The organism is Kitasatospora sp. NPDC087271, from assembly GCF_044744605.1.
Taxonomy (GTDB): Bacteria; Actinomycetota; Actinomycetes; order Streptomycetales; family Streptomycetaceae; genus Kitasatospora.
In genome coordinates, this window is record NZ_JBIUYQ010000015.1 from 1 (window position 1) to 55,151 (window position 55,151).

Below are 55,151 nucleotides of genomic sequence, written 5' to 3' on the forward strand. Positions count from 1 at the left end.
GGTCCGATATCCGCTCACTCGCAGGCGCCTTGACCTGCCCCACCCTCGCCACACCACAACCAACGAGACACCGACCACAAAGTCACCGGCATTGGTACTAGGCTGGCTCCCGTTTGACCGGGGGACGGGGGACGGGTGTCTGAGGACGGGGGTCACGTGACCTTGCTGGAGAACGATCCGCGCGAGATCGGCGGGTACCGGCTGGAGGGCCGGATCGGCGCGGGCGGGATGGGCGTCGTGTACCGCGCGCGGTCGCTGTCCGGGCGGCAGGTGGCACTCAAGGTGATCCGCCCCGAGCTCGCCGGGGACGAAGAGTTCCGCGCCCGGTTCCGACACGAGGTCGAGGCCGCCCGCCGGGTGAGCGGGGCGTTCACCGCACCCGTCGTCGACGCGGACCCCGACGCCCCGTCGCCCTGGCTGGCCACCCTGTACGTCCCGGGCCCTTCGCTGGCCGAACGGGTCGCCCGGCAGGGCCCGTTGAGCCCGCCGGAGGTACGGCGGCTGGCGACGGGCCTCGCGGAGGCGCTGCGGGACATCCATCGCGCCGGGCTGGTGCACCGGGACCTCAAGCCCGGCAACGTCCTGCTCGCCGAGGACGGCCCCCGCGTGATCGACTTCGGCATCGCCCGCGCCCTGGACGGCACCCAGCTCACCAGCACCGGCGTCGCCGTCGGCACACCGCCGTTCATGGCGCCGGAGCAGTTCCGGCGCGGCGACACCAGCCCGGCCACCGACGTGTTCGCGCTCGGTTCGGTGCTGGCCTTCGCGGGCACCGGGCGCGGTCCGTTCGGCGCGGACTCCTCACACGCGGTGGGCTTCCGGGTCGTCTACGAGGAGCCGGACCTCACCGGGCTGGCGGCGGAACTGCTCCCCATGGTCACGGCCTGCCTCGCCAAGGAGCCGACCCGACGGCCCACCCTGGAGACGTTGCTGACGTGGTCCGTCGCGGGCGTGGAGCCTCCCCCGGCCGCGCCCGACACCCGGCCCGCGACCGTGTGGGAGCGGCCCGCCCTGCCGCCCGTTCCGACCGAGCCGGACGTCCGCTCGGCACCCCTCGCACCCGCCCTCCCCCCGCCCGCCGGGCCCGCCGTCATACCGGCGCCGACCGACCCCGCCGTCCCCCGGCCGCGCCGCCGGACGGCCGCGCTCGTCGTCGCGGTCGCCGTCGCGCTGGCCGCGGCCGGCGGCGCGGCCGTCCTGCTGCGGCAGCAGGAGAAGGACAGCGGTGGTGCCGGTGCCCTGCCCCCGGCCGCCTCGGCGCCGTCCGCTCCCGGTCAGTCAGGCCGGTCCGGCCCACCCGACTGCCCCTCGGCCCGCGCCGTCGTGGGCGGAGACGGGCCGTTGAAGACCGTCATGAGCCGTTGGGCGGCCGACTACCACCAGGCGTGCCCCACCGCGAACGTGGCCACCGCCGACCTGGGCGGCACCGCCGACCAGCAGTTCGTCGCCGGCCAGGTCGACGCCGTCACCCTCGACGACGCGCCCCTGGGCGACGAGGCCGCCGGCCTCGGCAAGCGGTGCACGGCCGCCCGGCCCGCCCAACTCCCGCTCGCCGCCCTGCCGATCGCGGTCGTCTACAACGTCCCCGGGCTCGACTCGCTGGTACTGGACGCCCCGACGGTGGCCCGGATCTTCAACGGCCAGATCACCAACTGGCGGGATCCCGCGATCGCGACGCTCAACCCCGGCCGGGTGCTGCCCGACTCGGCCGTCACCGCGGTCCACCTATCGGCCGAATCGCCGATCACGCTCGGCTTCACCCGCTACCTCGCCAAGGCCGCGTCCGCCGCCTGGCCGTACCCGACGGCCGCCCGCTCCTGGCCCGCCCAGGCGACGGGCGGTCTGGCGGTCGGCGATCTCGGCGCCGTCCGCCAGACGGTGACCGGCAAGTCCGGCGCGATCGCCTTCCTCCCGCTCAAGGACGCCGACGGGCTGCGGACCGCAAAACTGTCCGCCGGCTCCGGCCCGGTGGCCGCCACCACCGAGGCCGCCACCGCCGCCCTGGTCGGCGCCAAGGTCACCGGCACGGGCGCCGACCTGACGGTCGACGTCGACTACGCGAACCCCGGCTCCGGCGCGTACCCGCTCGTCCAGGTCGGCTACGCGGTGTTCTGCGACACCAACGCACCGGACAACCGCGGCAACCGCCCGACCCAGGCACTGGCCGGCCTGCTCTCCCACGCGGTGAGCGCCGCCGGCCAGCCGGCCGCGACGCAGTCGGGCTACGCCGCACTGCCGCCCGCCCTCGCCCGTCAGGTCACCGACGCGCTGAACGGTCTGACGGCCGGCTGACCGGCACGGTGGGTTCTGGGCCCGCCGGCCCCTCCCGCCCGACGAGTCGGTGCCGCCGCTCACCGACCGCGACGCCCGACGGCAGGACGCGGCTCGGGCCACCGCCTCGGTACGCCCGCGAGCTGAGCCTCACCCGCCCCCGGGCCCCGCGCCGCCCATCCGACGAGGGATCATGAACGGGTGACCATCGACCTGCTGCCCGGCCACGGCGTCCGCCTGCCCGCGCCGCTGCCCGGACTGCGCTTCGGCCTCACCGAGGCGACGGTCCGCCGCCTGCTGGCCCCGCACCACGAGGCGCTCCCGGGCGGTGTGCGCCCCACCTTCGTCTGCGGCTCCAGCTGGGCGCTGCACTTCGCCCTGCCCGGGGTCGGCGCCACCCTCTGCTCGGGCTCGGGCGAGCGCCTCCGGGCCGTCTTCCTCTCGCGCCGCCCGGTGGAACCGCTGGAGGGTGCGGCCGCCTGCCCGGTCGGCCTCCACTGCGTCGACGTCTTCGGCCGGCCGGCCCACGAGGTGGTCGAGGCGCTGCGCGCCGGGGGCCTGCCCGTCCCCGATCCCGCCCACGGCAACGTCCGGTACGACACGCTGCACCTCAGCCGAAACACCCCCGTGCGCTGGACCCCGGCCGGCCGGCGGAAGCCGCGCCACGAACCGCCGTTCACCTTCGGCCTCGTCTCCCTCTCCGCCCCGGAATCCCACCCCTCACCCCCTCACCAGGAGTCGACATGACCACCACCCCCGCGACCACCCCCTTGACCATCGCCGTCCTCGGGCCGGGCGGCGTCGGCGGCCTGATCGGCGGACTGCTCGCGCGCGCCGGGCACCGGGTGATCTGCCTGGCCGGCGAGGAGACCACCGCCGTCCTCAACCGGGACGGACTGCACGTCCACAGCGGGCAGTTCGGCGAGTTCACCGCCCGGGTCGAAGCCGCCACCGAACTGCGCGAGCCGGTCGACGCCGCGTTCGTGACCGTCAAGGAGACGGCGCTGGCCGACGCTCTCGACCGGATGCCGCCGCAGGCCCTCGGCTCCGCCGTCGTGGTGCCGCTGCTCAACGGACTCGACCACGTCGCGGCGCTGCGCGAGCGCTACCCGGCCGGGCAGGTCGCGGCCGGCACGATCCGGGTCGAGGCCACTCGGACCGCGCCCGGGCGGATCGAGCACACCAGCCCCTTCGCCGTGCTCGAACTGGCCGGACCGGCAGCGGACTTGGCCGAGCAGCTGCGGCGCACCGGCCTCGATGTCACGCTTCGCGAGGACGAGACCGCGATGCTCTGGAGCAAGCTCTCCTTCCTCGCCCCGTTCGCGCTGCTCACCACCCGCCACCGCAGCGAGGTCGGCGTCGTGCGCACCGAGCACCGGCCCGAACTGCTCACCGTCCTCGACGAGATCGCGGCCGTCTCCGGCGCTGCGGGCGCCCCGGCGGACGCACAGGCACTGCTCGCCGCCTTCGACCGGGTGCCCGGGTCGATGAAGTCCTCGATGCAGCGCGACGTGGAGGCAGGCCGTCCGATCGAACTCGACGCCATCGGCGGCGCCGTCCTGCGGGCCGCCGCCGCACACGGGGTCGACACCCCGGCCCTCGCCGGACTGGTGCGCGACCTCTCCGGACCGGCCAACCGGTAGCAGTCCCGGCCGACTTCACGTCATGGGCAGCGCCCCTGACGTGAAGTCGGCGAAGTCGAGTCCGGAATCTGATGTTCCATCAACTCCCTTTCCTGGCCGACAGTAAAGGTTCACCCATGATTCACCCGATCGGGCGGAACCACGAGCGGGCGATCAGGCGTTGTTGCCGGCGGGAGGGATACAGACATGACAAGGAAACCGTACCGACTGGCCGCCGCCGCACTCGCGCTGCTCGCCACCGCTCCACTGCTCAGCGCGTGCAAGGACGTCGACCAGGCACTCGACTGCGGCAAACAGGCCGTCAGCATCACCGGCGACATCCAGGACCTCGCCTCATCGGCCATCAACGTCGGCCAACTCACCGACCAGGATCGCCGCAAACACACCGCCGACGCCCTGAAGAAGGTCGGCGACGACATCAAGAAGCTCCGCGACCACAACAGCGGGGACAAGCTCGACAAGGCCACCGACAAGCTGAACAAGGCCGTCTCCAACGCCCAGGACAACGTCTCCAAGGGCAAGATGCCCGACATCGGGGCGATCACCGACGCCGCCGGCGACGTGACCAGCGCCTGCGCCGGGTCCTGAGCCACCGACCGCACCGCCCGCTCCCGGCCCCGCACCCGCGGGGCCGGGGGCAACCCGGGGCCCGCCCCGGCCTGTCGCCACCGACCGGGCCCCGCCAGGCGGTAGGAATGGCACCGGGACCGAACCGCACCACGGAGGCACCGGTGAACCACCCGATCCTCGACCAGATCCGCGACCTGCGCACCGAGTTGGCGCCCGGCGACGCCGCCCCGGCACTCGTCACGGCGCTCGCCGACGGCACGGCGCCCCGCCCGGCCCTGGCCGAACTCGCCGCCCAGCAGCACCGGATCATCGCCTCCGACCGGCGCAGCCTGCTGCTGCTCGCCACCCGCAGCGCCGACCTTCCGGTGAGCGCCTGGTTCGCCGCCCTCGCCGGGGCGAGAGCGCCGCGCTGCGCACCCTGCCCGGCCTCGCCGCCGCCTGCGGCCTCGGCCCGGACGAACTCGCCGCCCGGCCACCACTGGCCGGCTGCCAGGCCTACCCGGCCTACCTCGCCTGGCTCGCCTGGCTCGCACTGAACGGCGAGCCCGCCGCCGCGGCCGCCGCGCTGGTCGCCAACTTCGCGGCCTGGAGTAAGTATACGGACGTAGACTTAACCCCTGGCCGGCGGAAACACGTACAGCTCACCAGCTACGCACTCGTCGCGTGAGCTTGGAGGCTCCGGTTTGAGCGGGACGCCCAATCAGGGCATCGTCTTCCGCCCTGGCATGCTGATAGGCATCCACGGCCAGGGTGCGGGGCGCAGACCGGTTGCTTCCTCAAACGGCCGGACGCGGTACCCGGCCTTGATCATCTGGGCCTGGAGCCAGTTGGAATCGCACCCGTAAACCGTCGCGAGCCTTCTGACGCCGACGCCGGAGGCGTACCGGAGGGCGATGGCCGGCAGCGCGGCGATCACGAGCGCCTTGAGCATGGCCTGCCGGTCTTGTTCGGTGGTGGCCCACATGGCTACTCCTGAGGAGGGTGGAGAGTCCTCCGCCCTGCGGCAGCGGGGGCAGCCGCAGGGCGGAGGTGGGCCCGCCGCTGGGGGTTGAGGGCGGCGGGGGTGCGAGATGGTCAGGACTCGCCGGTCAGTCCGCCGATGCCAAGACGCTGGGACCCGAGAACTCCGAGGCCAACGCGTCCATGATCAGCTCGTCGCACACCGCGCCGCGCCAGTACCCGGCCTGGCGCATCGCGCCGACGTGCTTGAAGCCGGCCTTCTCGTAGACCTGGACGGCAGCCTTGTTGGGCGCGAGCACCTTGAGCCAGACGGACCGAAGGTTGGCGACGTGGAACCCGAAGTCCAGCGTCAGCCTGGTGGCTCGGGTGGCGAGGCCCTTGCCGCGCGCCTCGGGCGCGATGACGAGGATGAATTCGGCGGTGCGGGCGTAGGTATCGGGCTGGAGCGTGGTCATGCCGCTGGGCACCGGGGTCTCGGCGTCCGTGAGGTCGTAGACCGTGAACCTGATGTTCCTGCCGGCGAGCTGCTGCTGAAGTCCCTGGGTCCGGCTTTGCAGCGACTCAGGAACCGGGCGGCCGAACCCGATCAGGGAACTCGGGTTCTCCTCCCAGCGCCAGTACTGCTCTGCCAGGTCAGATCGAAGGGGGCCGAGCCCGCAGGTGCCATCGGAAAGCCAGATCATCTGTTCAACGGACATAGTGTGCTCCGGGGACGCTAAGAATCGCTGTGAACAACCCAACTGACGTGGACTCGGCGACCGGCGTGCCGTCAACGGTCTCGATCCAGGCGTGCAACCGTATCGGGTCAGGCGCGACGCCATGACGCCAAACCGCGGCCTTACCCGTGAGCTGGAGCAGCAGCATCGCGGCCGCCGACTCCTCCAGGCAGTTGGTTCGTCCGGGCGAGTACCAGCCCGCGCTACGCACGGCGTGGACGGCCTGTTCGGCTTCGCCGGCGGTCGCCGGCCTTCTCCGCCCCGTCGTGCTGGCGGAGTGAACCAGCTTGAGAACACGGCCCATCGCCTCATGCTCCGGGCCTGCGGCCTTCACAGCGTGGACCACCGAGAGGGCGGTAGCCGCCGCCAGTGTCCGGGTACGCGGGACGGGCACGGGAGGAGTCAGCCCGGCCCGGAACTCGTCACCGCCCCAGCTTGCCTTCGGCACCTCCACCTCGCGCACGCTCCGCCACGGCCGAGGCCGGTCAGTCACGACCAGCAAGCCCGCCGCCAGCAGCGACTTCAACAGCGGCTCCGGGAGGAGCCGGATGTTGTCGAACTCCACCGCGTGACGGAGAGCCGCGCCGGCCGACGCGGGGAGCGTGCTGACCTGGCCGTTGTAGTAGTTCACCAGAACAACGGCGTGCCCAAAGTCCAGACCACGGACATGGCGGGGCATGCTCACGAACGAAGGCGAGTCAGTCACGGTCTCCCACTTCCTCAATCCATTGCGGCTCCGACTCGCGGTCAAGCGCCAGAAGCCACGCCTCGACGGCGAGCGTCCGGTCCAGAATGCCCATCGGCACGGGCATGCCCATCGCAGCCTGCTTCAGCACGCGGCGAAGGGCCCTGGGCTCGACCAGACCGAGGGCGGAGAGGAACCCGTCCGCCAGGCCGAGCAGGGCATCCAGGTTCTCCCGCCGGCCGGTGTAGAAGTCGGCGTTGAACGAGCCCTTGGTACTGCGGGCGGCGAGCGGGGCCGGCAGCAGATCACTCATCGCCCGCACCAGTTGCGGCTTGTAGGCGTACACGGGTGGGCGGACTTCGAGCGGGACACGCAGCAGGGAGTTGACCACGCTGGCGTCCAGGAACGGGTTGCGAAGTCGGATACCGATTTCCTCCGCCAGCGCGGCATCCGCCTGTGCCGTCCGGGCTATCTCACGAATCTCGTCAACAACCGTGCGGACCCCGGCATCGAGTCCCACAAGCGGGTCAGGGGCGGCGGCCACCCGCTCAATCTCACCTCGCAGTTGCGGCAGGATCTCGGCACCAGCCCAGGCAGGGAGCTGCACGGGCGCGAACCAGTGAACGGTGCCGACCGCCGAGGACGAGCCTTGAACGATCCGTTCGGCAAGTACGGACAGTGCGTCGGCTCTGGAGAGTCGGGCCGACGCGACTGCCTGCCGGAGGATGTTCGAAAGCGGAAGATGCCGGAGCCGGGCCCAGCCTGCGGCCTGGTGGAAGGCGGCCTGGAACTGCCGGTGTCGAACCAGATCCGCGATATGGACCGGCGGCTGCGAGCAGACGCTGTCCCCGCCGTCACCGGTCAGATGAAGCGTGGTGTCGAATCGCTCGGCCATCCACTCCAACTGCCGAAGCAGCCCAGCCCAGGCCATTGTGGACGGGGCCGGTTCATCAGCGGCGGGCACGTCGGTGATCCCGGTGTAGGGCAGATGCTCGCGTTGTGTGGGCAGTAGGTGATGTTCGATCCTGCCGGGCATCGAGTTCGCCACGAGCCGGGCGAATCGAAGGTCTGCTCCCGACTCGTCCCCTTCAGGGTGGACCGTGACGGCGTTGACGCACACGTTGTCGGGTGTTCGGCGAGCTGCCAGGAGGGTGATGGACGATGAGTCGAGTCCGCCCGACAGGTCAGTGCTGAACGGGCCGTCGCCCAGTCCTAGGCCCACCGCCTTCTCAAGCTCGACCCGGAAGCGCCTGGTCGGCTCGGGTCCGATGTCCGACTGCGGCAGCCATAGGTTCGTGATCTGAGGTGCTGCGCCCGGAGCGAGCCGGATACGCGCGCCCGGCGGCAACTGCTCGACCCCGGAGATGTACGACCGGCCCGCAACGAGAGCGGGGAGCAGCGGCGCGAACACCGCTGTTACGAGCCGCCGCGTATCGACAGGGGCCCTGTTGAGCCCCGCGAGGAGTCGCGCCGACGACGACCAGGCCCACCCCGAACCGAAGCGGGTGACATAGACCGGCTGCGCGGCGGCAGGGTCGGTGAAGATCACGGTTTCGTGTTCGGCCTCGCTCACCACGGCGTAAGCCCCCGGCCAGCGCCACGCCAGATCGGTCGGCAGAGGCCCAGCGCCCAACGCCTTCAGATCCGCCGGCCGCGCACCGCTCAGCCCGAGGACGAACAGCCGACGGGCCGGTCCACCCTCCGTGACGTAGAGCTGAGTTGGCGTCATGCCGGTCATCCATACACTCGACTGCGGATGCAGCCGTGTCGCTCCCGACGGGCGTGGCGTGCCCGTTGCGGAGCCGCTGAAGCCCCCGAAAGCCATGGTGGCCCTCCCCTTGGCAGATCAATGGCAGAAAGCGGAGCGGTGCGGCCCCGAAGGGCCGCACCGCAGAAGGCGGATCAGCCGGCGTACTGGTACACGTACCGCTTGCCCTCGCCGCCGTCGGAGGTGCCGCCCATGGTGAGGGCCGCCGCGTCGCCGATCACGGTGACAGCCACGTCGTCGTCCTCGTCGGCCGTGACGATGGGCTCGTTCACGCTCATCTCTCTGTTCCTTCCTGCCAGGTGGTGCAACGTTCCACCGGGGATTCCCGGTGGAGCCCAGCCCAGAGGACTTCCCCATCCAACTGGGCTGGGAACTTTAGGGGTCTGCGGCTTCGAGGCCGCCGACCGAGGCGCAGATCCGCGTACACCGTCTTGCCGCGAGCAGCGAAACCGTGTAGGCGACGGCGACCGTCACGGGGGTCGGGTCCCCACGGGCGGACTTCCTGGCCGTGTCCCGGTAGTCGTCCTGGCCGTCGTCCACGGGGGTCTCCTCGTCTCGACACGGGACCTACGCCGGGCGCTTGTCGAGCGCGGCCCGCAGCGCGGCACGGCGGTGGGGCGTCCGGGCGCGGATGATGCAGTCGTTGCAGATCGGGTGGCAGGTGCTCTGGGGGTCACCGGGGGCCTGGAGCGAGGTAGCCCGCGCAGACCAGCGTCTCCCGGGAGCAGACCCAGCACGTCCCCTCGCGGTAGCCGTCGGGCCGGTCCACGACGCGCCCCTCGCCCGGAGGCCAGGAGGGCGGCAGCGTGTTCAATCCGCGGCCTCCAAGTCCACCAGCAGGACCATTTCCGGGTAGGGATCGCTGGAGCTGTCCCGGTTCACCCAGGCGTGGTTAGCGAGCATGCTCGGGGTCTCCGCGACGGTGCCCGTCCATCCGTCCTTGCGGTGCCGGACCGGGTCGCCCTGGATCACACCGACTTTCACAGTTGCACCTCTCCATCGGGAACTCATGCAGTGCCCCTGCGGGCAACGCAGTTGACACAGGAGCACGACGACCGCACGGCGGCGATTTGAAGGAGAGCACCCACGGGCGGGGCCCGGTCGGCCGCGTTCGCCGCCCTGTAGTCGTCCAGCGGGTTCCAGCCGGCGGGGGCCTGCTGCAACTCGGACTTCGAGGGCCCGGTTACGACCTCTCGGTATTCACGCTTGGGGGTGCGTCGCGCCATCGGCCTGTCCTCCTTCACCGAGGGCGGCTGTGTATGGGGGCGGCCCTCGGAACTCCTGCGACACCTGGGCTTGTGCGCTCCGGTGTCTTGATCGCTACTCTGCGTTCATGCCCGCCAAGCCGTTCATCAACGACGAAGACGATCACGACGCGTGCTGGATCTGCCCAAGTCTTCGGCTCCCCGCTGGGGCGTTCGATGTGCTCGAACGCCCCAGCGGGGACTACCCGTTCAACCCGGACGATGGCTTCCGGTACAACCGGGAGGGAATCCCGGCCTGTGTGCACGGAGACCGCATCGGGCTGCCTCCCGGCCAGTACGCGAGTGCCGGCGAGGCGCTGCCCGAGGGCTAGAAGGTGATGGCGTGCTCGCGCCCGCTGCGGGCGAAGCCGATGGAGTCGTACTTCTCGGCGAGGATGCCCAGGCGGCGGTCGACCTCGGCCTTGTCGAGCCAGTAGCGGGCGGGCGGCTCGGTGCCCCAGGCGACCACGTACGCGGCGTGGGTGTACTCGCCGCCGGTGTAGTCGGTGTGTTCCTGGTCCGTCTGGTGGATCAGCGCGAAGCCGGTCCGGTCGGCGATGCGGGCGAGGAGCTGCGGCTGCGCGATCATCGCGTGCGTCATCTCGTCCACGGGGACGGGCAGGGCCAGCTCGGCGTCGGTCTCGCTGCCGGTCAGCTCGAACGCCGCCGCCTTGAGGGCGATGGCACGCAGGCCCTCGGCGAACAGCGGGGCCTTGTCGGTGTCGAGGTTCCACTCGCTGATGGTCGGGAACCCGGTGAAGCACTGCCAGTCGGAGCTGTACTCCAGGGTCGCCGCCTCGAACGCCGGGAACTCGGGGTCAGCGGTGATGGCGGTCAGGATCTCGCGAGCGCGCTCGCCGACCTTGTCGGCGGCGGGCATGGTGCTGGTGGACATTCTGGTCCTCCTGCTGGGTGGTTGAGGCTGCCGCACGGGGCTCTGCGGCAGGGCAGCATCGCTGTTCGCAGAAGACCGAGTTCGCACTAGGCTTCCGCTGTCACCGGCGATGCCGTAGTCATGAAGTTACGGCCGGTGATTCCAGGGTTCGACGGACTGCCAGTACGAGTTACCCGGACGATCGAGGCCAAGGGGGCCCGGAATGGCTGCTCGGACACCACCGAGGCTCACCGAAACACTGACTGGCAGTCAGTCCAAGCCTGTGCGAGTCCCTGAAGGGGTGATTTCCGGCTTCCTTTTCAAGGTCATCCGGGAGCAGATCCCGAAGACTCAGGACGAGTTGGCCGTGGAACTGGGGATCGACAAGAGCACCGTCCAGGGCTGGGAGTCCGGCCGTCGGCCGCTCTCCTCCACCAGGGCCGGGAACCTGGTGGTACTGCGCCGGAAGCTGATTCTGCTCGGCGCGCCGACCGGGCTGGTGGACCTGATCAGCCTCGCATTGGACGCGGACTTCGTCCTCGGCGAGATACTGCGGTCCCGGCCCACGAAGGCCGAGGTTCTGGAGCATCCGTTGGCCGGGTGGGTGCTTACCCGGGACACCACGCACATGATCGGCTGGGCCGTCAGCGGGGTTCTGCCCGGCGCCGTGGCCACCGAGTTGAGCATTCCTGCCGCTCGGCGCGGGCCGGTCTCCACTGCACCGCTCCTCGGGAAGGACGTGCGCTCGCGATTCTTCGACAACCTTCGGCATACCGCCGACCTGGTGGAGGCCGGCGGTGAGGAGACCGCCCTACTCCGGAGACAGGTTTGGTACCTGTCCTCCTACGACCGGGCTCGCGATGTGGGCGAGTGGTTTGGCGGGATGCAGCGGCGAGGCCGGATTCCCTCGGCTGGTTCTGGGTGGTCACCCCGCTGGGCTGAGGCGCGGTCGGTCGCGGCAGCACTGGCCCGACAAGGGGACCCCGAGCTACTCCGAGACTTCATCGCCCGCTCGATCACCGACAACGACGACTTCGAGACCGCGAACTTGAACTATTGGGCTCACTGGCTCGGGCTCGACTCACGTCCCCAGACCAGCGACGACTTCATGGCCGAACAGGAACGCCCGGCGTGGGACGCCTCCTCACTGCTGCGACAGTTCGCCATCCGGCTGGACCGGGCGGGCGAGTACACCGACCTGTACGTCCATTCGATCTGGGCACTCATGCTCACCCGACGCGTCCTGGCCGATGCGGACCCCCGTACAGCCCGCGAGCTGGCCGCACGAGTGCGCACGCTGCTTGACGGTGAGGGCCTTTCACAGCAGTCCCGACGAGAGCTGGAGTCTGTGCACTACGGTCTGCGGGTAGGTGGGTCCAGCAACTACCGATCCAACAGCGAAGGACAGCTATGACGGACGACAAGCAGGCGAAGGGCACCGCGAGTTACCTGTTCGAGGCGGGCATGCTCAAGCGGGCGAAGCGCCAGGGCTGGTGGATCGCTGGGGTCAAAGACCCCGAGTCTGTCGCGGAGCACTCGTTCCGTACGGGCGTCGTCGGCGCGGTGCTCGCGATGATGGAGGGTGCCGACCCGGCCAAGGTCGCCCTGCTGTGTCTCTTCCACGACACCCAGGAGACCCGGGTCAGCGATATCCCGCACGTCAGTCGGCGCTACCTCACCGCCGCCTCGAACGAACGCGTGACCGCAGACCAGGTCAGCGCCGCTCACCCGGCCGTCGTTGCCGGGGTTCAGGCCCTCGTGGAGGAGTATGAAAACGCCGAGAGCCTGGAAGTCACCGTCGCCCATGACGCGGACAAGCTGGAGTGCCTGATTCAGGCCGTGGAGTACCGCGAGCAGGGGTACCAGAACGTCCAGCCGTGGATTGACAGCAGCCTCGGCAGCCTCAAGACCGAGTCGGCCCGCACTCTCGCCGAGGCCGCACTGACCATGACGTCCTTGGAGTGGCAGAAGATCTACCTTACGTGAGACTGGTGGTATCCGTCTTCGAGTCCGCCACCGCCCCCAAGGCATCCTGACCCACCACTACTGGTTCACTAGCTCGCCTCCCCCACCCCCGCTTCCCTCGGAGGCGGGGGTGTTCGCATTTCGAGGCCTCGTCACGTGCTCACGAGGAGGGGGCGGGCCCTGGGTCCACTCGGTACTTCTCCTCTTCCTCCGGCGGCGGGAGCGGGACGGTGATGGACAGCTCGATGGCCGCGACCCGGCGGGTGAGGTGGCCCCGTCGGCCGGCGGCGGCTGCCACCCACGCCCCGGATGCGTCCTTGGGCATCCAGACGCCTCCGTGCTTTTCCACGGTGCCGATCTGTTCGCCGAGGCCCGTACGACCCGGTAGTGGCCTCGGCGGCCCTCGTAGTCGAGTTCGAAGCACCGCGGATTCCATCGGCCCTCGGCCAGGACGTTGTCGGGGTGAATGCCCAGGGGTGGTGCCTTCCGTTCGGGTGGGTGGGGGTGGGGCCTGGTGCCATCGGCCGGCGGGGCTGTCGACGGCCGACTGGGTGGGTGGGGCGGGGGTGGGCTCTGGTGTCCGCTCGCCGATTTCGACGCCGTCGGCGAGCAGTTGCCGGACGGCGGCCTCGGCCTGGTGCTCGTAGCGGTGGCGGGAGATGTAGTGCCTGTTCTCCCGGATCTCGTACATGTCGGCCGCGAAGTCGGTGGTGTTGAGGGTGACGTCCAGGCGGCGGTCGTGGCCGGCCCCGGTGACGCTCCAGCGGAAGTCGGCTTCGTGGTCGTCGGCATGGAGGCGGGCGGCGTGGCGGGCGTCGTCACGGTGGCCGTGGTCGTCGCCGACCTGGGCGGGGCGCCCGGCGTACCGGTCACCGCACTGAAGGCACCAGACCACCCACCACTGCACCCGGTCGGTTCCGGCGGGCCCGACGCCGACCGGGCAGGGGTTACGCAGACCCCACCCCAGGGCGCTGCCGCCTCCGGGTATCCAGGGGGCGCGGGTGGGGGTGGTCACTGGGGTACTTCTTCGCCCAGCCCGCTCCCGCGCTCGAACAGCAGGCCGCCGACGCCCTCGGGCCGGATCCGCTGGACGGGCCGACCCTGGCCGTGGCCCGCGAGTACGGCCGACTGCTCCAGGCGTACGAGCACCTGTTCTGGGACACCCTCGGACAGCTCGACTAGGGTCCGGGGTCTCCCGGGTCACGCCGACGGGCCGACGGGCCGACCGGGCGCGGGGGGGCCGAGGCGTTCATCCCCCGCGCCCGGTCGGCCTCGCTCAGGCCTGCCAGTGCGGCTTGCCGCTGACCATCCGGCAGTAGATCATTCCCCCGTTGGCGTCATGGGTGCTCTTGCCGAGATCGGCGTTGCGGCAGAACTGCCCGGCCGCGTAGCAGTTCCCCGCGTTCGAGCGGAGCTCGCACTCCGCACCGCCGGCCGCCGCGGTGTGCTGCGGCTCCGGGGCGGTCGGCGGCTGGGCCGTGGTGGTCTTCGGCTGCGGCGCCTTCGGGGTGGGCGACGGCGCGTGGGTGCTGGGGGCCGCCGCTGCGGGGGCGGTCGGCGTGCTCGGCGCGGGGTCCGACGCCGGCGGCGGCGTGCCGGCCGGGGACGCGGCGGGCGGTGCCGCAGGCGGTGCGGCCGGCGGGGTCGACTGGGTGGTGGCGGCCGCCGGGGCGGTCACCGGGGGCGAGGCCTTGGCTCCGCCGTCGGCGGCCGACGGGTCGCAACCGGTCAGCGCCAGACCGACGGTGAGGACGAGTCCGGCGAAGCCGGCCAGGCCGGCGCACCGACGCCCGCGTATGCGTGAAGGCATGGGTGGAGAACGCTCCGTTCCGTTTGGATGAGGTGTGCGATTCAAGCAGAGCTCGCACACGATCCGTGCACGGATCTCCCACTCGTTGGCAGATCGAGATCTGCCGGCTACCGAGCGTCGCCGCCCTCCGGTCCGCCGTCACGCTGCGCCGAACCGCCGACCGTCCCAACAGGGGTATAGCGCCGGAGCGCAGGGGAATTCGGCATGTTCCTGACATGGCCAAAGGATCGCTACCGTTCCGGCAACGCCCACGCCGAACGAGGAGATCCCCCATGCTCCGCATCCGTGTGCTCGCGGTCGCCACCGCGCTCGCGGGCGTCGCCCTGACCGCCGCCCCCGCCGTCAGCGCGCCCGCTGACGACCCGTCCGTAGTCGCCGCCCTCGCTTCCCCCACGGCCCGGACCGCCCCGGCCCCGTCCGCGCTGCTCCCCGCGCTCCAGCGCGACCTCGGACTCTCCCCGCAAGCCGCCGCCGACCGGCTGGCCGGGGAGAGCCGGGCCGCCCGGGTTCGGACCGCGCTCGCCGCCGCCCTGGGCTCCCGCTGGGCCGGGGCCTGGGTCGAGGGGCCGGACGCCGCCCTGGTGGTCGCCACCACGGACGCCTCCGTCGCCCGGACGATCACCGCGCACGGCGGCCGGGCCACCGTCGTCCGCAACGCCCTGGCCGCCCTCGACCGGGCGAAGGCCGCGCTCGACCGGGCGGCCCGGGCCGCCACACCCACCGCCACGCCGTTCTGGTCCGTGGACGTCCGCACCAACGCCGTCGTGGTCCGGTCCTCCGACGCCGCCCGGACCGAGGACTTCCTGCGCCGCTCCGGGGTGGACCGCACGCTGGTCCGGGTCGAGCGGGCCACCGCCACGCCCCGGCCGCTGGCCGACCTGCACGGCGGCGACGCGTACTACATCGACAGCGCCGCCCGCTGTTCGATCGGATTCCCCGTCACCCAGAACGGCCGGCCCGGCTTCGTCAGCGCCGGCCACTGCGGGCAGCCCGGTTCCAACGCGACGGCCTCCGACGGCAGTTCGATCGGCACCTTCCAGGGCTCGACCTTCCCCGGCAACGACTACTCCTGGGTGCAGGCCGGCCCGGGCTGGACGGCGCAGCCGCAGGTGAACGACTACGCGGGCGGCGCGGTGACGGTCGCCGGCTCGACCGAGCAGCCCGTCGGGTCCTCGGTCTGCCGCTCCGGTTCCACGACGGGCTGGCACTGCGGCACCGTCGAGGAGGTCAACGCCACCGTCACCTACCAGGAGGGCAGCGTCTACGGCGTCACCCGCACCAGCGTGTGCGCCGAACCCGGCGACTCGGGCGGGTCGTTCATCTCCGGCAACCAGGCGCAGGGCGTCACCTCCGGCGGCTCCGGCGACTGCACCTCGGGCGGCGAGACCTACTTCCAGCCCGTCAACCCGATCCTGAGCGCCTACGGCCTCACCCTGGCCACCGGCTGAGCGGCTGACCGGCCGAGCCGCCGGCCGAACCACTCGCCGAGCCACGGGCCGCCGTGAGGACAGGACCTAAGGCAGCCCCGCCGTCCGGCGCTCGAACACCTCGGGGCGCGCGGTCTCCAGGGCGGTGGCGACCGCACCGAGGAGGACGGCCTCCTCCCCCAGCAGGCTCGGCGCGAGCGTCGGACGCATCGGGGCGATCCGGTGCAGGGCCTGCTCCAGCGGTTCCAGGAGCAGGTCCGCGCTGTTGCCTATGCCGCCGCCGAGGACCACCAGGTCCGGGTCCAGTACGGCGGACAACACGGCGACGGCGTAGGCGAGTTGGCCGGCCTCATGGCCGACGGCCCGGACCGCCGCCGGGTCGCCGGCCCGGGCCCGTTCGAAGACCTGCTTGGCCGTGGGCGCGCCGCCCAGCCCGAGGTCCTGGGCGGTGCGCACCACGGCGTCCGCGGCGGCCTCCTGCTCGATGGTCGCCGGAGGCTCACCGGGGCGGGCGGGCAGCGGCACCAGGCCGATCTCGCCCAGCGCGCCGTGTGCGCCGAGCAGCAGTTCGCCGTCCTTGACCACGCCGACGCCCAGGCCGGTGCCGACCAGCAGGTAGGCGAACATCCGGCTGCCCCGGCCGGCGCCGAGGGTGTACTCGCCTAGCGCGGCCAGGTTGGCGTCGTTGGCGACGGTGACGGCCACGCCCAGGCCCTCCCCGATCCGGTCGAACAGACCGGGCCGGCCCCAGCCGGGCAGGCTGGTGGCGTAGCGCACGCCGCGCCGCTGCTCGTCCCACACGCCCGGGGTGCCGATCACCGCGTGCACGATGTCGTCGGCGGCCAGGCCCGCCTCGTCGATGGCCTCGTGGGCGGCGGCGACCACGGCGTCGGCGACGGCGTTCGCCGAGCGGCCCCGGTTGGCCACGTCGCGGCGGGCGACGACCGTCCCGGCGAGGTCCGCGACGGCGACCCGCAGCCTGGCCCGCCCGATGTCCACGCCGAGCACGTGCCCGGCGGCCGGGTCGACCTCGTACAGCACCGCGGTGCGGCCGCGCTCGGGGGCCAGCCGGCCGGCCTCGCGGACCAGCCCGGCCTGCTCCAGGGCGGCCAGGGCGGCGGACACGGTGGGCTTGGACAGGCCGGTGTCCCGGGCGAGTTGGGCGCGCGAGGAGCCGCCGCCGGTGCGCAGCAGTTCGAGCAGCAGCCATTCGTTGTTGCTGCGCAGCCGCTGCCGGTTCCACGGCACTGCCGGGGCCCCGGCCGCCGGGCGGTGGGTCGGCAGGTGGCTGCTCATCGGTTCCTCCGGTCTGGGCGGGAAGGCTGGCGGGCGGGCTGCGCCGGGTGGTGCCGGCACGGCCCGCGGCGCCCGGTGTCGGGTGCCGCCGCCCAAGTATGACCGGTGATCATTCCGTTCCCACCCCGGCTGCCGGCCCCGCGCCGCCCCGAGCCGCCCCGAGCGCGATCCTCGGGCCCGTCAGGACCACCAGGCCCGTCGGACCTGTCGGACCTGTCGGGCCCGCCGGGCGTGTCAGGCCCGGGCCGGACTCGTCAGACCACCCAGCCGCCCGTCATCCGCCGCACCGCCGAGCCGTCCAGGTCTGCCAGCTTGGTGCCGGCGAAGGCCCGGGCCGCCTCGGAGGTCTGCACCCGCAGCGGCGGCCGCTCGGCGGTGAGGGCCGCGACGATCGGGGCGGCCGCCTGCTCCGGGGTCTGGGCCTGGACGAAGGCCTTCAGCGTGCGGTCGACGTAGGCCCGCAGGGCGGGGGCGTACGGGCCGGCCGCGGCGGTCAGCGCGGGCAGGTCGATGGCCTGGTTGCCGACGAACTCGCTGGCGACGGCGCCCGGTTCGACGACGGTGACGTGCACGCCGACGGTGGCGGCGACCGGCGCCAGCGACTCCATGAAGCCCTCGACGGCGAACTTGGCGGCGCAGTACGCCTCGTTGAAGGGCTGTCCGACCACGCCGCCGACGCTGGTCACGGTGACGACCCGGCCGCCGGAGGCCCGCAGGTGCGGCAGTGCGGCCCGGGTGACCTCGACCACACCGAAGAAGTTCACCTCCATGGCGGCCCGCACCGGCGCCGTCCCGTCCTGCTCGATCGTGCCGACGTGGCCGGCGCCCGCGTTGTTGACCACCGCGTCGAGCCGACCGTGCCGGGCGAGGACGGTCTCCAGGCAGGCGGTGACGGAGGCCGGATCGGTGACGTCCAGCTGCTCGACCTCGATCCGCCCGTCGACGCCCGCCTCGGCGGCGGCGCGCCGCAGGGCCTCGGCCCGTCCGGTGTCGCGCATGGTGGCGACGACGCCGTACCCGGCGCGGGCGGCGGCCACGGCGGCGGCGAGGCCGATCCCGGAGGAGGTGCCGGTGATGAGGACGATCGGGGCGGCGTCGGTGTCCATGGAAGTCTCTCCTCGGATCTCCCCGGCTTCTCCGGGGAAAAGTGTGTGCGTGTGCACGCACCATACATTTAGGTGCACGCGCACGCAACCGGTCGACAGCCCGGCGGCGCCGGTCGGGCGGCCGTCACACCTTCGCCAGCGCGCCCTCCACGTCCGCCCACAGGTCCTCGGGGTGCTCGATGCCCACCGACACCCGCACCGTCCCCGGGCCGATCCCGGCGGCGGCCAACTCGGCGTCGTCGAGCTGACGGTGGGAGGTGCTGGCCGGGTGGAGCACGAGGGTGTGCACGCCGCCGAGGGAGGGGGCGAGGGCGGCCAGGCGGACGGACTCGGTGAAGGTGCGGGCCGCCTCGCGGCCGCCGACGAGGTCGAAGGCCAGGACGCCGCCGTGGCCGTCGGGCAGGAGCCGGCGGGCGAGGTCGTGGTCGGGGTGCCCGGGCAGGCCCGGGTAGTGGACGGCCCCGACCGCGGGGTGGGCGGCGAGGCGACCGGCCAGGTCGAGGGCGCTCTCACAGTGCCGGCGGACCCGCAGGGCGAGGGTCTGGAGGCCGCGCAGGGTCAGCCAGGCGGCGAACGGGTCGACGGCGGCGCCGAGTTCGATGGCGTAGTGCCAGACCTTGCGGTGCAGTTCGGCGTCCGCGAGAACGGCGACGCCGGCCAGGACGTCCGAGTGGCCGCCGAGGTACTTGGTGGCCGAGTGGATGACGACGTCCGCGCCGTACTCGATCGGCCGGCAGAGCAGCGGCGTCGCGAAGGTGTTGTCCACGACGCTGACCACCCCGGCCCGCTTGGCGACGCCGATCAGCCCGGGCAGGTCGGTGACCCTGGTGGTGGGGTTGGAGATGGTCTCCAGGTGCAGCAGCCGGGTGGTGGGCCGCAGGGCCGCCTCGACCTCGGCCGGGTCGTCACCTCCGACGTGGGTGACCTCCACCCCCCAGCGCTCGGCGAGGTCGGCGAGCACGGCGAAGGTACCGCCGTACAGGCTTCGCTGGGCGATCACGTGGTCGCCGGAGCGCAGCAGGGCGAGCAGGACGGTGTTGATCGCGCCCATGCCGGAGGCGGTGGCGATCGCACCGGCGCCGCCTTCGAGGTCGGCCACCGCCGTCTCCAGCGAGCGGACGGTCGGGTTGCCGTAGCGGTTGTAGAAGAAGGCCCCGCCCGGGCCGCCGAAGGCCTGGGTGAGCGCGTCGCTGGTGTCGAAGGCGAAGAGGTGGCTCTGGTGCAGTGGCACGCCCATCGGGCGGCTGCCGGTGGTGTCCGCGAGGGGCGGGTGGACGATCCGGCTCTCGGGGCGCAGCGCGCCGGGGGCCCGGTGTCCGTCGGGAGTCCGGTGTCCGTCCGGAGCCCGGTGTCCGTCGGGGGTCTGCTGTCCGCCAGAAGCCTGCTGTCCATCGGGGGCCCGGTGGCCGAGGTAGTCGCTCATGCCGCCCATCGTCGGGCCGGTCGCACGCCGCGCCCAGGGCCAATCGCGCCCGGGTGGCCCGCCCCGGTGCCGCTGCGGCGCCGGGGCGGGCCACCGCGGCTCACTTGCGGCGGCCGAAGATCCGCTTCGCGGCGTAGACGATGCCGACGATCAGCAGCACGAAGAACAGGATGATCAGGATGACCACGACGATCAGGAACTTGCCGAGCTTGGCGAAGAAGCCCGACTTCTTCTTCTCGTCCTTGGCCGCGAGGTGGGCGGCCGGCGCGGTGTGACCGCTCCGGGTGCTGACGGAGACGGCCGGGCCCGCCGCCGGGGCGGCCGGGCCGGAGCCGGTGACGGAAACGGTGGTGGCGGCGGCCGCGACGGGCCGGGGTGCGGCCGTCGCCGTCGCGCTCGACGCCGCGGCGGTGAGGCCGACGGCGGCCAGCAGTGCCACCAGGGCGCCGGCTATCGAACGTGCGATCCGGTGAGTCATCGTGCTCCTCGTACGGGTTCTGAGCAGCGCGGAGGAGCCTGGCCGACCGGATCCGCTGGTCTGACCAGGTGGTTTTCTCATCTGCGCCTAGTATGCTCCACTGAGTTTCTACAGCGGTGTAAAAGTTTAGCGACGGGCCTGCCCGGATCGGCTCCGGCCCCGGTCACGCACGCCCGCCGGTTCGACGGGGGTTTCGTGGCAACTGTGGAGGATGACGACGTGTCTGGTCGCAGGGGTTCCCCCGGAGCCGGAAAATCGCCGCGCCGGGCAGCCGGCAGCTCGCCGGAGGGCCGCATACCCGACGGCCGCACACCCGAGGACCGCACCGCGGAGGGCCGCACCGCGGACGGCGGCCAGGCCGGCCGGACCGGTCAGGCACGCAGGGCCGGCCAGGCGGGCGGGGCCGGCCAGGCGGGCCGCACGAGCCGGGCGAAGCCGAAGGCCAAGCGCAGCACCAAGGAGAAGGTGCTCTGGGTGACGGCCGGCTGCACCGCCCTCCTCGTCCTCGGCGGCTGCGCCGTCTACTACCGCCTGAACAGCAACCTCACCACCTTCGACGGCGATGCCCTCAGCAAGGACCGGCCGGCCGCTGCGGCCCCGGACGCCCAGGGCCGCACCCCGGTCAACGTCCTGCTGATCGGCTCGGACAGCCGCGGCAACGGCAACAGCGACCTGGGCGGCGGCGGGGACGGCGGCGCCCGCTCGGACACCGCGATCCTGCTGCACGTCTACGCCGACCACAAGCACGCCGTCGGCATCTCCATCCCCCGCGACTCCCTGGTCACCATCCCGCCGTGCAAGCTCCCGAACGGCAAGTGGACCAAGGAGCAGACCAATGTGATGTTCAACAGCGCCTTCTCGGTGGGCGACAGCGACCAGGGCAACCCGGCCTGCACCCAGAACGCCGTCGAGAAGCTCACCAACCTGCGGGTCGACCACACCATCGTGGTGGACTTCAACGGCTTCGCCTCGATGACGAAGGCGGTCGGCGGCGTCGAGGTCTGCCTGCCGAACGACATCCACGAGGGCGATCTGAACCCGAACCTGGGCAAGAAGGGCAAGCTGGTCTTCCCCAAGGGCAAGCAGAAGGTGGAGGGCCAGTCCGCGCTCGACTTCGTCCGAGTGCGGCACGGCATCGGCGACGGCTCCGACATCGGCCGCACCAAGCGTCAGCAGGCCTTCCTCTCCTCGCTCATCAAGGAGGTCAAGTCCCGCGGCATGGACCCGACCACCCTGCTGCCGCTCGCCGACGCCGCGACCAAGTCGCTCACCGTCGACCCCGACCTCGGATCGGCGGCCAAGCTGCTCTCCTTCGCCATGTCGCTCAAGGACGTCAACCTGCACGACGTCAAGTTCGTGACGGCGCCGTGGCGTTACGAGGGCCCGCGGGTCGCCCTCGTCCACCCCGACGCGGACCAGCTCTGGGCCGCGCTCAAGGCCGACCGCACCCTGGACGGCCAGGACGCCAGCGCCACCGCCGCGGACTCCGCCGCGCCGGGTGCCCCCGCCGCCGAGGCCACCCCCAGCCCCACCGCCACCACCCCCGCGCCGGACGCCAAGGGCGGCGAGGCCAAGCCCGCCGACGTGAAGGTCGCCGTGCTCAACGGCACCGGCGCGACCGGGCTCGGCGGCAAGGCCGCGGAGGCCGTCAAGGGCGCCGGCTACACCGTGACCAGCGTCGGCAACGCGACCGGCAAGCCGCGCTCCACCACGGTCGTCGAGTACGGCGCGGGCGAGCGCGCCGCGGCCGACGCAGTCGCGAAGCTGTTCCCGGGTGCCACCGTCCAGGCTGGCGGCAAGGGTGTCAGCGTGGTGCTCGGCCACGACTTCGCCGCCGCCAATCCGGCCGGTGCCGCCGACCCGGCCGCCTCCGCGTCGGCCGGCGCCCCGGCCGCTCCGGCCCCGGTGCCCAGCAGCGTCGCCAACGCCGCCCGGTCGGCCGACGACGACCCGTGCGCCAACGTGTCGTACGGCTGACCCGGACGGGACGCACGACGACGGCGGGGCGCCTGCGGATCCCGATCCGGAGGCGCCCCGCCGTCGCGAGGTGCGCGGGGGCGCTGGGCCTGCGAGGCCTGCGGGGCCTGCGGGGTCAGCGCCTGGTGCCGCAGGACGGGCAGAACGCGGCGCCCTCCGGGATGTCCTGGTGGCACTGGCCGCACTGGGTCGGCTGGGCGAGCCGGTGGCCGCAGCCCGGGCAGAACGGCGTGCCGTGCGTCTCCGCCGAGCACTGCGGGCAGACGAGCTGGCGCGGCGTCCGCACGTCGAACTCGGCGCCGGACTGCTGCCCCTGCTGGTAGGAGCGGTCGGACACCATGTCGTTGAGGCCGCGCCGCTGCGCCGCCATCGCCTCGGCCGCCGTGTCCGGGGCGCAGTCGTGGCACAGGCCCTGGCCCGGGTCGAAGCAGCGGCCGCAGACGTAGTGGGTGCAGCGGGCGCAGCGGTTGAAGTGCACCTGGGCGTTGGTGATCGCGCGCTGGAAGGCGGCGTCGCGCGCGTTGCCCCAGGTGTGGCCGGCCAGGCCGTCGGCGGCGTTGCTGATGGTGTTGGCGTTGCCGCCGATGAGGTTCCAGGCGGCGCTGACGCCCTTGCCGATCCAGCCCGCCACCTGACCGGTGGTGAACGCCTCGAACGACGAGCGCCAGGTGTCGGAGCAGCGGTAGCAGGAGAATTCGAACTGGAAGCCCGCGCCGGTGCCGTGCTGCTCGCACAGGTCGCGGTAGTTGCTGCTGAAGTAGATCTCGGAACTCACGTCGTCCCCGGTCGATGAAGTGGCATGTCGGCGGTCCCCGGGCCCCCCAAGGTGCCGACACGGATGGGGCGGGTCACGGGGGCGCTGCACAGAATCGCACATGCCGTCATATTTTGTGAATCTCTTATGGACAACGCCTCGTGATCGCCGCACCGAGGGACGTCCGGACCCACCGGTCCGGTTCCGATCATGCCGGTTCCGATCAGGCCGGTACCGGGCCGATCGGAACCGGTCCCGTCGGAACCGGCCGACGCCTCCTCAGAGCCCGGCGACCGGCAGCAGCAGGACCCGCGCCGGATCGAACCGCTCCCAGCCGGCCGGCCGCCCGCTGCGGCTCACCCGCAACCGGCACCACCGCTGCCCGGCGGAGTCCTGCCACCAGCCGCTGATCCGCCCGGACGCCCAGGTGCCGTCGCCGAGGTCCACCTCGACCGGCTGGTACACCCACTGGACGTCCGGGTCCGCCGGCTCCCCGACGGCCACAGGACTGCGCCGACTCTCCACCACGGTTCCGCCTCCCGACCCGGCCCCGGTGCGCGGCCTCCCCGGTCGGGCGGCCACGCGACCAGGCGTGCAGCTCACCCCGGAAACTCTACAGGCGTGTAGAGAAGGGCGGGAGGAGTTCCGCCGAAGCCCTCACCCGACTCAGCGGCGGCTCCGGCGCGCGCCACGGCGGCGGCGCCACAGGGCGAACGGCACGACGGCGGCCAGCCCGAGCGCGTCCGGCGCCGACGGCGCCTGCACCGGCGCGGCCGCGCCCGCCGGCACCTTGCCGAAGGTGTCCGGGACGGGCAGGGTGGACCAGTCCGTGAGCGGCCACGCGACGACGAACGCCCGGCCGATCACGTTCCCCACCGGCACGAAGCCGTCACCGGTCTCGTTGTGGTGCGGGCGGGAGTCCCGCGAGTTGTTGCGGTGGTCGCCCATCACCCAGAGCTTGCCCTTGGGGACGGTGACGGTGCCCACCGGGTCCTGGTCGCAGGGCGCCGAGCCGGGGAACAGGTACGGCTCGTCCAGCGCGACGCCGTTCACCTTCAGCGGGCTGCCCGCCTTGCACTCGACGGTGTCCCCGCCGACCGCGATCACCCGCTTGATCAGGTCCTTCTCGTCCGCCGAGGGCATCAGGCCGACGGTGCTCAGCACCTTCTGGACCGAGCTCATGACCGAGCCGTCCGCATGTGTCGGCACGCTCTCCAGCCAGCCGCCCGGATCACGGAAGACCACCACCTCGCCACGCTCGGGCTCGGCGCCGAACCACGGCGTCAACTTGTCGACCAGCACCCGGTCGCCGATCGCCAGGGTCTGCTCCATCGAACCGGAGGGGATCGAGAAGGCCTGGACGAAGAAGGTCTTGATGCCGAGCGAGAGCAGCAGGGCGATCACCAGCAGAATCGGGAGCTCCTGCCAGAACGGGCGCTTCTTCCGCCCGCTCTTGGCGTCCGGCTCCGCACCGCCGGTCCCGTCGGCCCCACCGGTCGGACCGCTGCCGCCGCTGCCGTCGCCGCCGCCGGAACCACCGCCAGCCCGGCCGGATCCGCCGCCGGAGGCCCCGAGGGCCCCCTCCGCGCCCGGGACTTCGGGCGCACCCACCGCACCGCGCTCCCCGGTTCCACCGCTCTCGCCGGACTCCGTGCTCTGCTGGACACTCATCTTTTCGGCCCCTCCCGACGGCCTGGCGGGAGACCGGAACGGAAAACCCCCGCTGTCAGGGAACGAACCTACCGAACGGAGGTTCCCGGGCGCGCCCTGACATGGATCCGCTCACCCTGAGGACCGAACAGACTGAGGAACTCCACCGGCTGCGGCCCGGCGTTGCCGAAGGCGTGCGGGGTCCGGGTGTCGAACTCGGCGGCCTCACCGGCCGTCAGCACCAGGTCGTGCGAACCGAGCACCAACCGCAGCCGGCCGGACAGGACGTACAGCCACTCGTGGCCCTCGTGCACCTTCAGCTCCAACTCGGGCTCGGTGCCCCGGCCGGGCGGCATGATCTGCTTGAAGGCGTGCAGACCGCCGAGGTGGCGGGTGAGCGGGATGATGGTCTGGCCGTTCCTGGTCACCGGGCGGGGATGGACCCGGGGGTCGCCGGTGGCCGGGGCGCCGACCAGTTCGTCCAGCGGCACCCGGTACTCCCGGGCCAGCGGCAGCAGCAGTTCCAGGGTCGGCTTGCGCTGCCCGGACTCCAACCGGGACAGCGTGCTGAGCGAGATCCCGGTGGCAGCGGCCAGTTTGGCGAGGGTGGTGCCGCGCTCGCGTCGCAGGGCGCGCAGCCGGGGGCCCACCGTGGTGAGGACGTTCTCGAAGTCTTCGTCGGCCATGCCTGCCATTCGCCGGGACGGCAAGGGTGTTTGTCAAACCGGCACACCGGTGCACGGGCGCGCGGGCCCGTCCGCGCGCCCTATGCTGTCCGGCCATGCGCATCCACCTCACCCGGGACAGCGTCGCGGCCGGCGACGACGCCGACGCCCCGCACGCCGCGGCGCTCGCCCTACCCGACGGCCTCGACCTGCCGGAGGCGCTCGCCGCCCTCGGACTCCCCCGGCCGTACCTGCCCCTGATCGGCGGCGGCCGCGCCAGCTGGATCCTGCGCTCCGGCGACGGCACCCCGCTCGCCGTACTCGCCCAGCAGTGGCCGCGCGCCCGGCCGCTCCCGGGCGTCCGGGGCCCGCTCGCCCGCCTGGCCGGGCCGGACGGCGACGTCCGGCTGCACGCCGAGTACCGGCGCCAACTGGACCCGGACGCCGAGTACGACCGGCTCGCCGCCGGCTGAGACCGGGGCACCGGAGCCCGCCGGGGCTCCGCCGACGCCCGCCCGGGGCATGACCGGCCGACCCGCGGCGGGGCCAGGTAGCGGTGTGCGTCGTCACCGGGCCCCGCCGCGGGTCGGTGCCGGCGGCTACCGGTACTCGCGCAAGCGCGGCCGGACGCCCAGCGCGGTGAGGGCGAGCGCCGCCGCCAGCGCCCCCGCGGCCAGCGCCGCCGTGCTGGCGTCGAGGTCGCCGTCGGTCGCGGCGACCGCCGAGTCCATCGCCCCGGCGTTGACCGCGATGGTGTCCCCGATGGCCGTGCTCAGCCGGTCGAAGTCGTAGTTGGACTGCCCCTGGGAGAGGCCGGTGTTGAGCGTCACCGCCTCCTTGAGCCGGCCCTCGTCGCGCAGCGCGCGGATCTTCCGGTCGTCCTGCTGGTACTGCTGGAAGGCGGCCAGCACCCGCTCGGCGGCGTCCTGCTCGCCGGGGAAGGTGATGTTGTGCAGCTCGGTGCCGAGGTAGCCGCCGAAGGGGACGGCCGCGTGGTCGGCGCGGTGCCGGGCGGCGGCGGCCGCCAGTTGGGCGTTGTAGTCGGCGAGGGTGGCGCCGTCCAGGCGGGCGATCGCCTGGGTCTTGTCGAGGAAGCTCTGCTCGTAGGCGGCCGCGCGGGACGGGTCGGTGAGGTAGCGGCTCTCGTCGGCGTTCAGGTCGAAGGCGACGGCACGGGCGCGGCTGAGCGCGATCACCGAGTCGTAGGCGTTGCTCTTGGCGGTCACCAGGTGGTCGTCGGCGCGGCTGACCAGGTGCAGGCCCATCGCCAGCACGACGCCGGTGAGCAGCGTGACTGCGGCCAGCGCCGGGTTGACGACGCGGTGGTAGCGCACCGCCAGGACGCGCTGGAGCCCGAGCAGCGCGGCGAGTGCGAGCAGGCCGACCGCGAGCAGCCACCACCAGCCGCTGCCGAGGGCGTCGCGGCGCTCGGTGTAGACCTGCTCGACGGTGGCCTCGTTGGCGGCGGTGACCTGGTCGGCGGCGGGCAGCAGCTGCTGGCGCAGCAGGTCGGTGGCCTGGCGGTAGGCGTCCAGGGCGGCGGGCGAGGGCTGGCCGGCCGGGGCCTTGGCCTGCTCCTCCAGCAGCTGGGCGCGGGCCACCAGGGCCTCGTAGCTGCCGAGCCGGCCGAGCACCTGCTGGACGGCGCTCTGGCCGGCCGGGTCGGCGGCGGCGGCCTGGGCTGCCTGCTGGAGGTCGCCGTCGGCCTGCGCACGGCGCTGCTCGTAGGTGTCGAGGGTCTGCTTGCGCAGCGTCGTGTAGTCGGGGTCGGCGCCGACCAACAGCAGGTTGGCGGCCTGGGCGTCCATGTCGCTGAGCGCGAAGTAGAGGTCGGCGGCGCGGGTGGCCTGCGGGGCGGCCCGGTGGCCGATGGTGTCGGTGCCGTCGCGGGCCCCGCCGAGGACGGTGGTGGCGGCCGCGCCGAGGCCGATCAGGGCGGCCAGGCTGAGCGCGGTGAGGCCTCGGACCAGGCGCGGGGTGGTCCAGTAGGCGCGGCCGCCGACCGTCCGCGCGCCGTGCCGGAGCCGGGCCAGGGCGCTCGGGCGGGGGGTCGGGGCGGCCGTTGTCCGAGTCGCTGTCCGGGCCGTTGTCGTGGCCGTTGTCGTGGCCGTTGGTCCGGCTGGGGCCGGTTCCCCCGCCGGATCGGTTTCCGTCCCCGGGGCCGCCTCCCCCGTGGTGTCCGTCGTGCCCGCTGCCGAGGTGGTCATGGCCGCACGTTCCTCTCCCCCGCTGGACGGTCCGCCGGGGTTTCCTGCTGAAACCGGAGCAGAACCGTTTCTCTCCGCCGGGCGACGCTAGTGCCGCGCCACCTGCGGGAAGCCGTCTCCTGACGGCTCCTTGACACCGCCGGGCGCCGTTCTTGACGCATCCTTAGCGACCGTCCCCGGCGCCCGGCGGTGTCCGCCGGTTCGCGGCGGTTCGCGGCGGTTCTCGACGGTGGTGAGTGGTGATGGGTGGTGGTGAGTGGTGAGTGGTGATGGGTGGTGGCGATGGGCGGTGGCCCGCGGTGGTGGGCGGGTCAGCCCTGCCCGGCCCGGCGGCCGCGGTTCGCCGTGTTCTTCCGCCGGGCCCTCTTCTTGCGGGCGCGCTTGGACATCGCGTGCTCTCCGATTCCGGGGAAGGACTTCAAGCGGCCTGGCCGACCAACTGGTCCGCCAGCTTGACCAGGCGCTTCAACGAGCGCTCCTCCTGGGCGGCCTGCGCCACCGGCGCCACCGAACCGCCGTCGTAGTAGGCGCCGTTGGCGACCGCGACGTCCGGCAGGCAGAGCCGGACGACGGCCGCCGCACCCTCCGCCGCCGGCGCGCCGGCCCGCCCGTACAGCGGCAGCAGCGCCGTGTCGCACAGGCCCGGGTTGAGGCTGACGGCGGTGATGCCGGAGCCGGCCGGGGCCATGTCGGCGGTCGCCATGGTGAGCGCGAGCTGCGACTGCGCGTACGCGGCCACCCGTGAGTACCTCTTCACCCGGTGCGGGTCCGACCAGTTCATCGACGCCGTCCGGTGCAGCGAGGACGAGACGTTGACGATCCGGGCGTCGCCGGATGCCGAGAGCGGCGCCCTCAGCAGCCTGGCCAGCAGGTGCGCGGCCAGGAAGTTGACCTGCAGCGAGACCTCGTTGCCGTCGTCGGTCAGCGTGCAGCGCTCGGGCGCCATCGCGGCGGCGTTGTTGACCAGCAGGTCCAGCGCCGGGTAGTGCTTGACGACCGTGCCGGCCAGCACCGCGACCTCCGAGAGGCGGGTGAAGTCGGCTGCCAGCTCGACGAGTTGGTCCCGGCGGGCGCCGGCGTCGACCAGCCGGGCGACGGCCGCCTCGGCCTCCGGGGTGGTCCGGGCGTGCACCAGCACGGTGGCGCCCAGCCCGGCGAGCAGCCGGGCGGTCTCCCAGCCGATGCCGGAGGAGGCGCCGGTGACGAGGACGGTACGAGCGGACAGGGCGGATTCGGACATGACCGTTCCCAGGGTGCGGGGCACCGCCGGCCCTGTCCGGGCCGGGGTGCGGGCTCAAAAGACCTGATGAGATGCGGAACTCGCGCGCCCGCCCACACCCCGCGCCGATCGGGCGACGGGGTGGGGCGCGGCACGTGCCGTGCCCTCCGGCGGGGAGGCGCGGATCAGCGCACGGCGATGGCGGCCGCGGCGACGCGGACCGGCGGCCGCGGATGCGGCGGGCGGTCGTGGTGGCGTGCCGGGCGGTTCATGCTCCTCATCCAACCGGCGGGCGCGGACCGGGGCAAGCGCCACGCCGCCGCCCTGACGAATCCCTGACGCCGGGCGAACACCCGTGCGGCCGGCGCCGGTTGCCGCCGCCGGTCAACCCGCACCGGATTTCGGCGCACGGCGGAGCCGGTCGCGAGAACCGCGCCCGAGCCGACCGCGCCCCGCCCCGCCCCGCTGTCAGAGCCAGTTGCGGCGCTTGAAGACCACGTACAGCCCGGTGCAGACCAGCGCCATCAGCCCGATCGCGAACGGGTAGCCGAACGCCCACTTGAGCTCCGGCATGATCTCGAAGTTCATCCCGTAGACGGTGCCGATCAGCGTCGGCGCGAAGAGGATCGCCGCCCAGGAGGAGATCTTCTTGATCTCGTCGTTCTGCACGTGCCCCGCCTCGGCGAGCTGCTTCATCTCCTCGTTCTGCCGCTGCGAGACCAGCGTCGCGTTCACGGTCAGGATGTTCTGCAGCATCTGCCGGAAGCCGTCCACCCGCTCGGCGGCGTAGGTGGCGTGGTCGGCGACGTCGCGCAGGTAGCGCTGCAGCTCGTCGTCGGTGCCGTACTTGCCGAAGCCCGCCTCCAGGCTCCTCATGATCTCCAGCAGCGGCCGGGTCGCCCGCTGGAGCTCGATCACCTCGCGGGACAGCTCGTAGATGCGCCGGGAGACCTGCGGGTCGCCGCCGAACACCTCCGTCTCGATCTCGTCGATGTCGTGCTGGAGCCCGGCGATCACCGGCGCGTAACCGTCCACCACCGCGTCCAGCACCGCGTACAGCACCGCCTCCGGGCCGAGCGCGAGCAGGTCCGGGTCCGTCTCCAGGCGGCGGCGCACCGCGGACAGGTCCGGCGCCTGGGAGTGGCGGACGGTGAGCACGAAGTCGGGGCCCACGAAGAGGTGGATCTCGCCGAAGTCGACCTCCTCCGCCTCGTCCAGGTAGCGCGCGGCGCGCAGCACCACGAACAGCGTGTCGCCGTAGCGCTCCAGCTTCGGCCGCTGGTGGGCGACGATGGCGTCCTCGACGGCCAGTTCGTGCAGGTTGAACCGGTCCGCCGCCTCCAGCAGCTGCGCCTCGGCCGGGCGGTACAGGCCGATCCAGGCCATCGCGCCGGGCCGGTCGGGCAGTTCGCGGTAGATGTCGGCGAGGTTCGCCGGTGCGTCGATCCGCCGCCCGTCCCGGTAGACCGCCGCGTCCACCACCGAGCGTTCCAGGGTGACCGGCTCGACGGGCTGGTCGGGCCGCGGATCCATCGAGTGCTCCGGCGCCGGCTGCGTGTCGACGGGGCCGGAGCCCCCGGCGGGGCGGGAGAACGGACGCTTGCTCGCGCGCACGGCGCGCACACGCCAGTCGGACATGGCGGATACCTCCACGGTGGGTGCCCGGGCCGCCGTCCGGGGACGGCGGGCCGGAGGCGCCCGGCCGGCCACCACGCGCACGGCGCGACCGGCGGCACCTCGTCGAGGACGAGGTCAGCGCCGCGCGGGAGCCGTACGGGAGGAGGAACGCCGGGTGCCGCGAATGGTGCGGGACAACCGGGGGCGGGGCCGACTTCGACCCGGACTACTGCACTCCACGGCTCTCACCTCCTCGGCTCCGCGCGCCCGCGCACCGAAAGGGGTGCCTGCACAACTCCCGCCGAGTGTAGTACCCGCTCCCGGGTGCCTCCCACCGCCCGCCCCCGGGGGCCCGCGCGGCAACGCTCCAGGCCGGTCGTGCGCCCGGCGCGTTCGGGCTCCAACGGCCGCCCGCACCCTGCCCGTTCGTCCCGCCGATGCGACTACGGGGCCGCCACCGCCCGACTACGCTACGTGTCATGACTTCTTCGGAAACGGCCCCCGGGCGGGGCACGGCGGTGGTGATCGGCGGCGGACTGGCCGGCACGGTGGCGGCCTGGGCCCTGCGCGGGTTCGCCGAGCGGATCGTGGTGGTGGAGCGGGACCGCTACCCGGCGGAGCCCACGTTCCGGGCCGGGGTGCCGCAGGGCCGACACGCGCACCTGGTGCTGGAGGCCGGACACCGGGCGCTGGAGGAGATGATGCCCGGCATCAAGAAGGAGCTCACGGAGGCGGGCGCGATGAGGGTCGCCGTCTCGGGCGATCTGAAGTGGCTCAGCTCGGCGGGGTGGATGGCGCAGTACCCGGCGCAGCTCGCCTTCCTCTCCTGCACCCGGCCGGTGCTGGACAAGGCGGTGCTGGACCGGGTCCGCGCCGATCCCACGATCGAGTTCCTGGAAGGCGCCGACGTGGTCGGCCTGCTCGGGTCGGCCCGCACGGTGACCGGCGTCAAGGTCCGCGACCGCGGGCCAGAGCGCGGCGAAGTCCGGGAGATCCCGGCCGAGTTGGTGGTGGACGCGGCCGGCCGCACGACCTCGGTGCCGGACTGGCTGGCGGAGCTGGGCCACCCGCCGGTGCCCGAGGAGCGGGTGGACGCGGGCGTCGCGTACTCCTCCCGGCTGTTCCACCGCCCGGCCGGCGTCGACATCGGCTACAAGGCGATATACCTGCAGACCAAGGCCCCCGACGCGCCCCACCTGGGCGTACTGCTGCCGGTCGAGGGCGACCGCTGGATCGTCAGCGTCGCCGGCATGCGCGGCGCCGAACCCGAGCCCGGCGAAGCCGGGTTCACCAAGCAACTGGCCCGGCTGCGCGACCCGAGCATCCGCGAGGCGCTCCAGCAGGCCGAGCCGGCCGGCGAGGTGCGCGGCTTCGTCCCCGGCCCCGGCATCCGGCGACACTACGAACGCAGCGCCCCGGACGGCCTGGTGGTGGTCGGCGACGCCGCCAGCACCTTCAACCCGGTGTACGGGCAGGGCGTCACCGTCGCCCTGTTCTGCGCCCGCGAGCTGCGCCGCACCGCCCTGCGCCACGGCGGCATCGGCCACGCCACGGCCCGGGACGCCCGGCGTGCGATCGCGGCCGTCTCCAAGAACCCGTGGGTGATGTCCTGCACCGAGGACGTCCGCTTCGCCGCCACCACCGGCGGCCCCTCCGGCGCCCTCCTCGCCTTCCAGCACCGCTTCCTCGACAAGGTGCTGGCCGGCGCCGCCCACGACCCGGCGGTCACCGCCGCGTTCCACGAGGTGATGTCGCTGGTCGCCCCGCCGACGCTGCTGTTCTGCCCGTCGCTCCTCGCCGCCATCCTGCGGAGCTGACCGGCCGGGGGCGCCCTCGGGTGAGGAGAGCCGGCCTGCTCCGCACAGGCTGCCGACCAGGGGCGCGCCCGGCCCGCCGTGCGCCCCGCCGGAACCGTCAGACGGGCTCCAGGTGCGCGGCCACGTACGGCACGGCGACCTGCTCCAGGGCGCCGCGGCCGAACGCCGGGTGGACGTTGACCTCGAAGACCACGCCGCCGCTCTCGGCGGCGAGGTCGACACCGGCCAGCGGCAGGCCCAGGCAGGCGACCGCGCGGATCGCCAGGTCCGCGAGCCCCCGGGGCAGTTCGGCGGCGGCGAGCGGGGCGGAGACGGCGCCGCGGCTCTCGTTGCAGGGGGCGTCCGGATCCGCCTGCACGTGTTCGACGACCCGGACCACCCGGCCGTCGAGCACCACCACCCGGTACTGGTGGCGGCGGCCGTCCGGGGTGAAGTTGCGGGCGTCCCGGGCGATCAGCCAGTCCGCCCCGTCGTGCTCGTAGTGCCGTGCGGCGGAGGCGAGTTGGGCGTGGGTGGTGACGTGGAAGACGTCGTCGCCGCCCATCCCGACGCAGGGCCGGGCCCAGACGTCGCCGCCGAGCCGGTCGAAGGCCTCGGCGGCGGCCCGCGGGCTCGGCCGGGACAGCGAGACGGTCGGCATGTGCGCGACGCCGTCGCGGGTGAAGCGGGCCACCGTGAGGTCCTTCTCGGTGGCCGCCCGCCAGGCCTGCACATCGGTTCCGAGTGAGCGGGCACCGTGCGCGCCCAGCAGCCGCTGGAAGGGCGCGAAGTCGCGCCGCCGGTGCGGCGGGATCTCGTAGACCACGACGGCGTCGGCCGCCACGCTGCGGCCGTCCGCCTCCAGGCGCAGCCCGCCCTCGTCGTCGGGGCGGATCCGGCCGCCCCCGCCGGTCATGAAGTGCCGGGCGTCGAGCAGCACGGGCGCCCGGCCGGTGAGGGCCCGGGCGGCGGCGACGAGGACGTCCCGGCTTCCTTCGGTCGAACTGTGATCAGTCAGGAGAACGAGCTCACGTCGACCCATGCGGGTCATGGAAGCGCGGGGTCCGCGCCCCGGCAAGGGGGCCCCACGAGCCAACACCCGCCCCACTGGCCGAAACCCGCGCGGACGCGCTGCGCTCCCCCGGTAATTCGGATGCGGACGCTCCACCCGCCCCGCTACCCTGGCCGCATGTCTACGCCCCGAATTTCCTAGCCGACGGACCCGCCTCCACACCACCCGTGTGTCCGTTCGCTGTTTCGGAGCGTTATCCCATGATCACCACCCGTGGTGTCGACCTGCGCGTCGGCGCCCGCCTCCTGCTGTCCGACATCACCGTCCACATCGCCCCCGGCGACCGGATCGGCCTGGTCGGCCGCAACGGCGCCGGCAAGACCACCCTGCTCGCCACCCTCGCCGGACAGCTGCCGCCCGCCGCCGGGACGGTCACCCGCACCGGCCCCGTCGGCTACCTCCCGCAGGACTCCCGCGCCGCCGACCCGTCCGCCACCGTCACCGACCGCATCCTGTCCGCCCGCGGCCTGGCCACCGCCGTCCGCGCGCTGCGCGCCGCCGAGGAGGCGATGGCGCAGGCCGACGGACCGCACGACCAGCGCCGGGCGATGGACGTCTACGTTCGCGCCGAGGCCGAGTTCCAGTCCCGGGGCGGCTACGCGGCCGAGGCCGAGGCCGCCCGGGTCGCAGCCGGCCTCGGGCTGCCCGCCCGGGTCATGGACACCCCGGTCGGCACCCTCTCCGGCGGCCAGCGCCGCCGGGTCGAGCTGGCCAGGATCCTCTTCGCCGACCACGGCACCCTGCTGCTCGACGAACCCACCAACCACCTCGACGCCGACTCCGTCGCCTGGCTGCGCGGCTTCCTCGCGTCCCACCAGGGCGGGCTGGTCCTGATCAGCCACGACCTCGGCCTGCTCGCCGACACCGTCAACCGGGTCTTCCACCTCGACCCGCAGCGCGCCGCGATCGACGTCCACAACACCGGCTGGCGGGCCTACCTCGACCAGCGCGCCGCCGACGAGCGCCGTCGCACCAGGGAACGGGCCAACGCCGAACGCAAGGCCGCCGCCCTGCACGCCCAGGCCGACCGGATGCGGGCCAACGTCGCCACCGCCACCAGCGCCCGCAGCATGGCCCGCCGCGCCGACCGGATGCTCGCCGACCTCGAACCCGCCCGGCAGGCCGAACGGACGGCCCGGATCCGGCTGCCCGAACCCGCCCCCTGCGGCCGGATGCCGCTCGGCGCGATCAGCCTCGCCAAGGCCTACGCCGGCCGCCCGGTGCTCACCGGCCTCGACCTGGCCGTCGACCGGGGCAGCCGGATGGTCGTGCTCGGCCTGAACGGGGCCGGCAAGACCACCCTGCTGCGCGTCCTGGCCGGCCACGAGAGCCCCGACACCGGGCGGGTGGTGACCGGCCCGGGCCTGCGGCTCGGCTACTTCGCGCAGGAGCACGACACCCTCGACCCGGCGCGCAGCGTCCGCGACAACCTCGCCCAGGCCGCGCCCCACCTGAGCGACGGCGAACTGCGGCACGTCCTCGGCGCGTTCCTGTTCCGCGGCGACGACGCCGACAAGTCGGCCGGGGTCCTCTCGGGCGGTGAGAAGACCCGGCTGGCGCTGGCCGGCCTGGTCCACTCCGGCGCCAACGTCCTGCTGCTCGACGAGCCCACCAACAACCTCGACCCGGCCTCCCGGGCGGAGGTGCTGGCGGCGGTCGGCACCTACCCGGGCGCGATCGTGATGGTCACCCACGACCCGGGTGCCATCGAGGCCCTGCGACCCGACCGCGTCCTGCTCCTCCCCGACGGCGACGAGGACCTGTGGCACGACTCCTACCTGGAGCTGGTCGCCCTGGCGTGAGCGGCGCCGCCTGACGCCGTCGCGTGACAGCGCCACCTGCCAGCGCGGCTGCGCCCCGCCGGTCTCCCCGGCGGGGCGCAGCCGGGCCTGAACCGCCCTACGGCCTGCGCGCCTCGATCAGGAAGCGCGCGGAGTGGGCGACGAACGGCCCCTCCGCCCGGATCAGGGCGTCCAGTTCGCGCAGCCGGTCCAGGTAGGCCGCCACGGTGAAGCCCGGGACCATCCAGATCACCTTCCGCAGGATATGGCGGGACTGACGTTTCCGCCCAGCTCAGGGGCATGATCGACCATCCGGAGTCAGCAAAAGGTCAGCAAGACTCCCGGAGGTTCCAACCACCATCGCGACCACAGGCCTCACCCGCGGCATGGGCAGCTTCTGCAAGGAGTGCGAGCACCCCGAGTCCCGCTGGAGCAAGTACCCGCACGAGTACAAGATCAGGTACCGCAACGCGGCAGGACGCCAGACGGAGGAATCCGGCTTCGCCACTCAGGACAAGGCCAAGCGAGGAGGCCGTCCGCAACAGCTGGAACACTGCGGCCGCCGGGGGCTCCTACGTCGTCTCCGCCGCACCTTCCACCTGGTACACAGACTTCCGCGCCGACATCGCACGCATCGACGTACCGGTCCCGATCCTGCACGGCACCGGCGACCGCATCCTGCCCGTCGACAACACCGGACGGCCCTTCCGCCGGGCACTGCCGTCCGCCGAGTACGTCGAGGCGGCCGGCCCGGGGGCATCCCCGGGCCGGCCGGCCTGCTGGTGCGGAGCGTCGTGGTGCGGTGCGTCCGGACCCGGCCCGGTCGGGTCGGGTCGGGTCCGGACGCGGGCTCAGTACCTGGTCTTGATCTCGCTCCGAGGGTACGGCAGCGTCCAGTAGTGCTTCTGCCAGATGCCGAGGGTGAGGATCACCCCCTTGCTGCCCCGGCGGTTGTTGGCCTCCGCGATCCCCTTGCCCATGCTCTTGACCAGGAAGCCGAGTGCCTTGAGGATGCCGCCGATGATCTTCGCCACGAAGTGCGGGAAGAGTCCGACGATCAGGCCGATGATGCTGCTGATCGAGCCGGTGTTCTTCAGCAGCTTGGCGACGCGGGCGGCGCCCGCCTTGCTCATGGTGGCGCTCCAACTCTTCAGCCAGCGCAGACCGTCGAGGTCGGCCATGGTGATCGGGTCGACCGGGTAGCCGTAGGCGTTCGGCGAGCCCTCCAGGACCGGGTCGGTCTGGAGGAAGCGGCCGGTGGCCGGGTCGTAGACCCGGACCCCCATGAGGATCAGGCCGCTGAGCGAGTCGCTGGCCCGCAGTTCCCCGCCGTGCCAGCCGTACTCGGTGGTGCCGGTGGCGTCGGCGACGTTGCCGTACTCGTCGTAGTGGTAGACGGCGAGGTCCTGGGTGCCGTCGGGCGACATCTGGACCGAGGCGTCGCCGTGCAGGTTGGTGAGGACCAGGACCGCGCCGCCGTCGGTACCTGTGGCGGCCACGAGCTGACCGCCGAGGTCCGTGACGTTGCGGGTGAGCTTGCCGTTGACCTCGCTGGTCCAGGTCGGCTTGTCGTCGGTGCCGTCGTAGTGGTGGGTGGCCCGGGCCGTGACGGTCCAGGTGCCGTCCTCGCCCCTGGTCTCCGTGGTGGCCGTCGCGAGGCGGCCCGCGGCGTCCAGGTCCCAGGTCTTGCGGGTTCCGCCGAGCGTCTCGCTGCGGATCAGGTCGGTGGCGTGGTAGCTCAGCTGGGTGCCCCGGGGCAGCGTGGTGGTGCGGCCGAAGGCGTCGTACGCGTAACCGGGGTCGGTGATCCGGTCCGCGGCGTCGTAGCCGTGGTTCTCGGCGGTGGTGACGGCGTCGGCGGTGGCCGGGTCGCAGTCGTCGCCGACCGTGGTGCGCTTGGTGCGGTTGCTGCTCCGGTCGAATGCGTAGCTGCGGGTGGCGCAGTCCAGGCCGTTGCCGGAGACGGCCTTCAACAGGCGGCCGGCGGCGTCGTAGGTGTAGTCCTCGCTGGTGCTGTTGCCGTCGGTCTGGGTGCGTCCGGCCTGCTGCCCGTGGACGGTGAAGCCGGCGGTGTCGGCGAGCAGGACGGTCCCGGCCTGGGTGGCGTAGGTCTTGCCGGTCTGGATGCCCCGGCTGTCGTAGGAGCTGGTGAGGGTGTTGCCGCCGGGCAGCGTCTGGGAGACCAGGCGGCCCTCGACGTCGTAGCCGGCGGTGAAGGTGCCCGCGACCGAATCGGTCATGCTGGTGGGCAGGCCGCGCGGGTCCTTGGCGGTGTCGTAGCCGTAGGTGACGGTGGAGGGCACCGAGTCGGACTTCTTCACCACCCGGTCGAGCCGGTCGTACTCGGTGGTGGTGACGCTCCCGGCGGCGTCGTCGTAGGAGACGGGGCGGCCGAGCCGGTCGTAGCCCTGGGTGACGGTCGCCGTCCCGTTGCCGGTGGTCGACGGCTGGCCGGTGGCCTGGTCGTAGCCGTACACGGTGTCGGGCACGGCGGTGCCGGTGCCGCCCGTCACGGAGACCTTGGTCGGGCGACCGGCGCCGTCGTAGGTCCGGGTGGTGGTGCGGGTGACTCCGTTGGCGGACTCGGTGAGGACGGTGACGTTGCCCCAGCGGTCGTACTGGTACGTCTTGGTCGGCAGCTGCGCGGGGGCGCTGCCTCCGGTGACCGCCGCGGCCGGGGCGGTGGAGCAGACCAGCCCGGCCCATTCCGGGCGACCCGCGCACGAGCCGGTGGCGCCGGTGCCGTAGTAGGTGGTGACGGTGGTGCCCGCGTCCGAGCCGTCGGAGTTCGGGCGGGACTGCGAGACCACGCGGCCGCTCGCGTCGTAGCCGGTGGCGGTGGTGATCTTCAGACCCATCGGGTCCTGGACGGACCGGGTGGGCAGGCCCTGGGCCCAGTCGTAGCCGGTGGCGGTGGTGCGCACGTCCGCGTCGGCGGCGTAGCCCTCGATCCTGGCGCCGACCGCGACCGAGGTCTCCCGGTCACTGACCGCGGCGTTCGCCGGGCGGTTCTCGTCGTGGGTGGTGACGGTGTGGGCGCGGGCCGGGACCTCGTCGCCCGCGACCAGGGCGGGGCTGGTGCCGGAGGCCGCCAGGTCGTGCTCCAGGGTGACGAGCTGCAGCGGGTCGTACTGCTCGACCAGTCGCTTGCCGTCCGCCGAGTACACCGACAGGGCGGACAGCATCTGGGCGCGGTCGGCGGTGGAGCGGCCGGCGATGCCGAGGGCGCGCAGTTTGCCCAGGCCCTCACCGGTGGCGGCCAGGGCCAGGATGCGGTTCTCGGCCGAGAGGGTTCGCACCGGGCTGCCGTGGGCGTTGTACTCGGTGGTGACGATTCCGCCGCCGGGGGTAGCGATGTTGACCTCGCGCCCGGAGGCGTTGGTGTAGGTCACCGAGGCGCGGGCGTAGGCGGCGGTGCCGAGGGCCTTGCCGTCGTGGCCCGCCGGTACGGCGTCGGGCGGCAGTACGGCGGTGGCGTCGGTCGGGGCGTCGCTCTGGCCCCAGGCGGCGACGTCGGAGGGGCCCAGCGGGTACGGGGCGTTGGCGCCCGACAGCGGCACGTCGTACACCATCGAGGTGGTCGCGGTGCCGTCGGTGACGTCCTTGCTGCCCTGCTTGAGGGTCCCCCGGGAGGCGGCCAGCAGCATGCCCTCGCCTGCGGTGGCGGCGTTGCCGGCCTTGCCGTACTCCAGCGTCCAGGGCAACTCTCCGGGCTGGGCCTCGGTGGCGACCCGGCCGGCGGCGTCGTAGGTGTAGACGGTCTTCAGCGCGGGACTGATCAGCGGGTCCCAGACCTCGCGCAGGCGGCCCTGCTCGTCGTAGGCGTACTGGGAGACGGCCACGGGGGTGGCGCTGCTCGCGGCGGGCTCGGTGGACCACAGCCGGATCTGCTTCACCTGGCCGGCCACGTCGCCCAGGGCGGCCGGGGTGGCGGTGGTGGCGGTGGCGTAGACGTACTCCAGGACGCGGCAGCCGGCGGTGGCGGGCGCGGCGGCGCAGTCGGCGGAGGCGGTCCCGGCGGTCGGCGCGATGACGTACTTGGGGCGGGCCAGCGTCCGGCCGCCGGCCACGACCTTCTCCGAGACCACGGAGGTGGTGGAGTCGGCGCTGGGCAGCGAGGAGCCGGTGGCCTGCCAGGTGGTGGCCGCCGGGTCGACCTTGCCGAAGGTGACGGTGGTACCGGCGGTGTCCTTCAGCGTGAAGGCGCCGGTGAACGCACCGCTCAGGGTGAGGTCCGCCGCGCCCGGCTCCGGCTTCCAGCCGCCCGCGCCGGTCGCGGTGAAGCCGATCTCACCGCCGGCCGAGGAGACCACCGACACCGAGGTCGGAGAGGTCTGGCGGACGTAGGAGTAGGCGGTCTCGGTGAGTTCGGCGGTGGTGCCGGAACTCCACTGCGGGCCGAAGATCGCCGCCTGGCCCTCCTGGGCCGAGCCGTTGAGCGGCCGGCGGGAGGAGAACGAGCGCTCGGCGCTCAGGCCGAAGCCCTGGGCGTCGGTGGCCGAGAGCGTGAGGTCACCGGTGAGGGTGTTGACCTGGCCGGGGCCGACCGGGGTCTCGGGGGCGTCGCCGGCGTGCCGGTCGACCGTGACGGTGGTCGGCTCGGTGGCGTCGGTGGCGGTGCCGTCGGTGAACACTGCGCGCACGTCCACCGGGCCGTTCTCGGCCAGCGTGTCGGTGATGTTCCAGGTCAGCGCGGCCGGCTTGCCGGCGGAGGCGGCGAACGGCCAGGCGGCCACCGGCTTGCCGTCGGTGGTGGCGACGTTGGCGACCGGCACGTCCTTCCAGGCGTCGGTCTCACCGCGGCGGTACTGGTAGCGCACGCCGGTGTAGGTGCTGTTGCCCTCCGCCTGGAGCGAGGTGCGGCGGGCCGGGCGCTCGCCGGGGCCCGGGGCCACCAGGGCGGAGCCCTTGCCCGCGTAGAAGGCGTGGGTCTTGTCGGCGGAGACGTTGCCCGCCGCGTCGCGGGTGTGCGCGGTGACCTTGTGCGCCCCGGCCTTGAAGGTGAGCTTGGCCGAGACCGGCGCGCCGGTGGTCGCCACCGTCGCCCAGGCGCCGCCGTCCAGCCGGTACTGGACGTCCTTCACGTCGCTGGTCGGCGGGGTGAAGGTGAAGGTGCCGCTGTAGTCGCCGTTCGCGTCCGGGGAGCCCGCCCACTGGCCGGCCGGGAAGTCCGTGGAGGAGACGGTGGTGGCGCCCGGCGCCGTGGTGTCCACGGTGAAGGTGCGGAAGCCCGACCACGCGCTGTTGGCGGTGCCGTCCCAGGACCGCGAGCGCCACTTGTAGGCGCCCGGCACCAGCGCGGTGCCCGGCGTCCAGGTGAAGGTCGAGCCGGAGGCGGCGAGGCCGGTCCGGCCGGACTGGAGCGCCGCGGTGCCGGTGGACGTCCAGACCTCGAAGTCCAGGGCGATGTTCCCGCCGTCCGGGTCGGTCGCCTTGGCGGACAGCGTCGGCCTGGCCTCGTTGGTCAGCGCGGCGTTCGCCGGGGAGACCAGGGTGGAGACCGCCGGCGGGGTGTTGTACGTCACCGACAGGTACGGGGTGTTGGACGACGCGTTGCCGGAGTTGAACTTCTTCCAGCCGTACGGGTCGGCCTCGTCGGTGGCCCGGATGCCCAGGGTGTTGTTGGCGTTGCCGTTCCCGGCCCAGGCCTTGACCAGGGCGGTGATGTCCTGGTTCACCCAGCCGTCGTTGCAGGAGCTTGAGTAGCCCTTGGTCGCGGTGGAGGTGGCCCACTTGCGGTTCCAGTTGGGCTGCGCCGTCCAGCGGGTGGCGGTGGTGGCGCTGCCGGTGTCCCAGACCTCCCAGCTCTTCGCCGTGCAGGACCAGCTGTGGAAGTTCCACAGGTTGAGCTTGCCGCCGGTGATCTGCTTCCCGCTGATCTTCGCCATCGGGAACTGCAGGAAGGAGCGGGCCACCTGGCCGGAGCCGTTGTTGCCCAGCTTCAGCTCGGTCTGCGCGGAGACGTCGGTGCCGTAACCCTGCTGCACGAAGGTGTCGAAGCCGACGCCGATGTTGACCGCGGGGTCGACGGTCACCGGGTAGACGGTCCTCGGGTCGGTCAGGAAGGCGGCGTCCGGGGTGAGCGTCAGATCGATCGCGTCGCCGTCCTGGGTGACCTTCAGCCCGACCGGCGCGGTGCGGGTGTGCTCGCCGCTGCGCTCGTCGACCTGCGCGTCCCACATCACCGGCGCCGGGAGCTGGCCGGCCTCCTGGCCGGTCTTCGGGTCGAGGAACGACACCGAGCCGTCCGGGTTCTGCCGGGCCCGGAGGCCGTCCGCGTCGAGGGTGAGCGTGACGCTGCCGTTGGCGGCCACCGCCGAGCGGTCCTTGAGCTCCAGGAACTGCTCGAAGCCGGTGCGGGTGGACTCGATGACGAGGTCGGTGGCGGTGAGCGCGTCCGCGTACCGGGCGCGGGCGCCGTCCAGCGTGGGGGCGGGCAGGGCGCCGCGCCAGGACAGCGACATGGCGGTGCCGTTGCCGTTGTCCAGCGACACCAGCGGGGTGCTCGGGGCCTTCTGGTCCCCGGCCTGGGCACCGGCGGCCTTGAACGCCGACACGGCGGCGGGCGGGGTGGCGCCGGCCAGGGCGAGGTTGAGCGGGTGGCCCTTGGCCTTGACGCTGCCGTCAGGCTGGCGGGCGAGGTCGACGTCGATCGGCTGCAGGCGACCGGCCGCGTCCTGGTAGCGGACCGGCCCGGAGGCGACGTCCAGGGTGGTGGTGCCGTCCGGGTTGATCCAGGTGGTGGTGGACTCGGTACGCTCGTCGACCACCTCGATCCGACGGTCCTCCAGCCGGGCCTTGAGGTGGGCGGTGGCGAGGTCCTTGGCCTCGGCCGGGCCCAGGGACCGGGTGGGCCGCGGGGCCTGCTCCGTGGTGACGGCGACGGCCTGACCGGTCGTCATGATGACGACGGCCGACTCGGCGGCGAGCACCACGGCCAGGGCGACGGCGGTGTTGCGCAGCGCGGTACGGCGGCGGGTCGGCAAGGGGGACGGCGCGCCGGTTGCGGCCCGGTGCCGTGGCGGTTCGCCCGTGGGGCGTGGCATGGAACTCCTCGATGGTCTGTGTGGGTGACGGTTCTTTGTGGTGTCGACGGTTCGTCGGGTGAGGGCCGGCGGTTCGGGAGGGCCGGTCGTCGGAGGAGAGAGGAAGGATCGACATGACGAGCCCATGAGAGTCATGGCGAAGTAAAGCAATCGCAATGAATCAGCCAAATTGCCAGGCGGTCGAAATCGATCGAAAACCGTCCGGAAGATTGGAAACCATTCGAGCCCGGCTACCGCGGATCGAACGGATGCCGACCCCTGGCGGCGCGTGCCCGGGCCACCAGCGCCCACGCCCTCGAACGGGCCGCCGTCCCGTCAGGAGCGCGGACGTGGAGCACCAGGCCTGCGCCGCCGACGACGGCGCAGGCGCGCGTGCTCCAGGCCGCCGCCGGGACCGGCACACGACCACAGGGCGGCCTGGACCTTCGCGGCGACCGCATCGCCCGACGGCCAGGCGGAACTGGCCGACAGGGCCAGGTGGACCGGTAACACCGAGGTCAGGACCGCCCGGAGGCCTCGGCGGCAGGCGGGGCGTCCCAACCGATCGACCTGGCGGAGGGGCCGTCCCAGCCGATCCCGCCGCCCGCACCCCCGGCGGCGAGGGCCAAGGCGGCGGAGGCGGTGAGGGTGGCGAGAGCGGGGACGACCGGGGCGGCGAGGGCGAGGGACACGAGGATGGTGGCGAGCGGGCGGACGGACACGACGGAGTCCTGTTCTGTGCGGGAACCAGGGCGAGGGCGCCGGAATTCTGGGTGTCCGGGCTTTGGCGAGAGAGCGCGCACGGCGAATCCTCCCCTCCACGAACCGTCACGGGAAGCGGATCCGGCAGGCAGGATCAGGCCAGGCAGCTTGCTGCAAAGAGGCCCGGACGACCTGGGCGGGGGCGTTGACCGGATCATGCCTTGCAAGGGTGTCCACCCGGCGGAAAGATCGACAACGGGCCGATCGGGAATACCGAATCGACCACGGGGATCGGGGGCGCGGAATGCTGGAACTGCTGGGGTTGGACACCACCGCGGAAGCGGTCTACCGGGAAATGCTCACCGACCCGGACGGAGGGATCGCCGAAATCTGCGACCGGCTCGCGCTTCCCGAGGCCGCCGTGCACACCGCCCTCGACCGGCTCGCGGACCTCACCCTGCTCCGGGCCTCCCGCGATCGGCCCGGCGCGCTGCGACCGGTCAGCCCGGAACGCGGGCTCGACCTCCTGCTGCGCCGACAGGAAGAGGAACTCGCCTGCCGTCAGCAGGAGTTTGCCGCCTCCAAGGCGGCCGTCGCACGCGCCCTGGCGGCGTACGCGACGCTGCGCACCGACACCCCGGTCGGCGGCCGCGAACGGCTCGTCGGGCTGGACGCCATCCAGGAGAAGCTGGAGATGCTGAGCGCCCGGCTGACCACCGAGGCCCTGGCGGTGATGCCCGGCGGCGCCCAGTCCGCGGCCAGCCTGGCCGCCTCCCGCCCCCTGGACGAGGAGGCCCTGCTGCGCGGGGTCGGCCTGCGCACCATCTACCAGGACAGCGTCCACGACGATCCGGCGACCCTCGGCTACGCCCGCTGGCTGGTCGGCCTCGGCGGCGAGGTGCGGACCGCTCCCGTCCTGCCGCCGCGGATGCTGGTCTTCGACCGGAGCACCGCGGTGGTACCGATCGACCCGCAGAACACCCGGGCCGGCGCCCTGTGCACCAGGGAGCCGGGGATCGTCGCCCCACTGGTCGCCCTGTTCGAACGGACCTGGGAGGCCGCCGTCCCGATCGCCGACGACCGCGCCGGTGGGGAGCCGGTGGGCCTCAGCCCCGGCGAGCGCGAGGTCCTGCGCCTCCTCTCCACCGGACTCACCGACGAAGCGGTGGCCAAGCGGCTCGGCGTCTCGGTCCGCACCGTCCGGCGCCAGATGGCGGCCCTGATGGAACGCCTCGAAGCCGCCAGCCGCTTCGAGGCCGGGCTGAAGTCCGCCCGGCGCGGCTGGCTCTGACCGGGCCGAAGGCGCGGAGGCCGGTCACGGAGAGGCTTCCGAAACGAGAACCGCTTCCGGGAGCAGCTGCACATCGGCGACCACCACACCCCGTACAACGCCGCCCCGAAGGCACCGGCCACGAGGTAGCCCGCACCCCGTGCCTCGGCGGCGGCCCGGAGGCGGACCGCCCTCGGCGCTGGACCGGCTCGGCCGCGAAGCACCGTCCGTCCGCGCACGGGCGGCGCCTTCTCACGTCGGGCCCTCATCGGGAAGGCCCGGGTCGGACGTCCGAACGGTCAGCCGCCGAGAGGGCCCGACACGTCCGCCACGGTGGGTGTACGCCTGCGACCTGCCCTGCGGCGCGGCTGCCACACTGCAGCCATGACAGAGGAAGGGACGGAGCAGGATCGGCCCCGCCGCCGTTCGCCCACCGCCCGCCCACCGGCCCGCACCGGTCGCGCGTCCAGTCCGGTCGGCCATCGCGGCAGCAGATCCGAGGTGACGCGATGACCTCCGCGGATCTGGCGATCATCACCGGGCTGGTCTTCGTCTGGGGGATGCTCTCGGCACGACTGGAACGCTTGGACATGACCGCGCCCATCGTGTTCACCTCAGCCGGCGTCCTGCTGACCCACGGCCCGCTGACGCCGCTCGGGATCACCCCCAGCCCGGAAATGGTGAAGGTCCTGGCCGAGGCGACTCTGGCGCTGGTGCTGTTCTCCGACGCCTCCCGGGTCGGGCTGCGCCAGCTACGCCCGGATCTGGGGCTGTGCCTGCGTTTGCTGCTCCTCGGGCTGCCGCTGTCCATCGGACTGGGCACACTTGCCGCCTTCGCCCTGCCCGGGGTGGGGACCGTCTGGCTCGCCCTGCTCGTCGGCTCGGCGCTGGCGCCCACCGACGCGGCTCTGGGTGCGGCTGTCATGGTCGATCCGGCGGTCCCGGCCAGGATCAGACGGCTGCTCAACGTCGAGAGCGGACTCAACGACGGGATCGCGACCCCCGTCGTGCTGGTCGCCATCGCGGGGGCGTCGACCGCCGAACACGTCGGCAGCACCGGACTCGGCAAGGCCGTGGCCGAACTCGCGCTGGGCCTGCTGATCGGCGCTGTGGTCGGCGGGGGCGGCGGCCGACTGATCAAGCTGGGCCGCGACCGCGGCTGGGTGGCGGAGGGCTTCGCCGGCGCCGCGGTCCTGGGCCTGGCACTGTGCTGCTACGCCACCTCGGTGGCGCTGGACGGCAACGGGTTCATCGCGGCGTTCACCGGTGGCTTGGCCTTCACCGCCGCGGGCGGCCCGGCGGCCGCGTTGGTCCCCTTCGTCGAGGAGACCGGTGCCCTGCTCTCCCTGCTGGTCTGGCTGATCTTCGGCGTGATCGCGGTGGTACCGGCGATGGAGGCTCTGACCTGGCAGACGGCGCTGTACGCAGTGTTTAGCCTGACGGTCGTCCGGATGCTGCCGGTGGCACTCGCACTGGCGGGGACCCGTCTCGGCCGGCCCGCCGTCCTGTTCCTGAGCTGGTTCGGACCACGCGGCCTGGCATCCGTCGTCTTCGGACTGCTCGCACTGGAAGACCTCGCCGGGCCCGTGGCTCGGCCCGCTGTCACCGCGATCGCCTTCACGGTGCTGCTCAGCGTCCTAGCGCACGGCCTCAGCGCGGACCCGCTGGCCAAGCGCTACGGACCGCGCCTCGCCGCACCACAGGGAACGCCCGCCTCGCCGGCCGAAATCCCCGAGCGACGCCTCATCCGCCGCACCCCGGCCGACAACCGTCTCAGCGGGCGGTGAGCTCGTCGCCGGCGACGCCGAGGCCCGGCCCCACGCGGGGCGCGCACGGCCGGACCGCTGTCGGGAGCCGAGGCGGCCCGGATTCCGGAGAGGCCGCCTACGCTTCGAGTCCGGCTTCGCCTTCGGCCACGGCGATGACGTACCCGAGGGCCTCGGTGATGTGGGTGGCCGCGGACATGACCCGGGCGGTTCCCACGATCGGAGCGATCGCGACCAGGACGTCCTGCATCTGGGCGGGGGTCAGGTCGGTCTGGATGGCCGGATCGATGTGGGCGAGGTAGGACACCGCCGGTGCGTCCATGGCCGCGAGTGCGGCAATACGGGTGAGGATGAGCATGTCCGGGGGCAGCCCGCACCGCTCGACGGAGTCGAGGGTCATGGCGGCCAGGGTGTCGAGGACGGGGGTTTCGGACGATGTCGTCATGCTGAGCCATCTCCAGGGTGCGCCGGAGCCGACGCGTCAGTAGCGAGAAGGAACCCTCCATCGCACCCCCTGTTTCAACTCTAGGAACACTCCTGCCGAGACGCATCCCGACTGAACGGGCAGCATTTCGGGGAGGCGGCAGACGCGCACCCGGCACTGGTGCCGATCCGCGCTGAACGCTGCCGGCAGCGTCTTGGGCGCGGCGTCGCGTCCCTGGTCCCGGAGCCTCAACCACCTGCGGATGGGCCGCCTTCGACCGTGGGTGCCGGCGGCACCGGAGGGGAGCCTCCCGGTTCGGAATCCAGGAACTCCCGGATCGCGAACCCGGCCAGCACCACGACGACGATCCACAGAACCACGACCGCCGTCGGGTAGTTCCAGGTGGTGAGGACGACCGCTGCCACAACCAGGATGGCGGCGCCGATCCAGCGCTTGCAGCGGTGCACGAAGCGGCCCACCGGCCCGAGGCGCATGCCGTGTGACGTCGCCACCTCACGCAACGCGCCGATCGACGAGCTGCAGGCGCTGCGGACAGCGACGGCGGCCCTGGACGGGCCGATCAGGAACGCGCCGGCAGCCGCCACCAGCGCCGTCACGCCGACGACCCGGATGCCTGCGCGCAGGAAGCGGATCAGTGCGTCGTAGATCGCGCCGGCGGCGGCCTGGGATGCCCCCGGCGGCAGGTGATCGAGGTAGAACGACCGGAAGACCGTCAGCACGGCTCCCAGCAGGAGCATGGCGACGGCCACCCCGAGAGTGGCACCGATCAGGCCGCGACGCCGGTTCACGGCGGTGAACACGCCGGCCGCGGCGATCAGCACCGCGATGACCGGGAGCCAGGACCCCATGATCTCCAGAAGCCGGAAGTAGCTCTTGACCTTGCCGATGTCGAGGCGAACACCACGAAGCTGGTGTGCACCTCCGGAATCTTCGCGGCGGGTCCGAAGCCGGAGCTCACCAACTGGTCCTTGACCTTGGCGACGATCGGCCCGATATCGATGGCGACCTGGTTGTTCTCCAGCGAGACCGCTCCCCCGCCCTTGCCCGTCAGCGCCTTGTCCAGCGAGGAGTGCACCACCCGGTTCGCGTCGACCCACAGGGTCGCGAACTGATCGCTGGTCACCACCTTGTTCACGGTGGTGCTGACCAACTGCGTGAGGCCGCTGGTGATCGGCCCGCTCAGGCCGCCGATCAGCTTGCCGAGCTCGGGTGGCGCACCCTGCTGGACGGCTGCCTGGGACAGCTCGTTCACCACGGCCTTCACGTCGATCTGGGCCAGGACCTCCGACGTGACCCGATCGGTGAGCGCGGCCTGGACATCCGGATTGCCGGCCAGCGGCGCGACCGTGGCGACGTACCGGTCGGTGTCGCCGACGATCGAGTTCGTCCAGACCGCGATGACCGAGAGCAGCGCCAGTAGAGAGGAGATGACGATCAGGACGACCGCGCCCGACGTACGAAGCCGGTGGTGCCGGTCCCCTGACGGCTGTGCGGACGCCTCCAGGGCGCTGAGACGGTGCCGCAGCTGGTCCAGCTCACTGCGTTCGCCCGTCGAGAGCTCGGCCGGCTCGGGCCGCCCGCCGTGAGCCGACCGCCCGCCCTTGCCGTCCGGCGGCCTCGCGTCCCCCGATCCCCCCCCCGGATCCGGCCCTGACGCATCGGCGGGCATCACATACTCCCTGGGTCAACTGTCCTGGACGAGATGGTTGACGATCGGCTCGCCCCCTCCAGGAAATGCCCGACGTGCCGGGACCGCCACCGGGAGCGCTCACGCAGGTGACCAGCGCAGCCTGCGGCCCAACCAAGACCATCGGCGCCGGGACTTCCGCCGGTCCCGCACTCGACGGGTCCACGTTCTCGGATCGATGTCACCGGCTGCTTCCACCGTGCCGGTTGTGACCCGAATCCGCGGCGTGGCCCGATGAAGAGCTCATCGCGAGGATCCGTGAGTGGTGCTTGTGGAAGCGTCACTCGACTTCGGTGACGGAGCCGTGCACCGCCAGGCCTCGAGTACGGGCGCGATGCGGTGTCCTCTCGAACCCCTCGACGCCCGTGTCGGCCGACTCACCGGGCTGGCCGACACGGCCCCCGGCAGAACGATCCGGGCCTCGCCTCCACCGTCTTCAACCAGGCCGCGCTCCTCGCCTCCGACCTCGCCCTACCCGACTACGCCCGCGACCTGTGCCACCGCCACGCCGCCCTCTACCTCACCCGCGGCCCGCTCCCCTCGACGAGCGCCATCCGCGGCCTGGAGCCGATCGTCGACCTCGCCCGCCTCCACATCCGCGCCGGCCACCACCGCCGCGGCCGCCAACTCCTCCTCGGCCTCTACCGCGCCGTCACCACCGCCACCAAGTCCTCCCTTGACGGCATCACCGTCCCCGCCCACCTCACCGAGACCGGAGAGCGGCGCAGTGAAGTCCGCCAGTGGCTGTGGCGGGTCATCATCGCCGACGGAACCCGCGCCCTCACCTCCACCGGCCGCTGGACGGACGCCTTGCACCACATCGAGGAACACCCCGGCATCGGCCAACGCATCTTCGACGGCCGCCAGGTCGCCATCCTCGCCGCGCCACCACCGCCGGCCTGCCCGGCCTGTTGTGAGCCACAGCACATATCTGATGGTTCATCAGACATGGTCAGCAAGAGGTCAGCATAGGTACGAGCAGACCCTGCCCAACAAGCCCGGACGCGAGACTCGGCCACTGTCAGCACCCTTACCCGCGGAGGCCCCCAGCTGGAGGCCCATGGGTCCCATCGCACTGGCTGAGCAGGCCGCCCAACACCTATCGAATCGCTCTCGACGCGGGACTGCACGGGACATCTCTCCAGTTCAGAGCACTTTTCGAGCTGTCTCCCGGACAAACGGTGCTCACACTGACAGGGGCGGCCAGCCGAACCTTCCAGACTTCCCTCGACTCTTCCATATCTGTACGATGCGGACACCGGATCAGTCGATCTACCTGCGCGCCTCGATCAGGAAACGCGCCGAGTGGGCCACGAACGGGCCCTCGGCTCGGATCCGGGCGTCCAGCTCGCGCAGCCGGTCCCGGTAGGCGTCGACGGTGAAGCCCGGGACCATCCAGATCACCTTGCGCAGGAAGTACACCACCGCGCCGATGTCGAGGAACTCCATCCGGAGCCGCTCGGAGCGCAGGTCCACCACCTCCAGCCCGGCGGCCCGCGCGGCGGCGCTCTCGTCCTCCGGGCGGCGGGCCCGGCGTGCCTCGGGCTGCGGGCCGAGGAAGTACTCGACCAGTTCGAAGCCGGACGCCGGCCCCACGTGCTGGGCGCAGTAGGTGCCGCCGGGCCGCAGCACCCGGGCGATCTCCGACCACCAGGCCTTAACCGGATGACGGCTGGTGACCAGGTCGAAGGCCCCGTCGCCGAACGGCAGCGGCGGCTCGTCCGGGTCCGCGACCACCACCACGCCCAGCGGGTGCAGCAGGCCGGTGGCGCGCGCGACGTTCGGCGGCCAGGACTCGGTGGCCGCCATGGTGGCCGGAAGCGCTCCGCGCTGCGCGGGGGCGGGCGCGCCGGGGGCGGACTGTCCTGCGGTGGACTGTCCTGCCGTGGGCTGTCCTGCGACGGGCTTCGCAGCGGCGAGCCGGGCCGCGCCGGCCAGCACCTCGCCGCCGCCCGTCTGGATGTCCAAGGCCGCCGAGGCCCGGCCCAACTGCTCGGCCAGCAGCCGCTGGTAGCCCCAGGACGGCCGTTCCTCGGTGGCGCGGCCGGAAAGCCAGGAGAAGTCCCAGCCGTCCACGGACACCGCCTCGGCCTCGGCGATCAGCTCTTCGAAGGTGCGCATACCGTCATCATCCCGGTGGCCCGCCCGCCCGGCGAACGGTTTCACCCGCCGGGTCGTCCCGCAGACCGACATCCGTGGCTCCACCTACTGGGCCCTCCCCCAGCCCCAGCTCATCACCCTCGCCTCCGAGGCCGGCTTCACCGCCTCCCGCTGGCAACCACCCGCCCTAACGGGCTTCTTCCAATGGGTGGCAGCAGCCCGGATCGGTCGTAGTGGTGCGGGGTCCGCACCGTGACTCCGGCGAATCGGGAGACCTGCCCTGCCGACCAGCTCATCGTTCTTCCCTGGGCCGTGCCGTTCCGCTGTGCCCCACCGTGCGGCCTGACATGGGGTAGGGGCCGAGATTCGCAGCTCAGCGGCCTGCGCCGGGGGCCGGGCCGGTCAGGTCTCGCGCTGCGGGTGGTACTCGGACTCGGGTATGCCGAAGGTCCAGGCGACCCCGGCGCGGGCGGTGCGGGTGCTCGGCGGGACGCGCAGCCAGTAGGTGCGGAAGGTGCCGTCGGGCTCCGCGGTCGAGTTGACGACCTCGACCATGACCACCGGTTCGTCGTCGGGCAGGGTGATCCGCCAGAGCACGCCGGTCTCGTCGCGGTGGATGGGCTCGGCACCGGAGTCGGCCAGGTAGCGCTCGTAGCCGTAGTGCTCCAGCAGGACGCGGCGCAGTTCGGCGTTCTCCTCGGTGCGGATCCGCTCGACGGTGACGTCGGCCAGCCCGGCCAGGAACTCGGCGGGCACGGGCATGCCGCGCCAGGCGTGCAGGGCGAAGCCGTCGGCGTACTCCAGGGCGGGGCCGTCCGCCCGGTCGAGCCGCCCGGCCTCGTCGCGGTGCAGCGCGACGGGGCGCTCGCTGACCAGCGCGACGCCCTGGTACGGCCACCACCAGCCGGTCTCGCGGGCCACCCCGGCGAGAGGCGCGACGGCCTCGGCGCTGCCCCCGCCCGCGTCGGAGGCGGCCTCGAAGGCGGCGAACCAGGGAGCGTCGTGCTGGCCGCGCACGGCGTCGAGCAGGGCGAGCCGGACGGTGGTGCGCCGGGCACGGGCGGCGGCGGCCGCGTCGTCCGAGGCCTCCTCACGGTCGACCTCGGGGGCGAGCCGGTCGAGGACCGCCGTGCGGATGCGGTCGGCGAGCGGGGTGGTGACCGGGCCGAGCTCGCCACCGGTGAGTGCCCAGTGCGCCGCCCACCCGGCCGCGCCGACCTCCTCGACGGCCCGCCGCCGGGCCTGTTCCCAGGGCCCGGTGCGCACGGCCTCGCGCACGCTCACCGCGCCGGCGGCCCGCAGCTGCAGCGCCGCCTCGGCGGCGGCGAACGGCGAGCCGAACCAGCGGACGGCCGCGGGCTCGGGCAGCCCGGCCGCCCGGTAGGCGGCCCGGACCGCGTGCTCGGCCGCCGACCGGTCGGCCGGACCGGTGGCCGCCGCAGCGGCCCGCCAGCGGGCCGTCACCTCGGCGGGCCCGGCCGTCACCGCGCCCGCCGGGCGGTCGGGAATCGTCGTCTCCATCGTCTGCTCCGTTCCCGGCCGGGCTCCCCGCCCGGCCGCCTGCTTCCGTTCCGTTCGGCACTGCGTGTTCCACGCCGCACGTTCCGCGTTGCACGCCGCGCCCGCCCACCCGTCTACGCGCCGCCTGCCGTCGCCCGACGCCGGGCCACCCGCCCGGCTGCCAGTCCGTCAGCCGTCGGCCCGCTCGTCGGGCCCCGCGTCAGTCCGCGACCACCCGCACTGCGCCCGGGGTGTACTCGCGCTGGCGCACCACCCGGTACCAGCTCTTCGGCAGCGGTATCGCCGCATGCTCCTCGTGCACCACCCGGCCGCCCTCGGGCAGGTGCAGCCAGCCCGCGCCGAACGGACCGGCCTCCCGGCGCAGTTCCCCGGGACCGACCACGGCGTGCGCGTGACCGGTGACCTCCCCGAGGGCCAGCACCATCCGGCCCCGACCGTCCCGGGGCTGGACGGCCAGCGCGGCCACCCGGGGCGGCACGGCGCCCTCCTCGACCGGCACGATCAGCACATCACCCTGGCGGTACATCAGTCCCCCCTCGCCGTACGGCCGGACCCCGGCGGCTGCCGGAATCCCGGGCTCCGCCGCGCTGTTCGCGGTCACGTTCCGGAGCCACGACCAGAACGTAGGGCAAGGGTCTGACAACGCGCCCGGCCCGCCACCCGGCCACCGGATTGTCGGACCCGACTGGTAGACACGTGTTCGGCCCCGACCCCTGAGGAGCAGCGCATGACCGTCAACCACCACATCGAGCAGTTCCACGGTCTCCCGGTCTTCGACTTCGTCCAGGCCCTGGACGAGGCCGCCGACGGCGGCGACGCGGCAGCCGTGACCCTGCCGGAGCCGGCGTCGGCCGCCTGGCGGATCGGCCTGCACTACGACTCCGAGGAGGCCTTCACCGAGCGCTGGCGGCAGTTCCTCGACACGGTCGACACCGAGCGCGTGACGGCCGTGGTGATCGGCCCGTGGTTCTCCGACGAGCCGGAGCAACTCGACGCCGCCCTGGCCGCGATCGTCGAGGCGGCGGGCCGGCTGCCCGCGCTGCGAGGGCTCTTCGTCGGCGACGTCACGTACGAGGAGAGCGAGATCTCCTGGTTGGAGATGTGCGACGTCACCCCGCTGCTGACGGCCTACCCCGAGCTGGCCGAGCTGGTGGTGCGCGGCGGCAACAACCTGGAGCTGACACCCGTGCGCCACGAGGCGCTGCGAGCCCTGCGCTTCGAGGCCGGCGGCCTGCCGGCCCGGGTGGTGCGGGCGGTGGCCGGCTGCGACTTCCCCGCCCTGGAGCGGCTCGAACTCTGGCTCGGCGTCGACAACTACGGCGGCGACGCCACGCTGGACGACCTCGCCCCCTTCCTGGACGGCACACGCTTCCCCGCGGTGCGCCATCTGGGCCTGCAGAACAGCGAGTTCGAGGACGACATCGCGGCCGCCGTGGCGCACGCGCCGGTGGTGGCCCGGCTGGAGTCGCTCAGCCTCGCCATGGGCGTGCTGACCGACCAGGGCGCCACCGCCCTGCTGGAGGGCCAGCCCCTCACCCACCTGCGCGCCCTCGACCTGCACCACCACTTCCTCACCGGGGAGGTGCAGCAGCGCCTCACCGAGGCCCTGCCGGGCGTCGAGATCGACCTCTCCGAGGCCGGAAAGCCCGACGACCGGTGGCGCTACGTCGCCGTGGCCGAGTAGCCGTCACCGACCGCGCGCCCGACGCCGCCGCACCGCCGCACCGACCAGCCCACCACGCCCATCCGTCTGGAACCGACATGACCGTCTCCCTCCACCCCGACCGCTTCCACGACCTGCCGATCCGCGACTTCACCCCCGACGACGGCACCCGCACGCCGCCCGCCGCCGGCTCGGTCGCCTGGCGGCTCGCCCTGGACTACGACGCGAAGCACGACTTCGCGCAGCTCTGGCAGACCTTCCTCGACACCGTCGACCCTGCCGGAGTCCGCGCCCTGGTGATCGGCCCCTGGTGGCGCGGCGACTACGTCTCCGTGGCCGCCACCGTCGCCGCCATCACCGCGGAAGCGGAGCGCCTGCCCGCCCTGGAAGCGCTCTTCCTCGGGGACGTGACCTACGACGAGTGCGAGATCTCCTGGATGGAGATGGGCGACGTCACCCCCCTGCTGACGGCCTTCCCCGGGCTGACCGAGCTGACCGTCCGCGGCGGCACGGACCTGAGCCTCCAGCCCGTGCGGCACGACCGGCTGGCCGCGCTGCGCTTCGAGGCCGGCGGCCTGCCGGCCCGGGTGGTGCGGGCGGTGGCGGGTTCCGAGCTGCCGGCACTGGAGCGCCTGACGCTCTGGCTCGGCGTGGACGAGTACGGCGGTGACGCCACGATCGACGACCTCGCCCCCTTCCTGGACGGCGCCCGCCTCCCGAGCCTGCGCCACCTCGGGCTGGCCAACAGCGAGTTCCAGGACGAGATCGCCTCGGCCGTCGCGCACGCGCCCGTGGTGGCCCGGCTGGAGTCGCTCGACCTGTCCATGGGCGTGCTCTCCGACGACGGCGCCGCCGCCCTGCTGGAGGGCCAGCCGCTCACCCACCTGCGCGCCCTCGACCTGCACCACCACTACGTCGGCGAGGAGATGCAGCAGCGCCTCACCGAGGCCCTGCCCGGGGTCGCGCTCGACCTCTCCGAGGCCGAGGACCCCGACGAGGACGAGGACGACGGGGACCGCTACGTCGCGGTCGCCGAGTAGGCGGGTGACGGCACGATGACACCGCGGCTGACCGTCCTCGGCAATCCCGGGCACCGGCGGGTGACGCTGTTCGCCGCCGCCGCCCGGGCCGCCGGGCTGCCCGAGCCCGCCGTCCTGTCCTGGCTGGACGTGCTGCGCGGCGACTACCGGCTGCCCGAGGACGGCCTGCTGCGGATCGAGTCGCCCGGCGAGGAGGCCCTGGTCGACGAACTGCTGCGCGGCCCGGCGCTCGGCCCGTCCTACGCACCGACCCGGGTCGAGGGCACGGCCGCCTGGTACGCGGGGGTGACGGCCGCGCTGCGCGAGCTGGCCGGGCGCCCCGGCGTACGGCTGCTGGGCGATCCGGAGGAGATCGCCGTGATGTTCGACAAGCGGCGGGCACACGCGCTCCTCGCCGCCGCCGGGGTGCCGGTACCCCGGGCGCTGGGCGGCGAGGTCACCGGCTGGGAGCAGTTGCGCGGGCGGCTGGCCACGGCCGGCCTGCGACGGGTCTTCGTCAAGCCCGCACACGGCTCCTCCGCCTCCGGGGTGACGGCCCTGCAGTTCGGGCCGCGCGGGCAGGTCCTGGCCACCACCTCGGTCGAGCTGGCCGACGGGCTGCTGCACAACTCGCTGCGGGTCCGCCAGTACCGCGGCGAGCGGGAGGTGGCCGAGATCATCGACCGGCTGGCACCGGACGGGCTGCACGTCGAGCAGTGGATCCCGAAGGCCGCGCAGTCCGGCCGCTCGGCCGACCTGCGCGTGGTGGTGGTCGCCGGCCGGGCCACCCACGCGGTGGTGCGCACGAGCGCGCAACCGATGACCAACCTGCACCTCGGCGGCGCCCGGGGCAGCCTCGACCTGGCCCGGGAGGCCGCCGGGCCCGCATGGCCTGCCCTGCTGGAGACAGCCGAGCGCGCGGCGGCCTGCTTCCCCGGCTCGTTGATGGTCGGGGTCGACGTCCTGCCCACGGCCGGCT

Annotated in this window: 50 protein-coding genes and 3 pseudogenes (1 of these 53 running past the window's edge); 20 read left to right on the plus strand and 33 right to left on the minus strand. The window is 73.1% G+C overall.

The features are described from left to right. Positions 1–156 precede the first annotated feature (156 nt). The 5 genes from ACIO9K_RS23755 (at position 157) to ACIO9K_RS23775 (ending at position 5,020) form a co-directional block, all read left to right on the plus strand. Positions 157–2,292: a serine/threonine-protein kinase gene (locus tag ACIO9K_RS23755; protein WP_400332778.1), complete on the plus strand. Its 2,136-nt coding sequence runs from the start codon at positions 157–159 to the stop codon at positions 2,290–2,292. Positions 2,293–2,472: 180 nt separating this feature from the next. Further along, entirely contained in the window at positions 2,473–3,018 is a 546-nt protein-coding gene (locus tag ACIO9K_RS23760; protein WP_400332781.1) for a hypothetical protein, read from the plus strand. Next, entirely contained in the window at positions 3,015–3,914 is a 900-nt protein-coding gene (locus ACIO9K_RS23765) for a ketopantoate reductase family protein (protein ID WP_400332784.1), read from the plus strand. The genes ACIO9K_RS23760 and ACIO9K_RS23765 overlap by 4 nt, the downstream gene beginning before the upstream one ends. A gap of 186 nt (positions 3,915–4,100) precedes the next feature. Then, positions 4,101–4,502 carry a hypothetical protein gene (locus ACIO9K_RS23770; protein ID WP_400332787.1) on the plus strand — a complete coding sequence of 134 codons (402 nt, stop codon included), beginning with the start codon at positions 4,101–4,103 and terminating at the stop codon, positions 4,500–4,502. Positions 4,503–4,645: 143 nt separating this feature from the next. Further along, on the plus strand, positions 4,646–5,020 hold the full coding sequence (locus ACIO9K_RS23775) for a hypothetical protein (protein WP_400332790.1): 375 nt from the start codon (positions 4,646–4,648) through the stop codon (positions 5,018–5,020). Positions 5,021–5,184: 164 nt separating this feature from the next. Here the strand turns inward: ACIO9K_RS23775 and ACIO9K_RS23780 are convergent, their stop codons facing one another. The 7 genes from ACIO9K_RS23780 to ACIO9K_RS23810 form a co-directional block, all read right to left on the minus strand. Continuing rightward, positions 5,185–5,448, minus strand: a complete 264-nt coding sequence (locus ACIO9K_RS23780) for a hypothetical protein (RefSeq protein ID WP_400332793.1) — start codon at positions 5,446–5,448, stop codon at positions 5,185–5,187. A 124-nt stretch (positions 5,449–5,572) separates the two neighbouring features. Then, positions 5,573–6,142, minus strand: coding sequence for a GNAT family N-acetyltransferase (locus tag ACIO9K_RS23785; protein ID WP_400332796.1), 570 nt, complete (start codon positions 6,140–6,142; stop codon positions 5,573–5,575). Continuing rightward, positions 6,132–6,839 (minus strand): lasso peptide biosynthesis B2 protein, encoded by a 708-nt coding sequence (locus ACIO9K_RS23790; RefSeq protein WP_400333129.1) that lies wholly within the window; start codon positions 6,837–6,839, stop codon positions 6,132–6,134. Before ACIO9K_RS23790 ends, ACIO9K_RS23785 begins: the two co-directional genes overlap by 11 nt. Before the next feature lie 19 nt (positions 6,840–6,858). Next, positions 6,859–8,670: an albusnodin/ikarugamycin family macrolactam cyclase gene (locus ACIO9K_RS23795; protein ID WP_400332799.1), complete on the minus strand. Its 1,812-nt coding sequence runs from the start codon at positions 8,668–8,670 to the stop codon at positions 6,859–6,861. A 77-nt stretch (positions 8,671–8,747) separates the two neighbouring features. Next, positions 8,748–8,891: an albusnodin family lasso peptide gene (locus ACIO9K_RS23800; protein WP_400332802.1), complete on the minus strand. Its 144-nt coding sequence runs from the start codon at positions 8,889–8,891 to the stop codon at positions 8,748–8,750. A 97-nt stretch (positions 8,892–8,988) separates the two neighbouring features. Further along, positions 8,989–9,153, minus strand: a complete 165-nt coding sequence (locus ACIO9K_RS23805; RefSeq protein ID WP_363582711.1) for a hypothetical protein — start codon at positions 9,151–9,153, stop codon at positions 8,989–8,991. Positions 9,154–9,423: 270 nt separating this feature from the next. After that, positions 9,424–9,597, minus strand: a complete 174-nt coding sequence (locus ACIO9K_RS23810; RefSeq protein ID WP_400332806.1) for a hypothetical protein — start codon at positions 9,595–9,597, stop codon at positions 9,424–9,426. 349 nt (positions 9,598–9,946) lie between these two features. Between ACIO9K_RS23810 and ACIO9K_RS23815 the strand changes: the two genes are divergently transcribed. Beyond that, positions 9,947–10,189, plus strand: a complete 243-nt coding sequence (locus ACIO9K_RS23815; protein WP_400332809.1) for a hypothetical protein — start codon at positions 9,947–9,949, stop codon at positions 10,187–10,189. Here ACIO9K_RS23815 and ACIO9K_RS23820 read toward each other — a convergent pair. Continuing rightward, entirely contained in the window at positions 10,186–10,752 is a 567-nt protein-coding gene (locus ACIO9K_RS23820; protein WP_363617048.1) for a hypothetical protein, read from the minus strand. The genes ACIO9K_RS23815 and ACIO9K_RS23820 overlap by 4 nt on opposite strands. A gap of 280 nt (positions 10,753–11,032) precedes the next feature. On the opposite strand from ACIO9K_RS23820, the gene ACIO9K_RS23825 reads away from it, so the two are divergent. Both ACIO9K_RS23825 and ACIO9K_RS23830 read left to right on the plus strand, forming a co-directional pair. Next, entirely contained in the window at positions 11,033–12,145 is a 1,113-nt protein-coding gene (locus ACIO9K_RS23825; RefSeq protein ID WP_400332812.1) for a helix-turn-helix domain-containing protein, read from the plus strand. Beyond that, entirely contained in the window at positions 12,142–12,717 is a 576-nt protein-coding gene (locus tag ACIO9K_RS23830) for an HD domain-containing protein (RefSeq protein WP_363617052.1), read from the plus strand. The genes ACIO9K_RS23825 and ACIO9K_RS23830 overlap by 4 nt, the downstream gene beginning before the upstream one ends. 139 nt (positions 12,718–12,856) lie before the next feature. Here ACIO9K_RS23830 and ACIO9K_RS23835 read toward each other — a convergent pair whose 3' ends face one another. The 3 genes from ACIO9K_RS23835 to ACIO9K_RS23845 form a co-directional block, all read right to left on the minus strand. After that, positions 12,857–13,711: a hypothetical protein gene (locus tag ACIO9K_RS23835; protein WP_400332816.1), complete on the minus strand. Its 855-nt coding sequence runs from the start codon at positions 13,709–13,711 to the stop codon at positions 12,857–12,859. Then, positions 13,708–13,845, minus strand: coding sequence for a hypothetical protein (locus tag ACIO9K_RS23840; RefSeq protein ID WP_363582697.1), 138 nt, complete (start codon positions 13,843–13,845; stop codon positions 13,708–13,710). Before ACIO9K_RS23840 ends, ACIO9K_RS23835 begins: the two co-directional genes overlap by 4 nt. Positions 13,846–13,972: 127 nt before the next feature. Beyond that, positions 13,973–14,506, minus strand: coding sequence for a hypothetical protein (locus tag ACIO9K_RS23845; RefSeq protein WP_400332819.1), 534 nt, complete (start codon positions 14,504–14,506; stop codon positions 13,973–13,975). 272 nt (positions 14,507–14,778) lie between these two features. Between ACIO9K_RS23845 and ACIO9K_RS23850 the strand changes: the two genes are divergently transcribed. Then, positions 14,779–15,954: a S1 family peptidase gene (locus tag ACIO9K_RS23850; RefSeq protein ID WP_400332822.1), complete on the plus strand. Its 1,176-nt coding sequence runs from the start codon at positions 14,779–14,781 to the stop codon at positions 15,952–15,954. 66 nt (positions 15,955–16,020) lie between these two features. Here ACIO9K_RS23850 and ACIO9K_RS23855 read toward each other — a convergent pair whose 3' ends face one another. From ACIO9K_RS23855 to ACIO9K_RS23870, 4 genes are all read right to left on the minus strand, one after another. Then, complete coding sequence (locus tag ACIO9K_RS23855) at positions 16,021–17,229, minus strand: ROK family transcriptional regulator (RefSeq protein ID WP_363582691.1); 1,209 nt, start codon at positions 17,227–17,229, stop codon at positions 16,021–16,023. A 254-nt stretch (positions 17,230–17,483) separates the two neighbouring features. After that, positions 17,484–18,335 carry an SDR family NAD(P)-dependent oxidoreductase gene (locus tag ACIO9K_RS23860; RefSeq protein WP_363617062.1) on the minus strand — a complete coding sequence of 284 codons (852 nt, stop codon included), beginning with the start codon at positions 18,333–18,335 and terminating at the stop codon, positions 17,484–17,486. Between the two features lie 124 nt (positions 18,336–18,459). Further along, positions 18,460–19,758 (minus strand): trans-sulfuration enzyme family protein, encoded by a 1,299-nt coding sequence (locus ACIO9K_RS23865; protein WP_400332827.1) that lies wholly within the window; start codon positions 19,756–19,758, stop codon positions 18,460–18,462. Between the two features lie 100 nt (positions 19,759–19,858). Further along, positions 19,859–20,236, minus strand: a complete 378-nt coding sequence (locus ACIO9K_RS23870) for a hypothetical protein (protein ID WP_363617066.1) — start codon at positions 20,234–20,236, stop codon at positions 19,859–19,861. Positions 20,237–20,455: 219 nt separating this feature from the next. Between ACIO9K_RS23870 and ACIO9K_RS23875 the strand changes: the two genes are divergently transcribed. Continuing rightward, positions 20,456–22,213, plus strand: coding sequence for an LCP family protein (locus ACIO9K_RS23875; protein WP_400332830.1), 1,758 nt, complete (start codon positions 20,456–20,458; stop codon positions 22,211–22,213). 115 nt (positions 22,214–22,328) lie between these two features. On the opposite strand, the gene ACIO9K_RS23880 is transcribed toward ACIO9K_RS23875, so the two are convergent. The 4 genes from ACIO9K_RS23880 to ACIO9K_RS23895 all read right to left on the minus strand — a co-directional run bounded on the left by ACIO9K_RS23880 (position 22,329) and on the right by ACIO9K_RS23895 (position 25,303). Beyond that, positions 22,329–22,988, minus strand: a complete 660-nt coding sequence (locus ACIO9K_RS23880; RefSeq protein WP_363617068.1) for a double zinc ribbon domain-containing protein — start codon at positions 22,986–22,988, stop codon at positions 22,329–22,331. A gap of 258 nt (positions 22,989–23,246) precedes the next feature. Further along, the gene (locus ACIO9K_RS23885; protein ID WP_363617070.1) at positions 23,247–23,495 is read right to left on the minus strand and encodes a hypothetical protein; all 249 of its coding nucleotides are present in this window, start codon (positions 23,493–23,495) and stop codon (positions 23,247–23,249) included. A gap of 138 nt (positions 23,496–23,633) precedes the next feature. After that, positions 23,634–24,638 (minus strand): signal peptidase I, encoded by a 1,005-nt coding sequence (lepB, locus tag ACIO9K_RS23890; RefSeq protein WP_400332833.1) that lies wholly within the window; start codon positions 24,636–24,638, stop codon positions 23,634–23,636. Between the two features lie 68 nt (positions 24,639–24,706). Continuing rightward, positions 24,707–25,303, minus strand: a complete 597-nt coding sequence (locus tag ACIO9K_RS23895) for a helix-turn-helix domain-containing protein (protein ID WP_063350727.1) — start codon at positions 25,301–25,303, stop codon at positions 24,707–24,709. Between the two features lie 95 nt (positions 25,304–25,398). Here ACIO9K_RS23895 and ACIO9K_RS23900 point away from each other — a divergent pair, with 95 nt between their 5' ends. Continuing rightward, positions 25,399–25,755: a hypothetical protein gene (locus ACIO9K_RS23900; RefSeq protein WP_363617074.1), complete on the plus strand. Its 357-nt coding sequence runs from the start codon at positions 25,399–25,401 to the stop codon at positions 25,753–25,755. Positions 25,756–25,881: 126 nt separating this feature from the next. On the opposite strand, the gene ACIO9K_RS23905 is transcribed toward ACIO9K_RS23900, so the two are convergent. The 3 genes from ACIO9K_RS23905 to ACIO9K_RS23915 all read right to left on the minus strand — a co-directional run bounded on the left by ACIO9K_RS23905 (position 25,882) and on the right by ACIO9K_RS23915 (position 30,346). After that, positions 25,882–27,489: a hypothetical protein gene (locus ACIO9K_RS23905; RefSeq protein ID WP_400332838.1), complete on the minus strand. Its 1,608-nt coding sequence runs from the start codon at positions 27,487–27,489 to the stop codon at positions 25,882–25,884. A 418-nt stretch (positions 27,490–27,907) separates the two neighbouring features. Continuing rightward, positions 27,908–28,729 (minus strand): SDR family NAD(P)-dependent oxidoreductase, encoded by an 822-nt coding sequence (locus ACIO9K_RS23910; RefSeq protein ID WP_400332841.1) that lies wholly within the window; start codon positions 28,727–28,729, stop codon positions 27,908–27,910. A 447-nt stretch (positions 28,730–29,176) separates the two neighbouring features. After that, positions 29,177–30,346: a magnesium and cobalt transport protein CorA gene (locus tag ACIO9K_RS23915; RefSeq protein ID WP_363617078.1), complete on the minus strand. Its 1,170-nt coding sequence runs from the start codon at positions 30,344–30,346 to the stop codon at positions 29,177–29,179. 458 nt (positions 30,347–30,804) lie between these two features. Between ACIO9K_RS23915 and ACIO9K_RS23920 the strand changes: the two genes are divergently transcribed. Next, positions 30,805–32,142, plus strand: a complete 1,338-nt coding sequence (locus ACIO9K_RS23920) for an FAD-dependent monooxygenase (protein ID WP_400332844.1) — start codon at positions 30,805–30,807, stop codon at positions 32,140–32,142. 97 nt (positions 32,143–32,239) lie between these two features. Here ACIO9K_RS23920 and ACIO9K_RS23925 read toward each other — a convergent pair whose 3' ends face one another. Continuing rightward, positions 32,240–33,163 carry a RimK family alpha-L-glutamate ligase gene (locus ACIO9K_RS23925; RefSeq protein ID WP_371522370.1) on the minus strand — a complete coding sequence of 308 codons (924 nt, stop codon included), beginning with the start codon at positions 33,161–33,163 and terminating at the stop codon, positions 32,240–32,242. A gap of 230 nt (positions 33,164–33,393) precedes the next feature. On the opposite strand from ACIO9K_RS23925, the gene ACIO9K_RS23930 reads away from it, so the two are divergent. Further along, positions 33,394–34,995, plus strand: coding sequence for an ABC-F family ATP-binding cassette domain-containing protein (locus ACIO9K_RS23930; RefSeq protein WP_363617083.1), 1,602 nt, complete (start codon positions 33,394–33,396; stop codon positions 34,993–34,995). A 97-nt stretch (positions 34,996–35,092) separates the two neighbouring features. On the opposite strand, the pseudogene ACIO9K_RS23935 reads toward ACIO9K_RS23930, so the two are convergent. Beyond that, positions 35,093–35,242 (minus strand): annotated as a pseudogene (locus tag ACIO9K_RS23935) (SAM-dependent methyltransferase); the annotation flags it as partial. A gap of 239 nt (positions 35,243–35,481) precedes the next feature. On the opposite strand from ACIO9K_RS23935, the pseudogene ACIO9K_RS23940 reads away from it, so the two are divergent. Continuing rightward, positions 35,482–35,724: pseudogene (locus ACIO9K_RS23940) on the plus strand (alpha/beta fold hydrolase); the annotation flags it as partial. A gap of 101 nt (positions 35,725–35,825) precedes the next feature. On the opposite strand, the gene ACIO9K_RS23945 reads toward ACIO9K_RS23940, so the two are convergent. Next, positions 35,826–42,020: a DNRLRE domain-containing protein gene (locus ACIO9K_RS23945; RefSeq protein WP_400332849.1), complete on the minus strand. Its 6,195-nt coding sequence runs from the start codon at positions 42,018–42,020 to the stop codon at positions 35,826–35,828. 497 nt (positions 42,021–42,517) lie between these two features. Continuing rightward, positions 42,518–42,721: a hypothetical protein gene (locus ACIO9K_RS23950; protein WP_400332852.1), complete on the minus strand. Its 204-nt coding sequence runs from the start codon at positions 42,719–42,721 to the stop codon at positions 42,518–42,520. Between the two features lie 284 nt (positions 42,722–43,005). On the opposite strand from ACIO9K_RS23950, the gene ACIO9K_RS23955 reads away from it, so the two are divergent. Together ACIO9K_RS23955 and ACIO9K_RS23960 are read left to right on the plus strand one after the other, a co-directional pair. Further along, complete coding sequence (locus tag ACIO9K_RS23955) at positions 43,006–43,992, plus strand: helix-turn-helix transcriptional regulator (protein ID WP_363582661.1); 987 nt, start codon at positions 43,006–43,008, stop codon at positions 43,990–43,992. A 488-nt stretch (positions 43,993–44,480) separates the two neighbouring features. Continuing rightward, positions 44,481–45,758 carry a cation:proton antiporter gene (locus tag ACIO9K_RS23960; protein WP_363617089.1) on the plus strand — a complete coding sequence of 426 codons (1,278 nt, stop codon included), beginning with the start codon at positions 44,481–44,483 and terminating at the stop codon, positions 45,756–45,758. 97 nt (positions 45,759–45,855) lie between these two features. Here the strand turns inward: ACIO9K_RS23960 and ACIO9K_RS23965 are convergent, their stop codons facing one another. From ACIO9K_RS23965 to ACIO9K_RS23975, 3 genes are all read right to left on the minus strand, one after another. Beyond that, entirely contained in the window at positions 45,856–46,182 is a 327-nt protein-coding gene (locus tag ACIO9K_RS23965; protein ID WP_400332855.1) for a carboxymuconolactone decarboxylase, read from the minus strand. Between the two features lie 227 nt (positions 46,183–46,409). Continuing rightward, the gene (locus ACIO9K_RS23970; protein ID WP_400332858.1) at positions 46,410–47,003 is read right to left on the minus strand and encodes a hypothetical protein; all 594 of its coding nucleotides are present in this window, start codon (positions 47,001–47,003) and stop codon (positions 46,410–46,412) included. Then, the gene (locus ACIO9K_RS23975; RefSeq protein ID WP_400332861.1) at positions 46,997–47,851 is read right to left on the minus strand and encodes a hypothetical protein; all 855 of its coding nucleotides are present in this window, start codon (positions 47,849–47,851) and stop codon (positions 46,997–46,999) included. The genes ACIO9K_RS23970 and ACIO9K_RS23975 overlap by 7 nt, the downstream gene beginning before the upstream one ends. A gap of 352 nt (positions 47,852–48,203) precedes the next feature. Here ACIO9K_RS23975 and ACIO9K_RS23980 point away from each other — a divergent pair. Further along, positions 48,204–48,754: pseudogene (locus ACIO9K_RS23980) on the plus strand (hypothetical protein); the annotation flags it as partial. 387 nt (positions 48,755–49,141) lie between these two features. Here ACIO9K_RS23980 and ACIO9K_RS23985 read toward each other — a convergent pair. The 4 genes from ACIO9K_RS23985 to ACIO9K_RS24000 form a co-directional block, all read right to left on the minus strand. Beyond that, a complete protein-coding gene (locus tag ACIO9K_RS23985; RefSeq protein WP_400332864.1) occupies positions 49,142–49,990 on the minus strand; it encodes a methyltransferase domain-containing protein in 849 nt (282 codons plus the stop codon). 137 nt (positions 49,991–50,127) lie between these two features. Beyond that, positions 50,128–50,265 carry a MerR family DNA-binding transcriptional regulator gene (locus ACIO9K_RS23990; RefSeq protein WP_400332867.1) on the minus strand — a complete coding sequence of 46 codons (138 nt, stop codon included), beginning with the start codon at positions 50,263–50,265 and terminating at the stop codon, positions 50,128–50,130. A 106-nt stretch (positions 50,266–50,371) separates the two neighbouring features. Continuing rightward, the gene (locus tag ACIO9K_RS23995) at positions 50,372–51,490 is read right to left on the minus strand and encodes a DUF6745 domain-containing protein (RefSeq protein ID WP_400332870.1); all 1,119 of its coding nucleotides are present in this window, start codon (positions 51,488–51,490) and stop codon (positions 50,372–50,374) included. 199 nt (positions 51,491–51,689) lie between these two features. Further along, on the minus strand, positions 51,690–52,016 hold the full coding sequence (locus ACIO9K_RS24000) for a hypothetical protein (RefSeq protein WP_063350717.1): 327 nt from the start codon (positions 52,014–52,016) through the stop codon (positions 51,690–51,692). Between the two features lie 201 nt (positions 52,017–52,217). On the opposite strand from ACIO9K_RS24000, the gene ACIO9K_RS24005 reads away from it, so the two are divergent. The 3 genes from ACIO9K_RS24005 to ACIO9K_RS24015 form a co-directional block, all read left to right on the plus strand. Beyond that, positions 52,218–53,174 (plus strand): STM4015 family protein, encoded by a 957-nt coding sequence (locus ACIO9K_RS24005; protein ID WP_363617098.1) that lies wholly within the window; start codon positions 52,218–52,220, stop codon positions 53,172–53,174. A gap of 77 nt (positions 53,175–53,251) precedes the next feature. Then, positions 53,252–54,193, plus strand: coding sequence for an STM4015 family protein (locus ACIO9K_RS24010; RefSeq protein ID WP_400332874.1), 942 nt, complete (start codon positions 53,252–53,254; stop codon positions 54,191–54,193). A gap of 15 nt (positions 54,194–54,208) precedes the next feature. Then, a protein-coding gene (locus tag ACIO9K_RS24015; RefSeq protein WP_363617101.1) for an STM4014 family protein crosses the window boundary here: on the plus strand, positions 54,209–55,151 show its 5' portion. 197 nt of this gene lie beyond the right edge of the window; 943 of the gene's 1,140 nt are visible here — the first part of the coding sequence; its start codon is at positions 54,209–54,211; its stop codon lies beyond the right edge, outside the window.

What these genes read in the sequence shown, in the direction of transcription:
- ACIO9K_RS23910 (WP_400332841.1), bottom strand. Translation starts at nt 28,729, where the DNA reads ATGTCCGAATCCGCCCTGTCCGCTCGTACCGTCCTCGTCACCGGCGCC.
- ACIO9K_RS23925 (WP_371522370.1), bottom strand. Translation starts at nt 33,163, where the DNA reads ATGGGTCGACGTGAGCTCGTTCTCCTGACTGATCACAGTTCGACCGAA.
- ACIO9K_RS23900 (WP_363617074.1), top strand. Translation starts at nt 25,399, where the DNA reads ATGCGCATCCACCTCACCCGGGACAGCGTCGCGGCCGGCGACGACGCC.
- ACIO9K_RS23915 (WP_363617078.1), bottom strand. Translation starts at nt 30,346, where the DNA reads ATGTCCGACTGGCGTGTGCGCGCCGTGCGCGCGAGCAAGCGTCCGTTC.
- ACIO9K_RS23790 (WP_400333129.1), bottom strand. Translation starts at nt 6,839, where the DNA reads ATGCCCCGCCATGTCCGTGGTCTGGACTTTGGGCACGCCGTTGTTCTG.
- ACIO9K_RS23985 (WP_400332864.1), bottom strand. Translation starts at nt 49,990, where the DNA reads ATGCGCACCTTCGAAGAGCTGATCGCCGAGGCCGAGGCGGTGTCCGTG.
- ACIO9K_RS23955 (WP_363582661.1), top strand. Translation starts at nt 43,006, where the DNA reads ATGCTGGAACTGCTGGGGTTGGACACCACCGCGGAAGCGGTCTACCGG.
- ACIO9K_RS23920 (WP_400332844.1), top strand. Translation starts at nt 30,805, where the DNA reads ATGACTTCTTCGGAAACGGCCCCCGGGCGGGGCACGGCGGTGGTGATC.
- ACIO9K_RS23860 (WP_363617062.1), bottom strand. Translation starts at nt 18,335, where the DNA reads ATGGACACCGACGCCGCCCCGATCGTCCTCATCACCGGCACCTCCTCC.
- ACIO9K_RS23870 (WP_363617066.1), bottom strand. Translation starts at nt 20,236, where the DNA reads ATGACTCACCGGATCGCACGTTCGATAGCCGGCGCCCTGGTGGCACTG.
- ACIO9K_RS23830 (WP_363617052.1), top strand. Translation starts at nt 12,142, where the DNA reads ATGACGGACGACAAGCAGGCGAAGGGCACCGCGAGTTACCTGTTCGAG.
- ACIO9K_RS23780 (WP_400332793.1), bottom strand. Translation starts at nt 5,448, where the DNA reads ATGTGGGCCACCACCGAACAAGACCGGCAGGCCATGCTCAAGGCGCTC.
- ACIO9K_RS23865 (WP_400332827.1), bottom strand. Translation starts at nt 19,758, where the DNA reads ATGAGCGACTACCTCGGCCACCGGGCCCCCGATGGACAGCAGGCTTCT.
- ACIO9K_RS24010 (WP_400332874.1), top strand. Translation starts at nt 53,252, where the DNA reads ATGACCGTCTCCCTCCACCCCGACCGCTTCCACGACCTGCCGATCCGC.
- ACIO9K_RS23990 (WP_400332867.1), bottom strand. Translation starts at nt 50,265, where the DNA reads ATGAGCTGGTCGGCAGGGCAGGTCTCCCGATTCGCCGGAGTCACGGTG.
- ACIO9K_RS23850 (WP_400332822.1), top strand. Translation starts at nt 14,779, where the DNA reads ATGCTCCGCATCCGTGTGCTCGCGGTCGCCACCGCGCTCGCGGGCGTC.
- ACIO9K_RS24000 (WP_063350717.1), bottom strand. Translation starts at nt 52,016, where the DNA reads ATGTACCGCCAGGGTGATGTGCTGATCGTGCCGGTCGAGGAGGGCGCC.
- ACIO9K_RS23975 (WP_400332861.1), bottom strand. Translation starts at nt 47,851, where the DNA reads ATGCCCGCCGATGCGTCAGGGCCGGATCCGGGGGGGGGATCGGGGGAC.
- ACIO9K_RS23895 (WP_063350727.1), bottom strand. Translation starts at nt 25,303, where the DNA reads ATGGCCGACGAAGACTTCGAGAACGTCCTCACCACGGTGGGCCCCCGG.
- ACIO9K_RS23965 (WP_400332855.1), bottom strand. Translation starts at nt 46,182, where the DNA reads ATGACGACATCGTCCGAAACCCCCGTCCTCGACACCCTGGCCGCCATG.
- ACIO9K_RS23905 (WP_400332838.1), bottom strand. Translation starts at nt 27,489, where the DNA reads ATGACCACCTCGGCAGCGGGCACGACGGACACCACGGGGGAGGCGGCC.
- ACIO9K_RS23855 (WP_363582691.1), bottom strand. Translation starts at nt 17,229, where the DNA reads ATGAGCAGCCACCTGCCGACCCACCGCCCGGCGGCCGGGGCCCCGGCA.
- lepB (WP_400332833.1), bottom strand. Translation starts at nt 24,638, where the DNA reads ATGAGTGTCCAGCAGAGCACGGAGTCCGGCGAGAGCGGTGGAACCGGG.
- ACIO9K_RS23960 (WP_363617089.1), top strand. Translation starts at nt 44,481, where the DNA reads ATGACCTCCGCGGATCTGGCGATCATCACCGGGCTGGTCTTCGTCTGG.
- ACIO9K_RS23820 (WP_363617048.1), bottom strand. Translation starts at nt 10,752, where the DNA reads ATGTCCACCAGCACCATGCCCGCCGCCGACAAGGTCGGCGAGCGCGCT.
- ACIO9K_RS23845 (WP_400332819.1), bottom strand. Translation starts at nt 14,506, where the DNA reads ATGCCTTCACGCATACGCGGGCGTCGGTGCGCCGGCCTGGCCGGCTTC.
- ACIO9K_RS23785 (WP_400332796.1), bottom strand. Translation starts at nt 6,142, where the DNA reads ATGTCCGTTGAACAGATGATCTGGCTTTCCGATGGCACCTGCGGGCTC.
- ACIO9K_RS23930 (WP_363617083.1), top strand. Translation starts at nt 33,394, where the DNA reads ATGATCACCACCCGTGGTGTCGACCTGCGCGTCGGCGCCCGCCTCCTG.
- ACIO9K_RS23795 (WP_400332799.1), bottom strand. Translation starts at nt 8,670, where the DNA reads ATGGCTTTCGGGGGCTTCAGCGGCTCCGCAACGGGCACGCCACGCCCG.
- ACIO9K_RS24005 (WP_363617098.1), top strand. Translation starts at nt 52,218, where the DNA reads ATGACCGTCAACCACCACATCGAGCAGTTCCACGGTCTCCCGGTCTTC.
- ACIO9K_RS23995 (WP_400332870.1), bottom strand. Translation starts at nt 51,490, where the DNA reads ATGGAGACGACGATTCCCGACCGCCCGGCGGGCGCGGTGACGGCCGGG.
- ACIO9K_RS23770 (WP_400332787.1), top strand. Translation starts at nt 4,101, where the DNA reads ATGACAAGGAAACCGTACCGACTGGCCGCCGCCGCACTCGCGCTGCTC.
- ACIO9K_RS23815 (WP_400332809.1), top strand. Translation starts at nt 9,947, where the DNA reads ATGCCCGCCAAGCCGTTCATCAACGACGAAGACGATCACGACGCGTGC.
- ACIO9K_RS23765 (WP_400332784.1), top strand. Translation starts at nt 3,015, where the DNA reads ATGACCACCACCCCCGCGACCACCCCCTTGACCATCGCCGTCCTCGGG.
- ACIO9K_RS23800 (WP_400332802.1), bottom strand. Translation starts at nt 8,891, where the DNA reads ATGAGCGTGAACGAGCCCATCGTCACGGCCGACGAGGACGACGACGTG.
- ACIO9K_RS23945 (WP_400332849.1), bottom strand. Translation starts at nt 42,020, where the DNA reads ATGCCACGCCCCACGGGCGAACCGCCACGGCACCGGGCCGCAACCGGC.